We start from the raw sequence: 57,671 nt of genomic DNA on the forward strand, positions 1-57,671 counted from the left end.
TGCTGCCACGTTTACAATGAGGAAAGAAGATGATCGCGGAGTTTGAATCACGCATTCTGGCATTAATCGACGATATGGTAGAGCACGCCAGCGATGATGAGTTGTTTGCCAGTGGCTATTTGCGTGGACACCTGACGCTGGCCGTGGCCGAACTGGACGCTGGCGAGGACCATTCCGCTGAGGCATTGTACGCCAATGTGACCAGCAGCCTGGAAAAAGCCATCAGCGCAGGCGAACTATCGCCGCGTGACCAGGCGTTAGTGAAAGAAATGTGGGACACTCTGTTCCAGAAGGCTACTGCACAATAATTGCGGTAAATTGTGCCGGATGGCGACGCTCTGATGTCTTATCCGGCCTACCTTGTTGGGGTGTTTGTAGGCCTGATCAGCGTAGCGTCATCAGGCCATTCTTTTATTTCACCGCTTTACCCTTCAATAACTTCCTGACCCACAAACGATTTGGATTTAGCGCCGCCAGCGTGCTGGCATCCATGGGAATCGGTTCATTGCTCATTTGCGAAGCCAGAATTTCTGCACACAGCGGGGCAGTACACAGCCCGCGCGATCCCAGCGCACCCAGCATAAATAAATCGGAATAAACCGGCGCGCTTACGGCGTGCTCTTTGTCTGCAGCAAGAGTGGTGTACTGGCTGAGCGTGGCGTCATAGTCCGCGACGTTGCCGACCATTGGCATGTGATCGCGCGTGGCGCAGCGCACCCCGCAGCGGGCGGCATTGTCACTAACGTCTACCTCTTTTGCCCACACAGCGTTCGGGAAGCAGTCGATTAAGCGTTGACGGTTTTGTTGCTGATCGTCCTCGCGATACGCTGTCTCTTCACTCCCTCGATGATAGCTGGCGCCAATGCAGTGCTGCTGATTTTGCGGGTTGTGCGGCGTGAGGTAGCCGTCATAGCACAGCACCTGACGTAACGCTGAAAGTGCAGGTGTGGTGGGAATTTGACTCACCTGACCGCCCACGGAGTACACCGGTAGCGGCTGCGTTTGCTCAAAGCGGCTAATGAGATGGCCGTTAGCCAGAACGACTGCTGCGTGAGAGGCGGTTTCTCCACTGGAAAACTGCAATTGCCAGCTTGCTGTTTGGCGAGTCAGTGAGGCCAGCGTATGTTGGTAGCGGGTGCGTAATCCCAGGGTTGTTGCATAGTCCAGTACCGCGGCGGTTAACTGCGCCGGGTACAGCCATCCTCCGGCCGGATACTGAATCCCGCCGCATCCGGTTTCCACACCTGTTGTATGTAAAACCTGCTGTGCGTCAACCCCGACGGCGAGCGCAGCGGGCAGTTCAAGGGACAGCATCTGGGTGATTTTTTGCTGGCTTTTCTCATCCCACGCGAGTTGCGTCACGCCGCACCAGTCATGCGCGAACTCAACGGGGAGGGCGTCATACAGTCGACGGGCGAAGGTAAACGCAGTGGGGAAAAAGAGATTAATGGCCGCGTCATGTTTGCTAAGTAGGGGGTAGAGCGCCCCCTGGCGATTACCGGAGGCGCCCCCGGCAGGTTTATCGTCGGCGCAATACAGCGTGACCTGCCAGCCGCGGCGCAATAACGCCAGTGACAGCAATGCGCTGGCAATTCCTCCACCAATAATGGCGGCTTCGCGCTTATCTGTTCCCGTACGCGCAAACCATGGCGCCGAGGACGTGAGCGCCTGAGTCTGTTCCATCACGCCACAGAGCATTTCGCGTTTGCGCCCAAAGCCTTTGCATTTTTGCATTGTAAACCCGGCTTCCTGCAACCCCCGACGTACAAAGCCTGCCGATGTAAAAGTTGCCAGCGTCCCGCCGGGACGAGCCAGTCGGGCCATCGCGTTAAACAGCGTTGGCGTCCACATATCCGGGTTTTTTGCCGGTGCGAAACCGTCCAGGAACCAGGCGTCCACCTTTTGATTCAGAGAGTCATCAAGCGTACTGGTCAGTTCGTTAATATCGCCAAACCACAGATCCAGCGTGACGCGCCCATCATCAAGCAGCAGGCGATGACATCCCGCCAGCGGCAGCGGCCATTGTTCTTGCAGTGCCGTGGCCCACGGGGCAAGTTCTGGCCAGTGCTGGTGGGCTAAGGTGAGATCTTCACGCGTCAGCGGATATTTTTCAAAGCTGATGAAATGTAATCTTTCCAGGGTAGCTTCAGGGTGGGTATCGCGAAAATCGGCAAATGCCTGCCAGAGCGTGAGGAAGTTAAGTCCAGTGCCAAACCCACTTTCTGCCACCACGAAGAGGGGACGTGAATGCGCAGGGAATCGTTGTGCGAGATGGTTACCGCCGAGAAAGACGTAACGTGTCTCTTCCAGCCCGTTATCATTAGAAAAATAGACATCGTCAAAATCTCGGGAAACAGGTGTACCCTCAGCGTTGAATTCAAGGTTGGCAGGTTGTATAGCGTATTGTTTCACGTAAGTTACTCGTCTGACAGGCTGTGCCCCGATCTTAGCGATGAGTGCCTGGCTGCGCAAATTTCCACATAAAATGGCTGATCGGACTTGTTCGGCGTACAAGTGTACGCTATTGTGCCACTCGAAACTTTAAAATAGTGCGACTTACAGAGGTATTGAATGAAACGTGCAGTGATTACTGGCTTGGGCATCGTTTCCAGCATCGGTAATAACCAGCAGGAAGTCCTGGCATCTCTGCGTGAAGGACGTTCAGGGATCACTTTCTCTCAGGAGCTGAAGGACTCCGGCATGCGTAGCCACGTTTGGGGCAACGTAAAACTGGATACCACTGGCCTCATTGACCGCAAAGTAGTGCGCTTCATGAGCGACGCATCCATCTATGCATTCCTATCGATGGAGCAGGCAGTGGCTGATGCCGGCCTTGCTGCAGAAGATTACCAGAACAACCCGCGCGTTGGCCTGATTGCAGGTTCCGGCGGCGGCTCCCCACGTTTTCAGGTGTTCGGCGCTGACGCAATGCGTAGCCCACGTGGTCTGAAAGCGGTTGGCCCGTATGTGGTCACCAAAGCGATGGCGTCCGGCGTTTCTGCCTGCCTCGCAACGCCGTTCAAAATCCACGGCGTAAACTACTCCATCAGTTCTGCCTGTGCGACATCTGCGCACTGCATCGGCAACGCGGTAGAACAAATTCAGCTGGGCAAACAGGACATCGTTTTTGCTGGCGGCGGCGAAGAGCTGTGCTGGGAAATGGCGTGTGAATTCGATGCAATGGGCGCGCTGTCTACCAAATACAACGACGATCCGTCAAAAGCTTCCCGTACCTATGACGCAAACCGCGACGGTTTCGTTATTGCTGGCGGCGGCGGTATGGTCGTGGTTGAAGAACTGGAGCACGCTCTGGCACGTGGCGCGCACATCTATGCGGAAATCGTCGGTTACGGCGCAACGTCCGATGGCGCAGACATGGTTGCTCCGTCTGGCGAAGGCGCAGTACGTTGCATGCAGATGGCGATGCACGGTGTAGACACGCCGATCGACTACCTGAACTCTCACGGTACCTCGACTCCGGTTGGTGACGTGAAAGAACTGGGCGCAATCCGCGAAGTGTTTGGCAACAACAGCCCGGCAATCTCCGCAACCAAAGCGATGACCGGTCACTCACTGGGCGCGGCTGGCGTGCAGGAAGCTATCTACTCTCTGCTGATGCTGGAACATGGCTTTATCGCGCCAAGCATCAACATTGAAGAGCTGGATGAGCAGGCGGCAGGTCTGAACATCGTGACCAAACCGACCGAGCAGGCGCTGACCACCGTGATGTCCAACAGCTTCGGCTTTGGCGGCACCAACGCTACGCTGGTTATGCGTAAGCTGAAGGCGTAAGTCTCAGCTTGAATACGAAAAAAGGGAGCCAACAGGCTCCCTTTTTACTGTGTTTAATTCGGCATTTTTTCGTATTCCGGCGCGATCTCAGCAGACCATGCTCTGGCTCGCGTAATCTCTCCGGCATTGTAAATGGGCTGCTCGTAATGACGACCCGCGTCCCGGACACGATAAATTTTCCACCGTTCTTCCTCCCAACGGGTATATACCTCCAGTTGAATAGGGGCTGACTCAGTGCCTAACTGCAGGTTCAGTTTTTCACCGCCGAGGAATGGCTGCGCCTGTCCAACCCGCAACAGCGGGATCCATGCCGGTGCGTAATCCTGCACATACATAAAGTAGTCCGCTTGCACGATCTCCTGCTCATAAAGCGTATCAATTAGCGCCAGACGCCCGATAACCTCTTTGGCGACATAGCGTTGCAGTAATGCTGATGTTTCGCGGGGCGCATCCGGATCCTGAGTGTAGTTCTTCATCCACGAAAGATAGAACTGTTTCACATCCTGCGTGCTGTCACGGTGAGAAGGGGTACAGCCACAAATCAACAGGATGAGAACAATCAGTGGAAAGGCTTTCATTACTTCTTCCTGTAAATGGTGTATGACGGCTTTGCGGTCCGATAACCCGGACCGGCCCACATGTCTCGCTGTTTGAAGTCGGAATACCAGTCATGACCGTCATATATCGCCATGTGACCGCTCGGGTTTCCATTAGCATAAGGTTGAATGATGATGACATCCCCTTCGCGCGGCTCTTCAAGCGCGCCAATGGCGCTGAAACCGGCGTTTTTCAGCATCGGACCATAATCTTTGGCATGGTAAGTGCGCCCAAGAGTAACGCCGCCTGCCTGAACAGCTTTGCGGGTATATTCCGCACAGCGCCCTTGTGAATGTGAACTCGCGTGCGATTTGGCGTAATTGACCGCCACCTTTTTATCCCAACTCATAACGACTCCTGTTAATAACATACGTAATAGCAATTACGTGATGCTTTAACAGTATTTACGCAATTGGAAATGGCAAATAGTGCTATTAATATTCTCAATATATTAAGCTGGGATATTTATTAATTTATATGCTCGATAAATTACGAGTGATCTATTTAATATTCAGTATTACTTGTTTTATCCTCTGGCTGCTGGCGTGGATAGCGTGACGGCCAAATCACGTCTGGCGAGGTTTCGAGCGCCTGCGCAATGATCTGCTCCGCTCTGGGCCAGCTTCGGGTAAATACATTGCGCAGTGAATCGGGCGATAATCCAGCCGCACGAGAAAGATCTCTGAGCGTGATTCCTTTTTTTTCCAGTGCACTTTTAATATCTGCACGATGCCAGTCTTGGCTTTTGTGTTCCATTCTGTAATCCTAAGGAAATGTGTTATCGGCGCCGATATTTTTCAGGGTATAAACCAGAGAAACAAAAGAATGTAACTTTCTTTTTGGTCACTGGAATATTGCCAGAATAAAACTGAAATTTCGCGCAAAAGAAAAAATATTTTTTATTCCACAGGCAGAAAGGAAAGAAACTAATGGCAAAAGAGTGGTTCACGGTAAAGGAATGTCTTGAATTACCGGGGTTTCCAGGAAGCGCGCCTGCGGTTCGTTCCCGTTTAAACATGTACAGTGAAGGCAAAGAGGGCGTGAAGCGCAAACGTGTTAAATCAAAGGCTGAGGAGTTTCATATCTCCATTTTCCCTTTGTATCTCCGTCCTTACCTGAAAGAAACTGAAAAGGTGCTGGCCTTAGAGAGCCGTTCCGTACAGGAAGCGGAACCGAAAGAGATCTGGGATATGATGTTCAGACTGCTGACGCCGGGGCAGCGCAAGCAGGTGACCGGACTGTTTGGCACAAAAGGAATTGATGCGGTATTTCCTTTTTTATTCGACGAAAAGTCGTCTTTACCGTGAACCGACCTGGTGAGATTTCAGGGTTGACAAATTTAGTGGCTCACAGGCAGACTTCGCACTCAACATTATCTATCTGATAATGCGTAAGCGTTTAACGTTATCCAACGCACCTTAATCCTGAAAGTCAGGTAGAGGGGGCGTGGACATTCCTCGCCTTACTCTGCATTTTGGAGTAACGCATGACAGCTGTAACCCAACAAGAAAAAACACCTTCGGCGAACTTTTCGCTGTTTCGTATCGCTTTTGCAGTTTTCCTGACCTATATGACGGTCGGCCTACCTTTGCCCGTTATTCCTCTGTTTGTGCATCAGGAGCTGGGCTATGGCAACACCATGGTTGGTATCGCCGTAGGCGTACAGTTTCTGGCAACGGTATTAACGCGCGGCTACGCCGGGCGCTTAGCCGATCAATATGGCGCCAAACGTTCGGCGCTACAGGGGATGTTTGCCTGTGGGTTGGCGGGTGCGGCGTGGTTGTTAGCCGCGCTATTGCCTGTCTCTGTCCCTGTAAAATTTGCATTGTTAATCGTCGGGCGTTTGATCCTCGGTTTTGGCGAAAGCCAACTGCTCACCGGAACGCTGACCTGGGGGCTTGGGCTGGTCGGTCCAACACGCTCGGGTAAGGTGATGTCGTGGAACGGGATGGCTATTTACGGTGCGCTGGCCGCCGGTGCGCCGCTGGGCTTGCTAATCCATAGCCACTTTGGCTTCGCGGCGCTGGCGGGAACGACAATGGTATTACCGCTGCTGGCATGGGCATTCAACGGCACCGTTCGCAAAGTGCCTGCTCATGCAGGAGAACGCCCTTCTTTATGGAGCGTGGTAGGGCTTATCTGGAAACCGGGCCTGGGCCTGGCGCTGCAGGGCGTTGGTTTTGCGGTGATCGGTACGTTTATTTCACTCTATTTTGTCAGCAACGGCTGGACGATGGCGGGGTTCACCCTGACCGCGTTTGGTGGGGCGTTTGTGCTGATGCGCATTCTGTTTGGCTGGATGCCGGATCGGTTCGGAGGCGTGAAGGTAGCCGTTGTCTCCTTACTGGTTGAAACCGCGGGGCTGATTCTGCTGTGGCAGGCCCCATCAGCATGGATTGCGCTGCTCGGGGCGGCATTAACCGGGGCAGGATGTTCGCTTATCTTCCCGGCATTGGGCGTAGAGGTTGTGAAGCGAGTGCCCGCGCAGGTTCGCGGTACGGCGCTGGGCGGTTACGCCGCGTTTCAGGATATCTCCTACGGCATAAGCGGCCCGGTCGCCGGGGTGCTGGCCACCGCGTACGGTTATCCCTCGGTATTCCTTGCCGGAGCGATATCCGCCGTGGTGGGGATTGTCGTGACGCTGCTTACGCTGAGCAAAGGTTAAGCGACCAGCCAGAAAATGGCTAATGCGATCATTAACGCGACAAACAGCAATCCCGGTCGTGCCGACAGAGATTTAACCGTTTCAATCATCGGCGCGAACGGGCTGTAAATAGGCTGAAGATGGCGCGGATCGTTTAGCTCGCGTTCCCGTTCTACGCGGCGCAGGAAGATTTGATTCAGCAAGTCCTGCACCTGCACCGTGGTCAGAATCGTTTGTGGTTGGATCTGATACGTCTGCTGCGCGTACTCTTTTATTGCCGTCAGCTCATTCGGCTCTAATGGCAGCTTCAGGGCCGCCTGGAGCGTTTGTAGCGTCGGGGCGCTTTGCAGGCTGAGCGTCTGGCGCGCCTGCAGCCAGGTGACCAGATGAGTAAACTGTTTGGCGGGGATCAGCTCACCGCTTTTTACGCCAGACAGCTCTAACATTGACTGCCAGATCATCTTACCTGACTCTCCCGTGGCCGCCGCCAGTTTGGTAACCAACTGGTTCAGCGTATTGTGCTCTGCGGGTAATAACGGACGATCGGTGGCCGGGCGCTGTTGCGGTTGCGGTATAGAAAGCTGCCCTTGTTGCAGCAGCGTGAGCACGTTCTTCAACTGCTCAGGCGTGAGCTGGCTGAGCGCCGTTTGCCCATACTGCTGACGGATAAAATCACTTACCGCCTGGCGGTTATTTCCCTGACTCAGTAATTCAGTGAGCTGTGAGAGAACCTGACGATTAGCATGATTTTGCTGAGCAACACCCAGCCGCTGATTCAGGTTTTGCTCCGCGGCAGGAAAGTGACGTGATTGCAGCGGTGTATCACTTTTGACGCCCAGATCGTGCTTCATTCCGGCCCACACCTCGGCGCTTTGCTGTTGGGTGAGTGAAATCAGACGGGTAATCAGTCGTTCCAGCACGGTACGTTGTTGTGTGGATAACGGTTGTTCACCCGCAGCAGAAGGGGCATTTTGGCCTTCGCCGGGAGGGCGTGCGGGTGTACCTGAAATGGGCTGCATCATCTCTGTTCCTTAAATCTGTGCTGACCAGGTCTCGCAGTATGCCTGGCGGCGAGATTATGGCACACTTGCCCGGTTAACTCTCGTTCTCAAACAGGTGCGAAAGACGTGAAAATCCTCGTTGATGAAAATATGCCCTATGCCCGCGAACTGTTCAGTCGTTTGGGGGAGGTCAAAGCGGTTCCCGGTCGCCCGATTCCCGTTGCCGAACTGGATGATGCGGATGCCTTAATGGTGCGCTCGGTGACGAAAGTAAATGAATCACTGCTTAGCGGAAAACCGGTTCAATTTGTCGGCACGGCAACCGCAGGCACGGACCATGTGGATGAAGCCTGGCTTGCGCAGTCGAAGATCGGCTTTTCCGCAGCGCCCGGCTGTAACGCGATTGCGGTCGTAGAATATGTTTTTTCAGCGTTGCTGATGCTGGCGGAGCGCGACGGGTTTGCGTTACGCGATCGTACTGTAGGCATCGTAGGCGTGGGCAATGTGGGCGGCCGTTTGCAGGCACGTCTGGAAGCACTGGGGATCCGCACGCTGCTGTGCGATCCGCCGCGAGCCGATCGCGGTGACGAGGGAGATTTCCGCTCGCTCGACGAACTGGTAGAGCAAGCCGATGTGTTGACTTTCCATACGCCGCTGTTTAAAGACGGACCGTACAAAACGCTGCACCTGGCAGATGATGCGCTGATTAGCCGGCTGAAGCCGGGCACCATTGTGATCAACGCCTGCCGCGGGCCGGTCATCGACAATACGGCATTGCTGAACCGATTGAATGCCGGGCAGTCGCTGAGCGTCGTGCTGGATGTCTGGGAAGGGGAGCCGGATCTCAATGTGGCATTGCTGGAGAAAGCCGATATCGGCACGGCGCACATTGCCGGGTATACCCTGGAAGGAAAAGCGCGCGGCACCACGCAGGTCTTTGAGGCCTTTAGCAAGTTTATTGGTCGCGAACAACACGTTGCGCTCAATACCCTGTTACCTGCGCCGGAATTTGGTCGTATCACTCTGCATGGCCCGTTAGATCAGCCAACGCTGAAAAGGCTGGTGCATTTAGTGTATGATGTGCGCCGCGATGATGCGCCGCTGCGTAAAGTCGCTGGAATTCCGGGTGAGTTTGATAAGCTGCGTAAAAATTATCTTGAGCGCCGTGAATGGTCGTCTTTATACGTCATGTGTGACGACGCAACGGCTGCTGCCTTGCTGTGTAAGCTGGGTTTTAACGCTGTTTATCACCCGGCACATTAATGTCTTCTTAATGCTCCCTGTCGAATAATGCGACAGGGACGCTTACGTATTTCTGGAGTAAATCACCATGTCTGAAGGCTGGAATATTGCCATTCTGGGCGCAACGGGCGCCGTAGGCGAAGCCCTGCTCGATACGCTGGCTGAACGCCAGTTCCCGGTCGGTGAAATTTATGCGCTGGCGCGTAATGAAAGCGCAGGTGAGCATCTGCGTTTTAACGGTAAATCGGTCCTTGTTCAGGACGTTGTAGACTTTGACTGGACGCAGGCGCAACTGGCATTTTTTGTTGCGGGCGCTGAAGCCACCGCCGCATGGGTGGAAGAAGCGACCAATGCCGGTTGCCTGGTTATCGACAGCAGTGGCCTGTTCGCGCTTGAGCCGGACGTTCCGCTGGTGGTTCCGGACGTTAACCCGTTCGTACTGGCGGATTACCGCAACCGCAATGTGATTGCGGTTCCTTCCAGCCTGACCAGCCAACTGCTGTCTGCGCTGAAGCCGCTAATTGATGATGGCGGGCTGTCACGTATTACGGTGACCAATATTATTTCCGCTTCCGCTCACGGTAAAAAAGCCGTAGATGCGCTTGCCGGACAGAGCGCGAAACTACTGAACGGCATCCCGATTGACGATGACGATTTCTTTGGCCGTCAGCTGGCGTTCAACATGCTGCCGCTGCTGCCGGATCGCGAAGGTAGCGTGCGCGAAGAGCGCCGTATCGTCGATGAAGTGCGCAAAATTATGCAGGACGACGGGCTACTTATCTCCGCCAGCATCGTGCAGTCGCCGGTATTTTATGGCCACGCGCAGATGGTGAATTTTGAAGCTCTGCGTCCGTTGGCGGCGGAAGAAGCACGTGATGCGTTTTCACGCGGTGAGGACGTAGTGTTGTCAGAAGAGACCTATATCCCGACGCAGGTTGGCGATGCGTCAGGTACTCCGCACCTTTCAGTTGGCTGTGTGCATAACGATTATGGGATGCCGGAACAGGTTCAGTTCTGGTCTGTGGCAGACAACGTACGCTTTGGCGGTGCGTTGATGGCGGTGAAAATTGCGGAAAAACTGGTGCAGGAGTACCTGTACTAATGTCTGACCTGCAACAGCCGTCAACCCATAAAATTGCGCTGGGCATTGAGTATGACGGCAGCAAATATTATGGCTGGCAGCGCCAGAACGAAGTGCGTAGCGTTCAGGAAAAACTGGAAAAAGCGCTCTCTCAGGTGGCGAATGAACGCATCACTGTCTTTTGTGCGGGACGCACGGATGCGGGCGTTCATGGCACAGGGCAGGTCGTGCACTTTGAAACGACTGCCCAGCGTAAAGATGCAGCCTGGACACTGGGGGTAAATGCGAATTTACCTGGTGACATCGCTGTGCGCTGGGTGAAAGCTGTACCCGATGATTTCCATGCCCGATTTAGCGCCACGGCTCGCCGTTATCGCTACATCATCTACAATCATCGGTTGCGCCCTGCGGTTTTAGGTAAAGGGGTAACCCATTACTATGAACCGCTGGACGCTGAGCGTATGCATCGTGCGGCCCAGTGTTTGATTGGCGAAAATGATTTTACTTCGTTTCGGGCGGTGCAGTGTCAGTCGCGCACACCGTGGCGTAACGTGATGCACATTAACGTTGAACGTTTTGGTGCATATGTGGTGGTGGATATTAAAGCGAATGCCTTTGTACATCATATGGTCAGGAATATTGTCGGCAGCCTGATGGAAGTAGGCGCCAACAACCAGCCGGAGAGCTGGATAGCAGAACTGCTAGCGGCGAAGGACAGAACGCTGGCAGCGGCAACGGCGAAAGCGGAAGGACTGTATCTGGTTGCAGTAGATTACCCGGAACGGTTCGACCTGCCAAAACCGCCTATGGGCCCGCTATTTCTGGCGGACTAATTTGAGTCGTATAAAGGCAAAACTATGGACCTGATTTACTTTCTTATCGATTTTATCCTGCACATTGATGTGCATCTGGCGGAGCTGGTTGCGGAATACGGTATCTGGGTATACGCGATTCTGTTTCTGATCCTGTTCTGCGAAACCGGGCTGGTGGTGACGCCGTTCCTGCCGGGAGACTCGCTGCTGTTTGTCGCTGGCGCGCTTTCTGCGCTGCCAACTAACGATCTCAATGTTCATCTGATGGTGATGTTGATGATTGTGGCGGCGATTATCGGCGATGCGGTGAACTACACGATTGGTCGTTTGTTCGGTGAAAAACTCTTCAGTAACCCGAACTCTAAAATTTTCCGTCGCAGTTACCTGGATAAAACCCATGCGTTCTACGAGCGTCATGGCGGCAAAACGATTATCCTCGCGCGTTTCGTGCCTATCGTGCGTACATTTGCACCGTTTGTTGCCGGTATGGGACACATGTCCTACCGTCATTTTGCGATGTATAACGTCGCAGGCGCGCTGCTGTGGGTATTGCTGTTCACCTATGCAGGCTATCTGTTCGGCGATCTGCCGATCGTTCAGGAAAACCTGAAATTACTGATTGTGGCGATCATCGTCCTTTCCGTATTGCCGGGCATAATTGAAGTGATTCGCCATAAACGCGCTGCGTCACGGGCTGCAAAATAGAAAGTAACTCAGCGGTTCGACCACTTTTTTATCCAAAGTTTCGGGCTGTTATGTTTTAATGTGCAACATTCATGGTCTGTTAGGGGCAAAAATGGCATTATGCGCCCCTTATAACAAAGCTGACTAGGGTTCAGGCAGAAAGGTCACCAATGAGCTGGATTGAACGAATTAAAAGCAACATTACTCCCACCCGCAAGGCAAGCATTCCTGAAGGGGTGTGGACCAAGTGTGATAGCTGCGGTCAGGTTTTATACCGTGCTGAGCTGGAACGTAATCTTGAGGTCTGTCCGAAGTGTGACCATCATATGCGCATGTCGGCGCGCAATCGCCTGCATAGCCTGTTAGATGAAGGTTCTCTTGTGGAACTGGGTAGCGAGCTTGAGCCGAAAGATGTGCTGAAGTTTCGTGACTCCAAAAAGTACAAAGACAGACTGGCTTCTGCGCAGAAAGAAACTGGCGAGAAAGATGCGCTGGTGGTAATGAAAGGCACGCTGCACGGTATGCCGGTCGTTGCTGCTGCATTCGAGTTCGCGTTTATGGGCGGCTCCATGGGCTCTGTGGTCGGCGCGCGTTTTGTCCGTGCCGTTGAGCAGGCGCTGGAAGATAACTGTCCGCTGATCTGCTTCTCCGCTTCTGGCGGGGCGCGTATGCAGGAAGCGCTGATGTCTCTGATGCAGATGGCGAAAACCTCTGCTGCGCTGGCGAAAATGCAGGAACGCGGTTTACCGTATATTTCTGTACTGACCGACCCAACAATGGGCGGTGTTTCTGCTAGCTTCGCGATGCTGGGCGATCTCAACATTGCAGAACCGAAAGCACTGATCGGCTTTGCTGGTCCGCGTGTTATCGAGCAAACCGTACGAGAGAAACTGCCGCCGGGATTCCAGCGTAGCGAGTTCCTGATTGAAAAAGGCGCTATCGATATGATCGTCCGCCGTCCGGAAATGCGCCTGAAACTGGCAAGCATTCTGGCGAAGCTGATGAATCTTCCTACGCCGAATCCGGATGAGCCGCGTGAAGGCGAGGTGGTACCTCCGGTTCCCGATCAGGAATCAGAGGCCTGATAGTTTACTCTATGGGTTTCGGGTTGCAGGCAGGCGATAAGAGAGTTGATCCCGATGAGCTTACACAGGTAAGTGATTCGGGTGAGCGAGCACAGCCAACGCATCTGCAACGTGAAAAACAACGTGTAAAAAAGGGCAGGCCGGTTGGTGCTGCCCTTTTGCTTTTCTCAACGTAAAGAATCTACAGCCATCATGGACAATAAACGTATTCCTCAAGCCGCGTCGCCCCTGGCATCGTGGCTTTCTTATCTGGAAAACCTGCACAGTAAAACCATCGATCTCGGCCTGGAACGCGTAAGTCAGGTGGCGCGCAAACTGGGTGTGTTGAAACCCGCGCCATTTGTTTTTACGGTCGCGGGAACCAACGGGAAAGGCACAACCTGCCGTACGCTGGAATCTGTGCTGACCGCAGCAGGTTATAAAGTTGGCGTTTACAGTTCGCCGCATCTGGTGCGCTACACGGAACGCGTACGCGTGCAGGGACGTGAACTGCCGGAATCAGCGCATACCGCCTCGTTTGCTGAGATTGAAGACGCGCGTGGCGACATTTCCCTGACTTACTTTGAATACGGCACGTTATCGGCACTCTGGCTGTTTAAACAGGCCCAACTGGATGTCGTCATCCTGGAAGTTGGGTTAGGCGGTCGCCTTGACGCGACCAATATCGTGGATGCCGATGTTGCGGTGGTCACCAGCATTGCGCTTGACCATACTGACTGGCTGGGCCCGGATCGCGAAAGCATTGGTCGTGAGAAGGCGGGAATTTTCCGTGCAGAGAAACCGGCTATCGTCGGTGAACCGGAAATGCCTTACACCATCGCCGATGTTGCACAAGAGAGCGGGGCGATTTTGCAACGCTGCGGCGTGGACTGGCGCTATGCGGTCACGGAGAACGACTGGTCCTTTACGGACAGTCACGGCACGTTGGCGCACCTGCCGTTGCCGCAGGTCCCACAACCTAACGCCGCTACCGCACTGGCAGCACTGCGCGCAAGCGGGCTTAACGTCAGCGAGCAGGCCATTCGTGACGGTATTGAACAGGCGATTTTACCGGGGCGCTTCCAGATTGTGAGCGAGTCGCCGCGGGTGATTTTTGATGTTGCCCATAACCCGCATGCGGCGGAGTATCTGACCGGCCGTCTGAAAAAATTAGTGAAAAGCGGGCGTGTACTTGCGGTTATCGGTATGCTACATGATAAAGATATTGCCGGTACGTTAGCTTGGTTAAAAAGCGTGGTTGACGCCTGGTACTGTGCGCCCCTGGAAGGGCCGCGTGGTGCTACTGCAGAACAACTGCTGGAGCATCTGGGCAAAGGCTACGCCTATGACAGCGTGGCGCAGGCATGGTCTGCGGCGCTAGCTGAGGCGAAGTCAGAAGATACCGTGTTGGTGTGTGGATCGTTTCACACTGTCGCACATGTCATGGAAGTGATAGACGTGGGGAGAAGCGGTGGCGAGTAAGTTTCAGAATCGATTAGTCGGCACAATTGTGCTGGTCGCGCTGGGGGTGATTGTGCTCCCCGGGCTGCTTGACGGGCAGAAAAAGCATTATCAGGATGAGTTTGCGGCGATCCCGCTGGTGCCGAAACCCGGCGATCGCGATGAACCAGACATGATGCCTGCAGCCACGCAGGCGCTGCCGACGCAGCCGCCGGAAGGGGCGGCAGAAGAGGTGCGCGCGGGCGATGCTGCCGCGCCATCGTTGGATCCGTCACGTTTGACGACGGCAAACAGCGCGGAGTTAGATCCTGTCCCCGCGCCTGTTGAACAGCCGAAACCCAAACCGAAGCCGCAGCCGGTTGCCGTCGCTCCGACGCCAGCACCGGCTCCAGCGCCGAAACCGGCCGCGGTGGAACCGCCAGCTCCAACCGGCAAAGCGTACGTTGTACAGCTCGGTGCGCTGAAAAATGCGGATAAGGTCAATGAGATCGTGGGTAAACTTCGTGGCGCGGGCTTCCGGGTATATACTTCCCCGTCAACGCCGGTGCAGGGTAAAATAACCCGTATTCTCGTAGGACCTGACGCCTCCAAAGATAAGCTGAAGAACTCGCTGGGCGAGCTGCAGAAGATCTCCGGTCTGAGTGGCGTAGTGATGGGGTACACCCCTAATTAAGGGATTGCGCTGTTCACGGCGCTGCTCTTAATTCAGGCCGGATAGGGCGTTTTTACCGCTATCCGGCAGTGCCCGAAGAGGCATAAAACGGTATGGCGTTGAAGATTTTTTCAGCGCCATTTTTATTTACGCGTGGAAAGGAAATCCCTACGCAAACGTTTTCTTTTTCTGTTAGAATGCGCCCCGAACAGGACGACAGGGCGTTAAATCGTGGGACACTTATGGTCTGGATTGATTACGCCATTATCGCGGTGATTGGTTTTTCCTGTCTGGTTAGCCTGATCCGTGGCTTTGTTCGTGAAGCATTATCGTTGGTGACTTGGGGTTGTGCTTTCTTTGTCGCCAGCCATTACTACACTTACCTGTCTGTCTGGTTTACGGGCTTTGAAGACGAACTCGTTCGAAATGGGATTGCTATCGCGATACTGTTTATCGCGACACTTATCGTCGGCGCTATCGTTAACTTTGTGATAGGCCAACTGGTAGAGAAAACAGGCCTGTCGGGTACCGACAGGGTGTTGGGGATCTGCTTTGGTGCTCTGCGAGGAGCGCTGATCGTCGCCGCCATACTGTTCTTTCTCGATACCTTTACCGGTCTGTCGAAAAGTGAAGACTGGAGCAAGTCGCAGCTGATCCCGCAGTTCAGTTTCATCATCAGATGGTTCTTTGACTATCTGCAAAGCTCGTCAAGTTTCTTGCCCAAAGTATAAACTTTGGGTTGTTGCTGAACGAGGAAAAGACGTATGTGCGGTATTGTCGGTATCGCCGGTGTTATGCCGGTAAACCAGTCGATTTATGACGCGTTAACGGTGCTCCAGCATCGTGGTCAGGATGCCGCAGGCATCATCACCATTGATGCCAACAACTGCTTCCGCTTGCGTAAAGCAAACGGAATGGTGAGCGATATTTTTGAAGCGCGCCATATGCAGCGTTTGCAGGGCAATATGGGCATCGGTCATGTGCGTTACCCAACGGCTGGCAGCTCCAGCGCCTCCGAAGCTCAACCTTTTTACGTCAACTCACCGTATGGCATCACGCTTGCCCATAATGGCAACCTGACCAATGCGCATGAGCTGCGTAAAAAGCTGTTTGAAGAAAAGCGCCGCCACATCAATACCACTTCAGACTCTGAAATTTTGCTGAATATTTTCGCCAGCGAGCTGGATAACTTCCGCCATTATCCGCTGGAAGCCGATAATATTTTTGCTGCTATTGCGGCAACCAACCGCCAGATCCGCGGCGCCTATGCCTGCGTGGCGATGATTATCGGCCACGGTATGGTTGCTTTCCGCGATCCTAACGGTATCCGTCCGCTGGTACTGGGTAAACGCGATATCGGGGATGGTCGTACCGAGTATATGGTGGCCTCCGAGAGCGTGGCGCTGGATACGCTGGGCTTTGAATTCCTGCGCGATGTGGCACCTGGCGAAGCGGTGTATATCACCGAAAAAGGTCAGCTGTTTACTCGCCAGTGTGCCGATAACCCGGTTAGCAATCCGTGCCTGTTTGAATACGTTTACTTCGCACGTCCTGACTCCTTTATCGACAAGATTTCCGTTTACAGCGCCCGTGTAAATATGGGTACCAAGCTTGGCGAAAAAATTGCTCGCGAGTGGGAAGATCTGGACATTGACGTGGTGATCCCGATTCCGGAAACCTCCTGCGATATCGCGCTGGAAATTGCCCGTATTCTCGGTAAGCCGTACCGTCAGGGTTTTGTGAAAAACCGCTACGTGGGCCGTACCTTTATCATGCCCGGCCAGCAGCTGCGCCGTAAATCCGTGCGCCGTAAGCTGAACGCCAACCGTGCGGAATTCCGTGATAAAAACGTGCTGCTGGTGGATGACTCCATCGTGCGCGGTACCACCTCGGAACAGATTATCGAGATGGCGCGTGAAGCCGGAGCGAAGAAAGTGTATCTGGCCTCTGCGGCCCCGGAAATTCGCTTCCCGAACGTTTATGGTATCGATATGCCTACGGCGACGGAGCTGATTGCTCATGGTCGCGAAGTGGACGAGATTCGCCAGATAATCGGTGCAGACGGTCTTATCTTCCAGGATCTAAACGATCTGATTGAAGCGGTCCGCGCTGAGAACCCGGATATTCAGCAGTTTGAATGTTCAGTGTTTAACGGCGTGTACGTCACCAAAGACGTCGACCAGCAATATCTCGATTTCCTTGACTCCCTGCGTAATGACGATGCCAAAGCAATTTTGCGTCAGAACGAAGCGGAAAACCTCGAGATGCATAACGAAGGGTAATGTTCTGTTGCAGGTCAGGACACATAGAGTGGACTGACTTGCAACTGCGCATAAAAACCTGCAAAGTCAGCCCTGAAGCAAGTAAGGGCGAAAAAATGAAACGACTCATTGTAGGGATTAGCGGTGCCAGTGGCGCGATTTATGGCGTGCGCCTGCTGCAGGTTTTGCGTGACGTTACTGATGTGGAAACCCATCTGGTGATGAGTGCTGCTGCCCGACAGACGCTGGCGCTGGAAACAGACCTCTCTGTACGCGACGTGCAGGCACTGGCGAATGTAAATCACGATACGCGCGATATCGCTGCCAGTATCTCTTCCGGCTCTTTTCAGACCGCCGGAATGGTAATATTACCTTGTTCAATCAAAACGCTTTCAGGCATCGTCCACAGTTACACCGATGGGCTGCTTACCCGTGCGGCAGACGTGGTGTTGAAAGAACGCCGCCCGCTGGTGCTGTGCGTGCGTGAAACGCCCCTGCATCTGGGGCATCTGCGGCTGATGACGCAGGCGGCAGAAATTGGCGCGGTGATTATGCCGCCAGTTCCGGCATTCTATCATCGCCCGCAAACGCTAGATGATGTGATTAATCAAACAGTTAACCGCGTACTCGACCAGTTTGATATCTCCCTTCCACAGGATCTGTTCACCCGCTGGCAAGGGGCGTAAAACCGTTCCATCAGCGTGCAAAGAAACATCCGTTGCCCTGTTTCAGGGCAATTTTGTAACCGCGATCATATCCTCAACATTTAATTCGTTAAAACTCAACGAAACGCTGCGGTTCAACCGTCAGACCTGCTATCTTCAAAATCAGGACATTATTGCAACGTTTTATTAACATATTTAACGTCGAATATCCTCATCGACGCGAAAATGGCATAAGACCTGCATGAAAAAGTCTGCAAACACACAACACAACGTAAAACATAATAAAATTACGCCACTTGAGGGTTATGTATGAAGAAGACGGTTCTTGCTTTGTCTTTGCTGGTAGGACTCTCCGCCACCGCGGCCAGCTACGCAGCACTTCCGCAGACGGTTCGTATTGGTACAGATACAACGTACGCACCTTTTTCCTCTAAAGATGCCAAAGGCGACTTTGTCGGCTTTGATATCGATCTGGGAAATGAGATGTGTAAGCGCATGCAGATCAAATGTACCTGGGTAGCCAGCGACTTTGACGCGCTGATCCCGTCGCTGAAAGCGAAAAAGATTGATGCCATCATCTCCTCGCTTTCAATTACTGAGAAGCGTCAGCAAGAGATTGCGTTCTCAGACAAGCTTTACGCAGCAGACTCACGTCTGATCGCCGCGAAAGGTTCCCCAATTCAACCGACTCTTGATTCCCTCAAAGGTAAACATGTTGGCGTACTGCAAGGCTCGACTCAGGAAGCCTATGCTAATGACAACTGGCGCAGCAAAGGCGTAGATGTAGTGGCCTATGCGAACCAGGACCTTATCTATTCTGACCTGACAGCGGGTCGTCTGGACGCGGCGTTGCAGGATGAAGTCGCGGCCAGCGAAGGCTTCCTGAAGCAGCCTGCCGGTAAGGACTACGCTTTTGCTGGTCCGTCGGTGAAAGATAAAAAATACTTTGGTGACGGCACCGGGATTGGCTTGCGCAAAGATGATACAGAGCTGAAAGCTGCTTTCGATAAAGCGCTGGGCGAACTGCGCAAAGACGGCACCTACGACAAAATGGCGAGCAAGTATTTTAACTTCAATGTCTACGGCGATTAATACGCCGCAGCGGGGGATGGACTGCACCATTGCGGGTAACCATTACGGTGCATAATAAATTCAGTGCACTGTTTTGGTGCTTTTGTCGCTGTCTTAATAAGCATGAGTGCATACTTAAGCGCTTTTCATGCAAATAAATACCGTCGACAGGGTAGAATGCTTTGCCTTGTCGGCCCGATTAATGGCACGATAACTGCACCTGGTCCTGTAAAGATCCCCTATAAAAGACAGTCTGTTGAGGATAGTTATGAAAAAACTGGTGTTGTCTCTTTCTCTGGTCCTGGCTTTCTCCAGTGCTACCGCAGCATTTGCAGCCATTCCGCAAAAAATTCGTATCGGTACCGATCCTACTTATGCGCCGTTCGAATCGAAAAATGCACAGGGTGAATTAGTCGGTTTTGATATCGATCTGGCTAAAGAGCTGTGCAAACGTATCAATACACAATGTACCTTCGTGGAAAACCCGCTGGACGCGCTTATCCCTTCGTTAAAAGCGAAGAAAATCGATGCGATTATGTCCTCGCTTTCCATCACTGAAAAACGTCAGCAGGAAATCGCCTTTACCGACAAGCTTTATGCAGCCGACTCGCGTCTGGTTGTCGCTAAAGATTCTGCTATTCAGCCGACCATTGAGTCGCTGAAAGGTAAACGTGTTGGCGTGCTGCAGGGCACGACTCAGGAAACCTTCGGCAACGAGCACTGGGCGCCAAAAGGCATTGAAATTGTCTCTTATCAGGGGCAAGACAATATCTATTCTGACCTGACTGCCGGGCGTATTGATGCTGCTTTCCAGGATGAAGTCGCAGCCAGCGAAGGCTTCCTGAAACAGCCGGTCGGTAAAGATTACAAATTCGGCGGCCCATCTGTAAAAGATGAGAAGTTATTCGGTGTGGGTACCGGTATGGGGCTGCGCAAAGATGATAACGAACTGCGCGAAGCACTGAACAAAGCCTTTGCCGAGATGCGAGCTGACGGTACTTACGAGAAGCTGGCGAAAAAGTACTTCGATTTTGATGTTTATGGCGGTTAATCACCGCAGGTGCTGATAAAGCCCGTAGATTTTTGACGTGTTGAATTTATGCCTGATGGCGCTGTGCGTATCCGGTCTACAGTGATTTTGTAGGCCGGATAAGGCAAAGTCGCCATCCTGCATTTAACAGTTTGTCTGAAATCAAAAGAGGCTTATTACTCCACCACACACGACAGGACAGGCAGCATGTTGTATGGCTTTTCAGGTGTTATTTTACAGGGCGCAATTGTTACGCTGGAGCTGGCACTTAGCTCGGTGGTACTGGCGGTTCTGATAGGCCTTGTCGGCGCGGCAGCAAAGCTGTCGCAAAGCCGGGCGCTGGCGCTTATTTTCGAAGGGTACACAACGCTTATCCGCGGCGTGCCCGATCTGGTCTTAATGCTGCTCATCTTTTACGGATTACAAATCGCGCTGAATACCCTTACCGATGCAATTGGTATCAGCCAGATTGATATCGATCCGATGGTCGCGGGTATTATTACGCTCGGGTTTATCTACGGAGCCTATTTTACCGAAACATTTCGTGGCGCATTTATGGCCGTGCCAAAAGGACATATTGAAGCCGCGACGGCATTCGGTTTTACCAGTTCACAAATATTTCGCCGCATTATGTTCCCGGCGATGATGCGCTATGCCTTACCGGGAATTGGCAACAACTGGCAGGTCATTCTTAAGGCCACGGCGCTGGTATCGTTGCTCGGCCTGGAAGACGTGGTGAAAGCCACTCAGCTTGCCGGAAAAAGTACCTGGGAGCCGTTCTATTTTGCCGTAGTGTGCGGGGTCATCTATCTGGTGTTTACCACTGTTTCTAATGGTGTGCTGCTGTACCTTGAGCGCCGCTATTCCGTGGGTGTGAAGAGGGCTGACCTGTGATTGAGATTATTCAGGAATACTGGAAGTCCCTGCTGTGGACCGACGGATATCGCTACACCGGCGTGGCTATCACCCTGTGGCTTCTGATTTCGTCGGTGGTGATGGGCGGGATACTGGCGCTGTTTTTGGCAATTGGTCGTGTTTCCAGTAATAAATTTATCCAGTTTCCCATCTGGCTGTTCACCTATATTTTTCGTGGGACGCCGCTGTACGTCCAGTTGCTGGTGTTTTATTCCGGGATGTATACGCTGGAGATAGTCAAAGGCACGGACTTCCTCAACGCGTTTTTCCGCAGTGGGCTAAATTGCACCGTGCTGGCGCTGACGCTGAATACCTGCGCCTATACCACGGAGATTTTCGCCGGGGCTATTCGTTCCGTACCCCATGGTGAGATTGAAGCCGCGCGCGCTTACGGTTTCTCGTCGTTTAAACTGTATCGCTGCATTATTTTGCCTTCCGCGCTGCGTATTGCGCTGCCGGCTTACAGCAATGAAGTTATTTTAATGCTGCACTCCACGGCGCTGGCATTTACCGCAACGGTGCCTGATTTGTTGAAAATCGCCCGCGATATCAACTCGGCAACGTATCAGCCGTTTACCGCCTTCGGTATTGCCGCTGTTCTGTATTTGATTATTTCGTATGTCCTGATCAGTCTGTTCCGTAAAGCGGAAAAACGCTGGTTGCAGCATGTATCCTCTAAATGATTCGAGTAACACGATGTCTGAAAATAAATTAAACGTTATCGATTTACATAAGCACTACGGCGAACATGAAGTGCTGAAAGGGGTATCGCTGCAGGCCAATGCGGGTGATGTTATCAGTATTATTGGCTCGTCTGGTTCCGGTAAAAGTACCTTCCTGCGCTGCATTAACTTTCTCGAGAAACCGAGCGCCGGGTCGATTGTGGTGAGTGGTCAGAACATTAGTCTGGTACGCGACAAAGACGGCCAGCTTAAGGTTGCAGACAAAAATCAGCTGCGCTTGCTGCGCACGCGACTGACGATGGTCTTTCAGCACTTTAATCTGTGGAGCCACATGACGGTGCTGGAAAACGTGATGGAAGCGCCGATCCAGGTGTTGGGGCTGAGCAAGCAGGAAGCTCGCGAACGTGCGGTGAAGTATCTGGCGAAAGTGGGTATTGATGAGCGCGCTCAGGGCAAATATCCGGTGCATCTGTCCGGTGGTCAGCAGCAGCGTGTCTCCATTGCTCGTGCGCTGGCGATGGAACCGGAAGTGTTGCTGTTTGATGAACCCACGTCGGCACTTGACCCGGAGCTGGTGGGCGAAGTGCTGCGCATTATGCAACAACTGGCCGAAGAGGGAAAAACCATGGTGGTCGTGACCCACGAAATGGGGTTTGCCCGTCATGTCTCCACGCACGTGATTTTCCTGCATCAAGGGAAGATTGAAGAAGAGGGCGATCCGGAGCAGGTATTTGGTAATCCGCAAAGCCCGCGTTTGCAGCAGTTCCTCAAAGGTTCGTTGAAGTAAGTCACCTGCCCGGAGGCGCTACGCTTTCCGGGCCTGGGATTTTAGCGCGTCGCACTCCAGACGATAAACCCAGTCGTCGTAGGCGATACCATCAATCTCATACGCCTTTTCCAGCACCTGCGTACGCACGAACCCCGTTTTTTCCAGAATCCGTATTGAGCCCTTATTATCCGCCAGTGCGTAAGCATTTATCGCTGTGACCGCCGCGTGCTCGAAGGCGTACTGGCACACCGCGCGTACGGCTTCGCTGGCAATACCTTTCCCCTGCGCCTGTGGCATGATGGCGTAGCCGAGGTCGGCTTCGTGCGGGTAGAGATGGCTGATTTGCAGACCAATATCGCCGAGCGGCGTCGGGTTGTTGTGCTCGCGGATGACAAAAGTGTGCTGTGCGGCAAGGCGTCTGGCGAATAACAGACGCGTATCTTTCGCCGGGGCGATGTTGCCCATATAGCGCATGACTTCAGGACATTCACGTAGTTTCTGGAAAAATGACCAGTCAGAAAACTGAAACAAAGAGAGGGTAAGTCGGGGAGTCGAAATTATCGCCATAACGTCGCCATTGCAGAAATCTGGCCTATAACCTTACCACCACAACGGCGACCGTGAATAGCGCTTAGGGGTTATCGGATGACATCCGCCAGCGCTTCTTCTAAATCGTACCAGCGAAACGCGAAACCGGACGCTTCCAGGCGTTTTGGCAACGCTCGCTGCCCGCCGAGAACCAGCACTGAAGATTCGCCCATCAGCAACCGCATTGCGGTGGCGGGAACGCGCAGAATGGCAGGACGGTTCAGGGCGTGGCCCAGCGCGTGGGCAAACTGCTCATTGTGCACCGGGTACGGTGAAACCATATTGAAGGGACCGCGCAGATCGTTATCCAGCAGCCAGAGAATTCCGTTGACCATATCATCAATATGGATCCAGGCCATATACTGGCGTCCGTTGCCAATTGGTCCGCCTAAGCCAAGACGAAACGGCGGGACCATTTTCGCCAGAATACCGCCAGCAGAGGCCAGTACCACGCCGGTGCGCAGCATACACACGCGGGTTTTGTCGCTTTGCGCGGTGCTGGCAATTTGCTCCCAGCGTGCGCACAGCTTATGGGTAAATTCGTTATGCGGCGGCTCTTCTTCTGTGACCACCACTTCGCCTAAATCGCCGTAGTAACCGGTAGCGGAACCGGAGATTAGCACTGCGGGCGGTGTCTCGCTGGCATTGATTAAATCGACCAGCTTCTGCGTAATGACCCAGCGGCTCTGACACAGGCGTTCCTTTTGCTGGGCACTCCAGCGCTTGTCCGCAATCGGCTCTCCGGCAAGGTTAATGACGGCATCAATGTCGTTGAGATTTTGCCGCTCTTCCAACCCTTTGGACAGCGTAACCCGGGAGTCGAGAATCTGACGCGCCTTATCAGGAGAACGGGTCACTACGGTTATCTGATGCCCCAGCTCCAGCAAGCGGGGGATCAGATGACGTCCAATCAGGCCAGTACCGCCGGTAATCAGAATCTGCATGTCGCCTCCCGGGTTATGTTTAGCGCTGCCAGCTCAGCGTCATAGAGACTGAGTCGGCGTAACGTAATGCGTGAAGTTTATCTATCTCTACTTGAGCATAAGTGACCCAGTGATGTTCGCGTGCGATATCGAGCACATCTTGAGTTAATTTTTCTAACAATGAGAAGCGGTTACCCTCCACGTGGGCAATGATGCTCTTGGTGATAGTGCGATAATTCAGCGCGTCGTTGATATCTTCACTGGTACGGGCTTTGTCTGCCGGATAGTGAATGGCAATGTTGATGACAATATCCTGGCGGTTAAGGATCTCCTCTTCTTTAATGCCGATAAAAGTGCGCAGACGAAGGTTTTTTATACGAATAATTGCGTCAGGTTGTGACATTGCAGGTTTCCTCCATGTATGAACCTTTGCATGATACACGAGAACCGAATCGCGTCACCGCTTCTCACTTTGTGCTTGTTGCATGGCGCGTTCCGTTGCGGGACGCGTACGGATGCGTTCATGCCAGTTATTGACTGCCGGGTAGTTGTCGAGGTCGATGCGCTGACGCTGATGGGCGTGGATCCACGGCCAGCAGGCAATGTCGGCAATGCTGTAGTGATCGCCTCCCAGCCAGGGGGACGTTTCCAGACGTTTATTCATCACGTTGTACAGGCGCTGGGTTTCAACCTGGTATCTTTCAATGGCGTAGGGAATCGTTTGTGGGGCGTAGTGGCTAAAATGATGATTCTGACCCAGCATGGGTCCGAGGCCGCTGACCTGCCAGAACAACCACTGCAGCGTAGTGTGGCGTTCACGTAACTCACCGCTCAGCAGCTTACCGCTCTTTTCTGCCAGATAGAGTAAAATTTCTCCGGACTCAAACAGGCTGATGGGCTTTCCGCCGTCTACCGGGGCACTGTCGATAATGGCCGGGATTTTATTGTTTGGTGAGATTTGCAGAAAATCAGGGTGAAACTGGCTACCTTTGCTGATATCGACATGAATCAGACGGTATTGCAGCTGCGCCTCTTCAAGAAACAGCGTTATTTTGTGACCGTTTGGCGATGGAGTGTAATAGAGATCGATCATTTTCAGCGTCCGTTTTGTCATGAACCGGGTCATAACAAGTATAGAGCCTGTTGGCGTGCGTGAGTTTTCATCAAGTGACAGTGAGAGAAAGACTCTATATTTTGAAGGCAAGCCAATACATTTCAGAGGACATTATGAGCAAATCTGCAATTACGCTGTGGTCAGATGCCAATTTTTTCTCCCCTTACGTGCTGTCTGTTTATGTCGCTCTGCAAGAGAAAGGACTGCCTTTTACGCTGAAAACCGTTGATCTCAACAGCGGCGAACACTTGCAACCTTCATGGCAAGGGTATGCGTTAACGCGGCGCGTGCCGGTGCTTGAAATCGACGGTTTCGAGCTGAGCGAATCATCAGCGATTACTGAGTTCCTGGAAGAGAGTTTTGCGCCGCCGCAGTGGGAGCGAATCTACCCACACGATGTGCAAAAGCGCGCGCGGGCGCGCCAGGTTCAGGCGTGGATCCGCAGCGATCTGATGCCTATCCGTGAAGAACGCTCAACGGACGTAGTTTTTGCTGGCGTGAAGAAAGGTCCGTTAAGCGAAGCGGGAAAAGTCAGTGCGGAGAAATTGTTCGCCACTGCGAGCCATTTATTGAGCCACGGGAAGCAGAATTTATTTGGCGAATGGTGTATTGCCGACTGCGATTTAGCGCTAATGCTGAATCGTCTGGTCCTTAACGGCGATGAGGTTCCCGAAGCGCTTGCAGAATATGCCGCCTTCCAGTGGCAGCGCGCTTCAGTCCAGCGTTTTATCGCGCTTTCAGCGAAGCGTTCCTGCTGAAAAACGGGGCGTAATCCAGTATCATTACAGGGTACTTTTCAACGAGGAGTGAGTGATGAAACTGATGTTCGCATCGGACATTCATGGTTCGTTGCCAGCCACGGAACGCGTACTTGAACGGTTTGCCGCAAGCGGTGCGCAATGGCTGGTGATATTGGGTGATGTTTTAAACCACGGACCGCGTAATGCGCTCCCGGAAGGCTATGCGCCTGCGCAGGTTGCTGAGCGGTTGAATGCGCTGGCAGCGCGGATTATCGCGGTGCGTGGCAATTGTGACAGCGAAGTGGATCAGATGCTTCTGCATTTTCCGATGACCGCGCCGTGGCAGCAAATTCTGACAGAAAACCAGCGACTCTTTTTGACCCACGGGCATCTTTTTGGCCCGCAAAATATGCCGGCACTCAACGTGGGAGATGTACTGGTTTATGGGCATACACATTTGCCCGTCGCTGAGCGTCAAGGGGATGTTTACCACTTCAATCCCGGCTCGGTAAGCATCCCGAAAGGGGGCTTTGCGGCAAGTTACGGGATTCTGGATGATAATGTTCTCAGCGTAATGGCACTCAATGATCAAAGTGTTATTGCACAGGTCGAGATTAATCCGTAATTTACCCCACAAACATAAACGCGCCGTAAGAGCGCAGGAAAAAAGAAGGTTTCCTGATGGTGGAACAGCGTCGTTTGGCAAGTACGGAATGGGTGGATATTGTGAATGAAGACAACGAAGTCATTGCACAATCCAGCCGGGAACAAATGCGGGCGCAACGCTTACGCCATCGTGCAACGTATATCGTCGTGCATGATGGTATGGGCAAAATTCTGGTTCAGCGTCGTACTGAGACAAAAGATTTTTTGCCCGGCATGCTGGATGCCACCGCTGGCGGTGTTGTGCAGGCTGACGAGCAACTACTGGATTCAGCGCGCCGTGAAGCGGAAGAGGAACTGGGGATTGCGGGCGTGCCGTTTGCCGAGCATGGGCAGTTTTATTTTGAAGACCAGAACTGTCGCGTATGGGGTGGGCTGTTTAGCTGTGTTTCCCACGGACCGTTTGCGCTTCAGGAAGAAGAGGTTAGTGAAGTTTGCTGGCTGACGCCGGAAGAAATTACCGCGCGTTGCGACGAATTTACGCCGGACTCACTGAAAGCCCTGGCGCTGTGGATGACCCGCAACGCTAAGAATGAAGGGGCGAAAGCCGAAAAGCAGGAAGAAGCTGAGTAAAATCTGCTCATCCGGCCTACAGCGTCGAGAAATCGTGTAGGCCGGGCAATCGTTTTTTAATGGTAACCCATTATCTGCGCGCCAATTACCACCACGCTGGACATAATAAACAGCAGTCCCAACAGCGTGGCGCCTACCTTCAGCCAGTTACGAAAATCCACCCGACACACGCCTAACGTTGCCATCAGCGATGCCGATGTAGGATAGATAATATGACTGAATCCGTCGCCAAACTGGAAGGCCAGTACGGTGACCTGACGGTTTACGCCAACCAGATCGCCTAAGGGTGCTAATAACGGCATGGTCAATGCAGCCTGACCAGAGCCGGAAGTAACGAAGAAATTAAACACCGCCTGGAACAGCAGCATAAACCACGCCGCGATGGCGTTATCCAGCCCGCTGATGCCGTTGGCAATGCTGTGCAGCAGCGTGTTCAACACGCTGGCTTCACCCGCCTCTCCATTACCGACCAGCAGTAATATGCCCTTGGCAAAACCGACCAGCAGGGCAGGGGCAATCATCATTCGCGCGCCTTCAGTGAATGAGGAGGCCATGATGTTGACCGTCATGCCGTTGAGACGAAAGACCACGCCGATGATGCCAATTACCAGGCCCATGGTGAAGAACTGGCTGGCGATCTCAGGAATAAACCACGCGTTGACGATCACGCCCCAGACAACCCAAATCATTACCGCAGTCAGCACCAGCAGCACCAGCCAGTCGCCCAGCGTGAAGCGTCGTTCCACAACGTCGTCCTGCTGTTCGCGAAAGAAACGGTCGGATTCATGTACCCGGGACAAAAGCGGATTCTTTTTGATGCGTGCCGCATAGGCCAGCGTGAAGGTTAGCCCTATCAGGGTCGCAACCACCCAGACAATGATACGCAGACCGGAACCAGAGAGCACCGGCACGCCCGCAATCCCCTGCGCGACGACCACGCAAAACGGGTTCATCCATGAGCTGGCGAATCCAATCTGAGTCGCAATATAGGTGACCAGAACGGTGGTGATACTGTCGTAACCTAACCGTACCATTAACGGTGCGATGATAATGGCAAAGGCGACCGCCTCTTCCCCCATGCCAAACACCGCGCCGCCTAATGAGAAGAGAACAAACAGCACCGGGATAAACAGGACTTCGTTTCCTCGCGTATGGCGGATGAGCGCCAGGATGCCGTTATCGATGGTTCCGGTGCGCATAACGATGCCGAATGCGCCGCCAATCACCAGCATAAACATAATAATGCCGACGGCAGTGCCGAATTTAGAGCCGGAGGTTAACCCTTCAAACGGAAAATTCATCAGGCCCGGGCGCTCATCACCGGTGGTGAAAAACTGCACCCGGTGATACTGCTCTTCGCCCGCGTCGTTGGTCAGAATTCGAAAAGAGTGGGGGTCGACCACCTTACGGGTTTTGGTTTGTCCATCAACCTGATACTGCACTTCCTGACTGTCGAACATCCCGACGGGAACAACCCATGTCGCCAGACTGGTTAAAATGGCAACGAAAAAAATAATCACCAACGTATCGGGCATCGCCCATTTTTTAGCTGGCTGTGTTTCTGTTACTGCTGACATGAAAGACTATCCCTGTTGCAATGCAAAAGAGGATAAGTATGCAAACAGGAGAATAGTTATTCATTGATGCAGCGCATCCTGGCAAATGTTTCAGAATATGCCAACGGGAAAAACAGGTATAAAAAAACCGGAAATATAAGCTATTTCCGGTTTAATAAGCAGAAGTGTTGCCGGATAAGACATCCAGCACACTCGACAGATTACTGCTGCTGTTGGGAAGACTGGATCGCGGTCAGAGCGATGGTGTAGACGATGTCGTCAACCAGCGCGCCACGAGACAGGTCGTTCACAGGCTTGCGCATACCCTGCAGCATCGGCCCGATGGAGATCAGGTCGGCAGAACGCTGTACCGCTTTGTAGGTGGTGTTACCGGTGTTCAGATCCGGGAAGATGAACACTGTAGCGCGACCTGCAACCGGAGAGTTCGGCGCTTTGGATTTTGCTACGTCAGCCATAACGGCGGCGTCATACTGCAGCGGACCGTCGATCATCAGGTCAGGACGTTTTTCCTGCGCCAGACGCGTGGCTTCACGAACTTTTTCTACGTCGCTACCTGCACCAGAAGTACCGGTGGAGTAGGAGAGCATTGCTACGCGCGGTTCGATACCGAAAGCAATGGCGGATTCAGCGGACTGAATCGCGATTTCTGCCAGTTGCTCTGCAGTCGGATCCGGGTTGATCGCGCAGTCGCCGTATACGTAAACCTGATCCGGCAGCAGCATGAAGAACACGGAAGACACCAGGGAACTACCCGGTGCAGTTTTGATCAGCTGCAGCGGCGGACGGATGGTGTTCGCGGTGGTATGAACTGCACCAGAAACCAGACCGTCAACGTCGTCCTGTTCCAGCATCAGGGTACCGAGAACCACGTTGTCTTCCAGCTGTTCGCGGGCAACGGTTTCGGTCATACCTTTGTTTTTACGCAGTTCGACCAGGCGAGCAACGTAGCTTTCGCGAACCACATCTGGATCAACGATTTCTACGCCAGCGCCCAGCTCAACGCCCTGAGAGGCCGCAACGCGGGTGATCTCATCCGGGTTGCCCAGCAGTACGCAGGTTGCGATACCGCGTTCAGCACAGATAGCCGCTGCTTTAACGGTACGCGGCTCGTCACCTTCCGGCAGAACAACGCGCTTGCCGGCTTTACGTGCCAGCTCGGTCAGCTGATAACGGAACGCTGGCGGAGACAGACGACGGCTGCGCTCAGAGGTCGCAGTCAGGGATTCAATCCAGTCAGCGTTGATGTAGTTAGCAACGTATTCCTGAACTTTCTCAATACGTTCGTGATCGTCAACCGGAACTTCCAGGTTGAAGCTCTGCAGGCTCAGAGAGGTCTGCCAGGTGTTGGTGTTCACCATGAATACCGGCAGGCCGGTTTCAAATGCACGTTCGCACAGTTTAGTGATACGCGCGTCCATTTCGTAGCCGCCAGTCAGCAGCAGGGCACCGATTTCCACGCCGTTCATGGCTGCCAGGCATGCTGCAACCAGCACGTCAGGACGATCGGCGGAAGTCACCAGCAGAGAACCTGCACGGAAGTGCTCCAGCATGTGCGGAATGCTGCGTGCGCAGAAAGTCACAGACTTCACGCGACGGGTATTGATATCACCTTCGTTAACGATAGTGGCGTTCAGATGACGCGCCATATCGATTGCACGCGTTGCGATCAGATCGAAGCTCCATGGCACCGCGCCCAGAACCGGCAGCGGGCTGGATTCTTGCAGTTTAGCCGGATCAACTTTGATCACTTTTGCTTTGGAAGAGTCGTCGAAAATCTCGGACAGATCCGGGCGAGTACGGCCCTGCTCATCAACCGGTGCGTTCAGTTTGTTAACGATTACGCCGGTGATGTTGGTGTTTTTCGCGCCGCCGAAGCTGCTGCGAGTCAGTTCAATACGCTCGTTCAGCTGTTCCGGGGTATCGGTACCCTGAGACATTACGAAGACGATTTCTGCGTTCAGCGTTTTCGCGATTTCGTAGTTCAGAGACTGTGCGAACTGATGTTTACGAGTTGGGACCAGGCCTTCAACCAGTACAACTTCAGCGTCTTTAGTGTTCGCGTGGTAGTTCGCGATGATCTCTTCCATCAGCACATCTTTCTGATTGCTGGACAACAGAGATTCAACGTGGCTCATCTTCAGCGGCTCAGCGGCTGGCAGAGAAGAGTTAGCACGGACGATGCTGGTAGTCTGGTCTGGCGCATCGCCACCGGCACGCGGTTGAGAGATCGGCTTGAAGACGCTCAGACGAACGCCTTTGCGTTCCATTGCGCGGATCACGCCAAGGCTGACGCTGGTCAGACCGACGCTGGTTCCGGTAGGGATCAGCATAATAATACGGGACACGGTTTATCCTCTTTCGTTACCGTCGATGTAGACGGGTTACAAAACAGCACCGCCAGCTAGGCTGGCGGTGTGAAATCAGGCAGTCAGACGGCTCGCGTCTTGCGCGATAACCAGTTCTTCGTTGGTTGGGATAACCACCGCAGGACGGGTACCTTCTTTGTTGATGAAACCAGATTTGCCGAAACGTGCGGCCAGGTTACGTTCGTGGTCAACTTCAAAGCCCAGAACGCCCAGTTTGCCCAGAGACAGTTCACGAACCATCGCTGCGTTTTCACCAATACCACCGGTGAAGACAACTGCATCCAGACGACCATCCATCAGCGCAGTGTAAGAACCGATGTATTTCGCCAGACGGTGACAGTAAACGTCCATTGCACGTTTAGCGTCTTCTTTAGTCGCGTAGTTATCTTCAACATAACGGCAGTCGCTGGTGACTTCGGTCAGACCCAGCAGGCCGGACTCTTTGGTCAGCATTTTGTTGATCTGGTCAACGCTCATGCCCAGGGTGTCGTGCAGGTGGAAGATGATCGCCGGGTCGATGTCACCGGAACGCGTACCCATCACCAGACCTTCCAGCGGGGTCAGGCCCATGGAGGTATCAACACATTTACCGTTACGGATAGCAGAGACAGAACCGCCGTTGCCCAGGTGGCAAGTGATGATGTTCAGCTCATCAACCGGTTTGTTCAGAATTTTTGCCGCTTCCTGAGTCACGAAGAAGTGGCTGGTACCGTGTGCGCCGTAACGACGAACACCGTGTTCTTTGTACAGGCTGTATGGCAGAGCATAGAGGTAAGACTCTTCCGGCATGGTCTGATGGAACGCGGTGTCGAACACAGCCACGTTTTTGTCTTTCAGATTCGGGAAGGATTTCAGCGCTTCTGCGATACCGATCAGGTGTGCAGGGTTATGCAGCGGTGCAAAAGAGGCTGCGTCTTTGATACCCTGAATAACGGAATCGTCGATAACCACAGAGCCGGTGTATTTCTCGCCGCCGTGAACAACACGGTGACCAATCGCAGTCAGCTGAGCAGACAGTTCTGGTTTTTGTGCCAGAATAGTATTAACGATAAAATTCAGCGCTTCACTGTGAGCGGCGCCTGCACCTAAAGCCGCTTCTTGTTTACCGCCGTCCATTTTCCACTTGATACGTGCTTCTGGGAGATGGAAACATTCGGCTAAACCAGAGAGGTATTCTTCACCGTTTACTGCATCGATGATGGCAAATTTCAGTGAGGAGCTACCGCAGTTCAGAACCAGTACTAACTTACTCGACATGGAAGTACCTATTTATGATACGTGGCTAAAAAAACGTCAGGAAGTCATAGAGCGTAGCGCATGATGACACCGACGTTTATGATTAACATCATGCGCCATAGTCTTTTTGGGCACGATGGAATAAATACCTTTGAGTCTATGTCATTTTGCGTATTTTTCAGCCAATGGCATACTATGTGTCAATTTGACGACTCAATGATTTTGGACTAAAGGCCTTACAGGCCGGCACAGGATACCTGAATGTGGGTATCAAAGACAAAATGTTTTGAACGATGTCCCTTGTAGTTGTTGTTTTGCACAAATTTTTTAATTTTTATATGTGAAGTTGAGGTAACCGCCATGTCGACACCGGATAATCGTTCCGTCAATTTTTTTAGCTTGTTTCGCCGGGGGCAGCACTATGCGAAGACGTGGCCAATGGAAAAGCGCCTCGCGCCTGTGTTTGTAGAGAACCGCGTAATCCGCATGACGCGTTACGCGACCCGTTTTATGCCGCCTATCGCCGTCTTCACCTTATGCTGGCAAATTGCGTTAGGGGGGCAGTTGGGACCGGCCGTGGCGACTGCGCTGTTTGCGCTCAGCCTGCCGATGCAGGGCATGTGGTGGCTGGGTAAACGTTCTGTAACGCCGCTGCCGCCTTCAATACTCAACTGGTTCTACGAAGTTCGGGGTAAATTGCAAGAAGCCGGGCAGGCGCTCACTCCGGTAGAAGGAAAGCCTGATTATCAGGCGCTGGCTGACACGCTTAAGCGCGCCTTCAAACAACTGGATAAAACTTTCCTTGATGATTTGTAATTGACCCCTGATTACGCATATAAAAGAAGGCACAAGATGCCTTCTTTTTTTTCATCGCAGTAGTAGTGATACAGGAGTCCCAAATGGAAATGACCAACGCTCAACGTCTGATTTTGTCTAATCAGTACAAAATGATGACTATGCTCGATCCCACTAACGCCGAGCGTTATCGTCGTTTGCAGACGATTATTGAACGCGGTTACGGCTTGCAGATGCGCGAGCTGGATCGTGAGTTTGGTGAGCTGACGGAAGAAACCTGTCGTACGATTATCGATATTATGGAGATGTATCACGCATTACATGTGTCCTGGACTAATCTTAAGGACGCGCAGGCTATTGATGAGCGCCGCGTGACCTTCCTTGGCTTTGACGCCGCAACGGAAGCCCGTTACCTCGGGTACGTACGTTTTATGGTTAATGTGGAAGGTCGTTATACCCACTTTGATGCGGGTACGCATGGCTTCAACGCCCAGACCCCAATGTGGGAAAAATATCAGCGTATGCTGAATGTCTGGCACTCTTGCCCGCGCCAGTATCACCTGAGTGCGAATGAAATTAACCAAATCATTAATGCCTGAGGGGGCGAGCGTGCAGTGCAAAGGTTTTCTGTTTGATCTGGATGGAACGCTGGTCGATTCCTTACCCGCAGTAGAACGCGCGTGGTGCAACTGGGCCGATCGTTTTGGCCTCGATCACGCCGAGGTGCTCGGCTTTATTCATGGCAAGCAGGCCATTACCTCCCTGCGACACTTTATGGTGGGCAAATCTGAGGCTGAGATCGCCGCGGAATTCACCCGCCTGGAGCAGATCGAAGCGACGGAAACCGCGGGGATCACTGCGCTGCCGGGAGCGGTTGATTTACTCAACCACCTCAATAAAGCGGGTATTCCATGGGCGATTGTGACCTCCGGATCCATGCCGGTCGCACGAGCGCGTCATCGTGTCGCGGGGCTGCCTGCTCCTGAAGTGTTTGTCACCGCCGAGCGGGTAAAAAGAGGCAAACCCGAGCCTGACGCCTATCTGTTAGGCGCCCAGCTTTTGGGTCTTGCGCCACAGGAATGCGCGGTGGTGGAAGATGCGCCCGCTGGGGTGCTTTCAGGACTGGCGGCAGGGTGTCATGTGATAGCGGTCAACGCGCCTGTGGACACGCCGCGTCTGGATGAGGTCGATTTTTCGCTGACCAGTCTGGAACATATTTCTGTGACCAAACAGCCTAACGGAAATGTGGTCGTGGTAAGAAATACCTGAACATGATTTAGCCCCAGATTGTTGGGGCTTTTTTATGGCAGAATCGATCCATCCCTCTCATTTAACAAGGATATGTTGTGAACGGTGAATTGATATGGGTTCTCTCATTGCTGGCGATTGCCGTCGTCTTGTTTGTCACTGGCAGAGTGCGTATGGACGCGGTCGCTTTGCTGGTCATCATTGCCTTTGTTCTGAGCGGAACATTGAGCATCACAGAAGCCTTTTCCGGATTCAGCGATCCTAACGTTATTTTGATAGCGGCATTATTCATTATCGGCGACGGCCTGGTGCGTACCGGGGTGGCGACGGTAATGGGTGCCTGGCTGGTGAAGGTGGCTGGCAGCAGTGAAGTCAAAATGCTGGTGTTGCTGATGATTACCGTTGCCGGACTCGGGGCGTTTATGAGTTCGACCGGCGTGGTCGCCATCTTTATCCCGGTGGTCTTAAGCGTTTCCATGCGCATGGAAATTTCCCCTTCACGCCTGATGATGCCGCTGAGCTTTGCCGGCTTGATAAGCGGCATGATGACGCTGGTGGCGACGCCGCCTAACCTGGTCGTCAACAGTGAACTGTTACGTGAAGGACTCAACGGGTTCAGCTTTTTTAGCGTTACCCCGCTGGGGCTGGTGGTTCTGGTACTCGGCATAATTTATATGCTGCTGATGCGCTTTATGCTCAAGGGAGAAGATTCCAGGCAGCCGGGAGACGGCTGGAAACGCCGGACCTTTCGCGATCTGATTAAAGAATATCGCCTGACCGGGCGCGCGCGTCGGCTGGCGATTCGTCCCGGTTCTCCTATGATTGGCCAGCGTCTGGATGATCTGAAGTTGCGTGAGCGCTACGGGGCAAACGTGATTGGCGTGGAACGCTGGCGTCGCTTTCGTCGCGTAATAGTCGACGTTAACGGGGTTTCTGAGTTTCGCGCCCGTGACGTATTGCTGATTGATATGTCCGCGGCCGATGTCGACCTGCGTGAATTTTGCAGTGAACAGTTTCTGGAACCAATGGTACTGCGCGGCGAATACTTCTCCGAGCAGGCGCTTGATGTGGGGATGGCCGAGATCTCTCTGATCCCTGAATCGGAATTGATCGGCAAAACGGTACGGGAAATCGCTTTTCGTACCCGCTACGGGCTGAATGTCGTTGGGCTGAAGCGCGATGGTGCGGCTCTGGCTGGAGCGGTGGTGGATGAGCCATTGCTGATGGGCGATATCATATTAGTGGTGGGCAACTGGAAGCTCATCACACTGTTGGGACAAAAAGGGCGTGATTTTGTCGTGCTGAATATGCCCGAGGAAGTCAGTGAAGCTTCTCCGGCGCACAGCCAGGCACCGCATGCGATTTTCTGTCTGGTGCTGATGGTCGCTCTGATGCTCACTGATGAAATTCCCAATACGGTGGCTGCGATCATCGCCTGTCTGCTGATGGGGAAATTTCGCTGTATTGATGCCGAAAGTGCCTATAAAGCGATTCACTGGCCAAGCATTATTTTGATTGTCGGGATGATGCCCTTCGCGCTGGCTTTACAAAAAACCGGCGGTGTCGACTTGGTGGTGAAAGGGCTGATGGATGTCGGTGGCGGGTATGGCCCGTATGTGATGTTGGGCTGCCTGTTCGTGCTGTGTGCGACTATCGGGTTATTTATTTCCAACACCGCGACGGCGGTGCTGATGGCGCCAATCGCGCTGGCGGCTGCAAAGTCGATGGGCGTTTCACCGTATCCTTTTGCGATGGGGATTGCGATGGCGGCATCCGCAGCCTTTATGACACCTGTCTCTTCCCCGGTAAACACTCTGGTGCTCGGACCTGGCAACTACAGCTTTAGCGATTTCGTGAAGATTGGCGTACCGTTTACCATCATTGTGATGGCGGTGTGCGTGGTGATGATCCCGATGCTGTTTCCGTTTTGATGTTGTTGTCTGATGGCGACGGGGATGTCTTCGCCGCCACCGGGTCATGCGTTTATAGCGGAGAATCCTGGCTGATTTCATCTAATGAGAGGTGAAAACTCGGGACAAACACGTCCATAAAGTAGTCCATCTCTTCGCTGCGTCGCGACTCGAGCGTTTTTTCCAGACGCGTCTTGGCAAGCAGAAATTCGTTGTTACCGGCAGAGAGTTCCTCCAGACACTTCAGATACGCGCACAGGGCATCGGCCTGTTTAACAATCGATCTCTCTTCTTCACTTAAGGCATGTTCATCAATGAGCGGCGCAAAAATATCGCGCAGTTCATCAGGTACCATATCGACCAGTTTTTGCTGGGCAATTTTCTCTATCGCTTTATATTCCTGCGCAATCTGCGAGTTGAAATATTTCACCGGGGTAGGGAGATCACCGGTCAGCACTTCTGACGCATCGTGATACATCGCCAACAGAGCAATACGCTCAGCATTAACCTGACCACCAAATTTGCGGTTTTTGATCGCGGCCAGCGCATGGGCAACCATGGCAACCTGCAGACTGTGTTCAGACACGTTTTCGGTGCGCACGTTGCGCATCAGCGGCCAGCGATTAATGAGCTTCAGACGGGAGAGGTGGGCAAAAAAATGGCTCTGCTTCATAACGACCCTTATATGATGGCAACCTAAGAGTCATTTTGCGCAGAGAAGGCTGTCAGATGCAAATACTCGTCATTCATTCGACAGCCTTTGTTTAATTACAACTGGTGATACCCTGACAGGAAACGCTCAAATTTACTCAGCGACATTTCAATATCGTCAATACGCGGCAGCGTGACGATGCGGAAATGATCCGGCCACGGCCAGTTGAACGCTGTTCCCTGAACCAGCAGTACTTTTTCCTGCAGCAGGAAGTCGAGTACCATCTTCTGGTCGTCATGAATGTTGAAGCGTTTAGCATCAATTTTCGGGAACATATACAGCGCGCCGCGCGGTTTTACGCAGGAGACACCAGGAATGTCATTGAGCAGTTCCCAGGCGCGGTTGCGTTGTTCATACAGACGCCCACCAGGCATGATAAATTCGCTGATGCTCTGGTATCCGCCCAGCGCGGTCTGAATGGCATGTTGCGCCGGAACGTTGGCACACAGGCGCATAGAGGCCAGCATCTCAAGACCTTCAATATATCCTTTAGCATGTTTCTTCGGCCCGTTCAGCACCATCCAGCCCTGACGGAAACCGGCAACGCGATAGGTTTTTGACAGGCCATTGAAGGTGATGGTCAGCAGATCCGGCGCCATTGCAGCGATGGAGTGGTGTTCAGCGTCGTCGTAGAGAATTTTGTCGTAAATCTCATCCGCAAAGATGATGAGGTTGTTCTGGCGAGCAATCTCAACAATCTCCATCAGCAGCTCTTTGGAGTAAACAGCGCCGGTTGGGTTGTTTGGGTTGATGATGACGATTCCACGCGTACGCGGCGTGATTTTGGCGCGGATATCATCCAGGTCCGGGAACCAGTCTGATGATTCGTCACACAGGTAGTGCACGGCATTACCGCCGGAGAGCGATACCGCCGCCGTCCACAGCGGATAATCAGGAGCAGGAACCAGCATTTCGTCCCCACTGTTCAGCAATGCCTGCATAGCCTGCACAATTAATTCAGAAACGCCGTTGCCGATATAAATATCTTCCACGGTTACGTCGCGCATACCACGGGCCTGGTAATGCTGCATAATCGCTTTACGGGCGGAATAAAGGCCTTTGGAGTCGCAATATCCTTGCGCTGTTGGCAAATTGCGGATCACATCCACCAGTATTTCATCTGGCGCTTCAAACCCGAATGGCGCGGGGTTGCCGATGTTCAGTTTCAGAACCTTATTGCCTTCTTCTTCCAGGCGCTTTGCTTCCTTCAGAACCGGGCCGCGAATGTCATAACAGACGTTTTCTAATTTGCTGGATTTTTCAATGGGGGACATGAACGTTGACCTTTTTAGCTGTGAATGCCACTCCCTGCCATGGAAGTCAGCCCAGCACAATGTACTCCCACGGCGGTGAGTTTTGAAGGGTCTTTAGTAGAAGATTTTGAAAAGCTATGAAGTGATAATTAACTGTTAACAACTAAATAATGTAAATATTATGAGATAATAATCTATCTGGATGCGTTTTGTTGGTAGTATGTTTTGTTTTATTGGTTTGGTTGTGGTGAATTGTTTGGTCAAAAAAAGTTAAACCTGTAAAGCGAAATGTCACGGGTATCTAAGCTGGGGGAAGTAATTCGAAAATACTGAGGTTTTAACTGCGGGACCTGTTATCGGCCTGATCCGTACGTGATACGGTGTGAATTCATTGTTAAGCAGAATTAATGAATTGAAGAATTCTTAATTAATTATTATTTAATATTTAAACGACATTAAATTGAATGGGCCAATAATAGCAAAACCGCAGCTCTGACATAACACCTGGTAGCCTGGAATTATTCACGATAACACTTATAAATATAGTGGTTTTAGGTTAAGATAAGTCTCATGAAATGGTAAGTAGTCTGAATTTTAAGATAATTCAAATGTTTGTTGGTTGTTCCTAACACACTGAAAAGTTAGTTTTTAATGTGTAAATTATTGTTCGTTAACTTTTTTTTAAATTTACAAAATTTACATGTTTTCCCTAAGTCAGAATCATCCAGCAGCTAAAAATTCGGCTCTTTCTCGTTGCTATATTCCGATGAATATCACGGGAATTAAAATAGCCAGGAAAGAGAATTGTTTCGTTTGTTAAACCAAATACATCCTTATTTTCACTTGGTTACACTAAGCGAAACTGCGAGGGAGGCACATTACAAATGGAGTTGTTTGATTCCAAATGCACAGCATTAACCCGGTATGACCCGCGAGTAAGTGAAAAACTATGATAAATGCAAATCGTCCGATAATTAACCTCGACCTCGATCTGCTGAGAACCTTCGTTGCTGTTGCCGACCTGAATACCTTTGCGGCTGCGGCAGCTGCGGTATGTCGAACTCAGTCTGCGGTGAGTCAGCAAATGCAGCGTCTTGAGCAACTCGTGGGGAAAGAGTTGTTCGCGCGCCATGGACGCAACAAACTACTGACCGAACATGGTATACAACTGTTGGGTTACGCCAGAAAAATACTGCGCTTTAATGATGAGGCATGCTCATCATTAATGTTTAATAATCTTCAGGGAGTGTTAACTATCGGTGCTTCTGATGAATCAGCCGATACCATACTGCCTTTCCTGCTCAACCGAATAAGTTCGGTTTATCCGAAGCTTGCGCTGGATGTGAGGGTCAAGCGTAACGCCTACATGGTGGATATGCTGAAGTCGCAAGAAGTGGACTTGGTTGTGACTACCAACCGTCCTGGCGATTTTGAATGTCTGAATCTGCGTACCTCGCCAACGCATTGGTACTGTGCTGCCGAATATATTCTGCAAAAAGGTGAGCCGGTACCGTTGGTTCTGCTGGACGATCCGAGCCCGTTTCGCGATATCGTGCTGGCGACATTAAATGCTGCTCAGATCCCGTGGCGCCTGGCTTATGTTGCTTCAACCTTACCTGCGGTTCGCGCGGCGGTAAAAGCAGGGCTCGGCGTCACTGCTCGGCCTGTTGAAATGATGAGTCCAGATTTACGCGTACTGGGCGCCGCCGACGGATTACCGCCATTGCCTGATACTGAGTATCTGTTGTGCTGCGATCCGTCCACGCAAAATGAGTTGGCAGAAGTTATCTTTAAGTCGATGCAAACGTATCAAAATCCTTGGCAATACAATCAGTTTACCCCTGAAGGGGGAGATGACTCGCTGATTGTTGAAGGCGACTTTGAGTAATCCGTCACATAAAATCGTTTTAAAATGTTAGTGTAAAAAAGAGCCACTGGTGATGAAAAAACATCCAGTGGCTCTTTTTTTATGCAAATATTGCCGCTTTATGTCATTTGCTATACTAAAACTTAACAAAATCAGAAGGTAAAAAAACGGCCTGACACCTGGCTGAAAAATAAGCAGCAGCGTTACTAATTGTTTCCATGTTAAAAAACTAGAGAAATTGTTGCTGTTTTTTATGGTGAATTAACAAAAGCGTGTCACAGATCAAGAAAATACTCCCATTTAGGGGGAGGCATCTGGGTGAATTCCTGTCAAAATAGGTGAGTATTATCTTTTTTACTTCACTACGGACACGATTCAACAACATTAAAAATGACCGATGATGCGATCGAAATTGGTCTAAATAGCACTTTATGTTAATGAAGTTGGAGCGGTGTAAAATAATGTGAGGAAACTTTTGTTAAAGTTGACAAAAGGTTATAGAAAGGAGTAAAAAACCCCATCAATTAGCTGTATAAAATGGTTTTTCACAGTGATTGTAAGGTTTTTTTTATTCCTCCCCATGAATCGATGTGGCGTTCATCTGCCGAAAAGAGCAGAGAATTTGGCGCTACTTTTGATGAGTAAGCAATGAGTATGTCAACATCCACTGAAATCATCGCTCATCACTGGGCATTCGCTATCTTTCTTATTGTTGCCATTGGCCTGTGCTGCCTGATGCTCGTCGGCGGCTGGTTTTTAGGTGGTCGCGCGCGCGCGAGATCTAAAAACGTGCCGTTTGAATCAGGTATCGACTCGGTCGGCACCGCCCGCTTGCGCCTGTCTGCCAAGTTTTATCTGGTAGCCATGTTCTTCGTTATCTTCGACGTTGAAGCGCTGTATCTGTTCGCATGGTCAACTTCTATCCGTGAAAGCGGCTGGATTGGCTTTGTGGAAGCTGCAATTTTTATTTTTGTGTTACTGGCAGGTCTGGTTTATCTGGTGCGTATTGGCGCGCTGGACTGGACGCCCGCGCGTTCACGCCGCGAGCGTATGAACCCGGAAACGAACAGTATCGCTAATCGTCAACGCTAACCGCGAGGCATTAAGATGGATTATACGCTCACCCGCATAGATCCTAACGGTGAGAACGACCGTTACCCCCTGCAAAAACAGGAGATCGTAACCGACCCCCTGGAGCAAGAAGTTAACAAAAACGTGTTCATGGGCAAGCTGCATGACATGGTTAACTGGGGCCGTAAAAACTCAATTTGGCCATATAACTTTGGCCTTTCCTGCTGCTACGTTGAGATGGTGACCTCGTTTACCGCCGTGCACGATGTGGCCCGTTTTGGTGCGGAAGTACTGCGTGCATCGCCGCGTCAGGCTGACTTGATGGTCGTAGCCGGAACCTGCTTTACCAAAATGGCGCCGGTTATTCAGCGCCTCTACGATCAGATGCTGGAACCGAAATGGGTTATTTCCATGGGCGCATGCGCCAACTCCGGCGGTATGTACGACATCTATTCTGTGGTGCAGGGCGTTGATAAATTTATTCCGGTCGATGTGTACATCCCGGGATGCCCGCCGCGTCCGGAAGCGTATATGCAGGCTCTGATGCTGCTGCAAGATTCCATTGGCAAAGAACGCCGTCCGCTCTCCTGGGTGGTTGGCGATCAGGGCGTTTATCGCGCCAATATGCAGTCAGAACGCGAGCGTAAACGCGGCGAACGTATTGCTGTAACGAATCTTCGTACACCAGACGAGATTTAATTTGCGCCTGTCGGCAGCAGCACTTCCTTCGCTTATCACTACATAAATAGCGCGAAGCACTGCCGACCACCACGGACCATTTGCAATGGTGAACAATATGACCGACTTAACCGCGCAAGACGCTGTATGGCAAACACGGGATCACCTTGATGACCCGGTCATTGGCGAACTGCGTAACCGTTTTGGGCCGGATGCCTTTACCGTTCAGGCGACTCGCACCGGGGTACCTGTTGTTTGGGTCAAGCGTGAACAATTACTGGAAGTTGGCGATTTCTTAAAGAGACTGCCGAAACCTTACGTCATGCTGTTTGACTTACACGGCATGGACGAACGTCTGCGTACGCACCGCGAAGGCTTACCTGCCGCGGATTTTTCCGTTTTCTATCACCTGATCTCCATTGAACGCAATCGCGATATCATGCTCAAGGTGGCATTGTCTGAAAACGACCTGCGCGTACCGACGTTCACCAAACTGTTCCCGAACGCCAACTGGTATGAGCGTGAAACCTGGGAAATGTTTGGCATCGACATCGAAGGTCACCCGCACCTGACGCGTCTGCTGATGCCGCATACCTGGGAAGGTCATCCGCTGCGTAAAGACTACCCGGCGCGTGCGACCGAATTCGATCCGTTTGAGCTGACCAAAGCCAAACAGGATCTGGAAATGGAATCACTGACCTTCAAACCAGAAGAATGGGGCATGAAGCGTAGTTCCGAAAACGAGGACTTCATGTTCCTCAACCTCGGTCCTAACCACCCGTCTTCTCACGGTGCGTTCCGTATTGTGCTGCAGCTTGATGGCGAAGAAATCGTCGACTGCGTGCCTGACATCGGCTACCACCACCGTGGCGCTGAAAAGATGGGTGAACGTCAGTCCTGGCACAGCTACATTCCGTACACCGACCGTATCGAGTACCTCGGCGGCTGCGTTAACGAAATGCCTTACGTACTGGCCGTTGAGAAACTGGCTGGCATCACCACACCGGATCGCGTCAACGTGATTCGCGTTATGTTGTCTGAACTGTTCCGTATCAACAGCCACCTGCTGTACATCTCCACGTTCATCCAGGACGTCGGCGCGATGACCCCGGTCTTCTTCGCCTTTACCGACCGTCAGAAAATCTATGACGTAGTGGAAGCGATCACCGGTTTCCGTATGCACCCGGCCTGGTTCCGTATCGGCGGTGTGGCACACGATCTGCCGCGCGGTTGGGACAAACTGCTGCGTGACTTCCTCGACTGGATGCCAAAACGTCTGGATTCCTACGAGAAAGCCGCACTGCGTAACACCATCCTGAAAGGCCGTTCGCAAGGCGTTGCCGCTTACGGTAAGAAAGAAGCGCTGGACTGGGGTTGTACCGGTGCTGCGCTGCGTGCGACCGGTATTGATTTTGACGTGCGTAAAGCGCGTCCATACTCTGGCTACGAAAACTTTGACTTTGAAGTCCCGGTTGGCGGCGGCGTGTCCGACTGCTATACCCGCGTGATGCTGAAAGTTGAAGAGCTGCGCCAGAGTCTGCGCATCCTTGAGCAGTGCCTCAACAACATGCCGGAAGGCCCGTTCAAAGCGGATCACCCGCTGACTACGCCGCCGCCGAAAGAGCGCACGTTGCAACATATCGAAACCCTGATCACCCACTTCCTGCAAGTTTCGTGGGGACCGGTTATGCCGGCAAACGAGTCCTTCCAGATGGTGGAAGCGACCAAGGGTATTAACAGTTACTACCTGACCAGCGATGGCAGCACCATGAGTTACCGTACCCGTATCCGTACCCCGAGCTATGCGCACCTGCAGCAGATCCCGGTAGCGGTACGTGGCAGCCTGGTGTCCGACCTTATCGTCCACCTGGGTAGTATCGATTTTGTTATGTCAGATGTGGACCGCTAATTATGCACGAGAATCAACAACCACAAACCGAGGCTTTTGAGCTGAGTGCGGCTGAGCGTGAAGCGATTGAGCACGAGAAGCACCACTACGAAGACCCGCGTGCGGCGTCCATTGAAGCGCTGAAAATCGTTCAGAAACAGCGTGGCTGGGTGCCGGATGGGGCGATCTATGCGATCGCTGATGTGCTGGGGATCCCGGCAAGCGACGTAGAAGGTGTTGCCACGTTCTATAGCCAGATCTTCCGCCAGCCGGTAGGTCGCCACGTGATCCGCTATTGCGACAGCGTGGTGTGCCATATCAACGGCTATCAAGGGATCCAGGCTGCGCTTGAGAAAAAACTCAACATCAAGCCGGGGCAGACGACCTTTGACGGTCGTTTTACGCTGCTCCCGACCTGTTGCCTGGGGAACTGCGATAAAGGGCCGAACATGATGATCGATGAGGATACTCATGCTCACCTGACCCCGGAAGGCATTCCCGAACTGCTGGAGCGGTATAAATGAAAGACATTATCCGTACTCCCGAAACGCATCCGCTGACCTGGCGTCTGCGTGATGACAAACAGCCGGTCTGGCTGGACGAATACCGTAGCAAGAACGGCTACGAAGGTGCACGTAAGGCCCTGACCGGGCTGTCACCGGACGAAATCGTTAATCAGGTAAAAGACGCTGGCCTGAAAGGGCGCGGCGGTGCGGGCTTTTCCACCGGTCTGAAGTGGAGCCTGATGCCGAAAGACGAATCCATGAACATCCGTTACCTGCTGTGTAACGCCGATGAAATGGAGCCGGGTACCTATAAAGACCGTCTGCTGATGGAACAGCTGCCGCACCTGCTGGTGGAAGGCATGCTGATCTCCGCGTTTGCGCTGAAAGCGTACCGTGGTTACATCTTCCTGCGTGGTGAATATATCGAAGCGGCTGTGCATCTGCGTCGCGCGATTGCCGAAGCAACCGAAGCCGGCTTGCTTGGCAAAAACATCATGGGCACCGGTTTCGACTTCGAACTGTTTGTCCACACCGGGGCAGGGCGCTATATCTGCGGTGAAGAGACGGCGCTGATTAACTCCCTTGAAGGTCGTCGTGCTAACCCACGCTCTAAGCCGCCGTTCCCGGCAAGCTCTGGCGCTTGGGGTAAGCCGACCTGCGTTAACAACGTCGAAACCCTGTGTAACGTACCGGCTATCCTCGCGAACGGCGTGGAGTGGTACCAGAACATTTCGCAGAGCAAAGACGCGGGCACCAAGCTGATGGGCTTCTCCGGTCGCGTGAAGAACCCTGGCCTGTGGGAACTGCCTTTCGGTACTACCGCGCGCGAGATCCTCGAAGATTACGCGGGCGGCATGCGCGATGGCCTGAAGTTCAAAGCCTGGCAGCCGGGCGGCGCGGGTACTGACTTCCTGACTGAAGCGCACCTCGATCTGCCGATGGAATTCGAAAGCATTGGTAAAGCCGGTAGCCGTTTGGGCACCGCGCTGGCAATGGCCGTCGATCACGAGATTGGCATGGTTCCTCTGGTGCGTAACCTCGAAGAGTTCTTTGCCCGCGAGTCCTGCGGCTGGTGTACGCCGTGCCGTGACGGTCTGCCGTGGAGTGTGAAAATTCTGCGCGCGCTGGAGCGTGGCGAAGGCCAGCCAGGGGATATCGAGACGCTTGAGCAACTGTGTCGTTTCCTCGGCCCGGGTAAAACCTTCTGTGCACACGCCCCGGGTGCGGTGGAGCCGCTGCAGAGCGCCATTAAATATTTCCGCGAAGAATTCGAAGCTGGCATCAAGCAGTCCTTCAGCAATACCCATCAGATTGGTGGTATTCAGCCGAACCTGCTGAAAGAGCGCTGGTAATAGCAGGGTAACCCTGAATCGCGATCAGAAATTCGATTAACGCTCGGTTTTAGACCGAGCCAACTGGAAGCATGCTGACTATGGCTACGATTCATGTAGACGGCAAAGAATATGAGGTCAACGGAGCGGACAACCTGCTGGAAGCTTGTCTGTCTCTCGGCCTTGATATTCCGTACTTTTGCTGGCACCCGGCGCTGGGAAGCGTCGGTGCTTGCCGCCAGTGTGCGGTGAAGCAATATCAAAACGCGGAAGACACGCGTGGTCGCCTGGTGATGTCTTGTATGACACCGGCCACCGAAGGCACCTTTATTTCAATTGATGACGAAGAAGCGAAGCAGTTTCGCGAAAGCGTAGTGGAGTGGTTGATGACTAACCACCCGCACGACTGTCCGGTCTGTGAAGAGGGCGGTAACTGCCACCTTCAGGATATGACCGTCATGACCGGTCATAGCTTCCGTCGCTACCGCTTCACGAAGCGTACTCACCGCAACCAGGACCTGGGGCCGTTCATCTCTCACGAAATGAACCGCTGCATCGCCTGCTATCGCTGCGTACGTTACTACAAAGATTACGCCGATGGTGCGGATCTGGGCGTCTATGGCGCACATGACAACGTCTACTTTGGTCGTCCGGAAGACGGTACGCTCGAAAGCGAATTCTCCGGTAACCTGGTGGAAATTTGCCCGACCGGCGTCTTCACCGATAAAACGCACTCCGAGCGTTATAACCGTAAATGGGACATGCAGTTTGCGCCGAGCATCTGCCAGCAGTGTTCTATCGGTTGTAACATCAGCCCGGGCGAGCGCTACGGTGAACTGCGTCGTATCGAAAACCGCTACAACGGTACCGTTAACCACTACTTCCTCTGCGACCGTGGTCGTTTTGGCTATGGTTACGTGAACCTGAAAGACCGTCCGCGTCAGCCGGTACAGCGTCGTGGCGATGACCTGATCACGCTGAACGCCGAACAGGCGATGCAGGGCGCGGCAGATATTCTGCGTCAGTCGAAGAAAGTGATTGGTATCGGCTCCCCGCGTGCCAGCGTTGAAAGTAACTTCGCGCTGCGTGAACTGGTCGGTGCGGATAACTTCTATACCGGTATTGCCCAGGGCGAGCAGGAACGTCTGCAACTGGCTCTGAGCGTGCTGCGTGACGGCGGTATTCATACCCCGGCACTGCGCGAAATCGAGTCATACGATGCGGTTCTGGTCCTGGGCGAAGATGTCACCCAAACCGGCGCGCGCGTTGCGCTGGCAGTGCGTCAGGCGGTGAAAGGTAAAGCGCGTGAAATGGCGGCGGCGCAGAAAGTGGCCGACTGGCAGATTGCGGCAATCCTCAACATCGGCCAGCGCGCCAAGCACCCGCTGTTCGTTACCAATGTCGATAACACCCGTCTGGATGATATCGCGGCATGGACCTACCGTGCACCGGTTGAAGATCAGGCGCGTTTAGGTTTCGCTATCGCCCATGCGCTGGATAACAACGCACCGGCGGTTGACGGTATCGACCGTGACCTGCAGAACAAAATTGACGTCATCGTTCAGGCTCTGGCCGGGGCGAAGAAACCACTGATTATTTCCGGTACCAACGCCGGAAGCGCCGACGTGATTCAGGCTGCTGCCAACGTGGCGAAGGCGCTGAAAGGCCGTGGCGCAGACGTCGGGATCACCATGATTGCTCGCTCTGTTAACAGCATGGGGCTGGGTATGATTGGCGGTGGTTCCCTTGACGATGCGCTGACCGAGCTGGAAACAGGTCGTGCTGACGCCGTTGTGGTGTTGGAAAATGACCTGCATCGCCATGCTTCAGCAACGCGTGTGAACGCCGCGCTGGCGAAAGCGCCGCTGGTACTAGTCGTTGACCATCAGCGCACGGCTATTATGGAAAACGCCCATCTGGTGCTTTCCGCCGCTAGCTTCGCCGAAAGCGATGGTACGGTAATTAACAACGAAGGTCGCGCCCAGCGTTTCTTCCAGGTCTATGACCCATCCTACTACGACAGCAACACCGTAATGCTGGAAAGCTGGCGCTGGCTGCACTCGCTGCACAGTACCGTGCAGAGTCGTGAAGTGGACTGGACGCAGCTCGACCATGTTATCGACGCGGTCGTTGAGAAGTTACCGCAGTTGGCGGGTATTAAAGATGCCGCGCCGGATGCAAGCTTCCGTATCCGTGGACAGAAACTGGCACGTGAACCGCACCGCTACAGTGGTCGTACCGCAATGCGCGCCAACATCAGCGTTCACGAACCACGCCAGCCGCAGGACAAAGACACCATGTTCGCTTTCTCTATGGAAGGGAACAACCAACCGTCTGCGCCGCGTTCGCAAATTCCGTTTGCCTGGGCTCCGGGCTGGAACTCCCCACAGGCGTGGAACAAGTTCCAGGATGAAGTGGGCGGTAAACTGCGTCATGGCGATCCGGGCGTGCGTCTGATCGAAGCTTCTGCAGATGGTCTGGATTACTTCACAACCGTTCCGGCGAGCTTCCAGGCTCAGGATGGTCAGTGGCGTGTCGCGCCTTACTATCATCTGTTTGGTAGTGACGAAATGTCCCAGCGTGCGCCTGTCTTCCAGACCCGTATGCCGCAGCCGTACATCAAACTCAACCCGGCTGATGCCGCGAAGTTGGGTGTTAATGCCGGTACGCGCGTATCTTTTAGCTACGATGGCAACACGGTTACGCTGCCGGTTGAAATCGCTGAAGGATTAACGGCAGGGCAGGTTGGTTTGCCAATGGGTATGCCTGGCATCGCGCCGGTTCTGGCTGGTGCACGTCTTGAGGATCTGCAGGAGGCACAACAATGAGTTGGATTACACCCGATCTGATTGAGATCCTGCTGAGCGTTCTCAAAGCGGTCGTGATTCTGCTGGTGGTGGTCACCTGCGGGGCATTCATGAGCTTTGGCGAACGTCGTCTGCTCGGTCTGTTCCAGAACCGTTACGGACCGAACCGTGTTGGCTGGGGCGGTTCGCTCCAGCTGGTTGCGGACATGATCAAGATGTTCTTTAAAGAAGACTGGATCCCGAAATTCTCGGATCGCGTCATCTTTACCCTGGCACCGATGATCGCCTTCACCTCGCTGCTGCTGGCTTTCGCCATCGTGCCGGTGAGCCCGAACTGGGTGGTTGCTGACCTGAACATCGGGATCCTGTTCTTCCTGATGATGGCAGGCCTCGCGGTATACGCGGTGCTGTTCGCAGGCTGGTCCAGTAACAACAAATACTCGCTGCTCGGTGCGATGCGTGCGTCTGCGCAGACGCTGAGCTACGAAGTATTCCTCGGACTTTCCCTGATGGGCGTGGTGGCGCAGGCCGGTTCATTTAACATGACCGACATCGTCAACAACCAGGCTGATATCTGGAACGTTATTCCGCAGTTCTTTGGTTTTGTCACCTTTGCCATCGCGGGCGTGGCGGTGTGTCACCGTCACCCGTTTGACCAGCCAGAAGCCGAGCAGGAACTGGCCGACGGTTACCACATTGAATACTCCGGTATGAAATTCGGTCTGTTCTTCGTGGGTGAGTACATCGGCATCGTCACCATTTCTGCACTGATGGTTACCCTGTTCTTCGGTGGCTGGCATGGTCCGTTCTTACCGCCATTCGTCTGGTTCGCGCTGAAAACCGCGTTCTTCATGATGATGTTCATTTTGATTCGTGCGTCGTTACCGCGTCCTCGTTATGACCAGGTAATGTCCTTCGGCTGGAAAGTCTGTCTGCCGCTGACGCTCGTCAACTTGCTGGTAACGGCGGCTGTCATTCTCTGGCAGGCGCAATAAGGGACACAAAGACCATGACCTTAAAAGAATTGTTAGTAGGTTTCGGCACCCAGGTACGCAGTATCTGGATGATCGGCCTGCATGCGTTCGCGAAACGCGAAACGCAGATGTACCCGGAAGAGCCGGTCTATCTACCGCCCCGTTTTCGTGGTCGTATCGTTCTGACCCGTGACCCGGACGGCGAAGAGCGCTGCGTTGCCTGTAACCTGTGTGCGGTAGCGTGTCCGGTAGGCTGTATCTCTTTGCAAAAAGCAGAGACCAAAGATGGCCGCTGGTATCCGGAGTTTTTCCGCATTAACTTCTCACGCTGCATTTTCTGCGGCCTGTGCGAAGAAGCCTGTCCGACAACGGCTATTCAGCTGACTCCAGATTTCGAGCTGGGTGAGTACAAGCGCCAGGACCTGGTTTACGAGAAAGAGGATCTGCTGATCTCCGGTCCGGGTAAATACCCGGAATATAACTTCTACCGGATGGCAGGTATGGCAATCGACGGCAAAGATAAGGGCGAAGCAGAGAACGAAGCCAAGCCTATCGACGTCAAGAGCCTGTTACCGTAAGGAGAGGGGCAATGGAGTTCGCTTTTTATATCTGTGGCCTGATAGCCATTCTCGCAACCTTGCGGGTGATCACCCACACCAATCCGGTACACGCACTGCTGTACCTGATTATTTCGCTGCTGGCGATTTCCGGGGTGTTCTTCTCGTTAGGTGCTTACTTCGCGGGGGCGCTGGAAATAATCGTCTACGCGGGCGCCATCATGGTGTTGTTCGTGTTCGTGGTCATGATGCTCAACCTCGGTGGTTCTGAAATTGAACAGGAACGCCAGTGGCTGAAACCGCAGGTGTGGATTGGACCGGCGATTCTGTCGGCCATCATGCTGGCGGTTATTGTTTATGCCATTCTGGGTGTTAACGATCAGGGCATCGACGGGACGCCAATTAGCGCGAAAGCTGTCGGTATTTCCCTGTTCGGACCGTATGTACTGGCGGTCGAGCTGGCTTCGATGCTGCTGCTGGCAGGTCTGGTTGTAGCCTTCCACGTAGGGCGCGAAGAGCGTTCTGGTGAAGTGCTGAGCAATCGCACCGATGACCGCGCGAAAAGAAAAACGGAGGAGCACGCATGATCCCCTTACAACATGGACTGATCCTCGCGGCTGTCTTATTCGTACTGGGCTTAACCGGTCTGGTTATCCGCCGCAATCTGCTGTTTATGCTGATCGGGCTGGAAATCATGATTAACGCCTCCGCGCTGGCCTTCGTGGTCGCCGGAAGCTACTGGGGCCAGACCGATGGTCAGGTGATGTATATTCTCGCCATCAGCCTTGCGGCTGCGGAAGCGAGCATTGGACTTGCGCTGTTGCTGCAACTTCATCGCCGTCGCCAGAACCTGAACATCGATTCAGTAAGTGAGATGCGTGGATGAACATGCTTGCCTTAACCATTATTCTGCCATTTATTGGCTTTGTATTACTGGCGTTCTCTCGCGGTCGTTGGTCAGAAAATCTGTCCGCGACCGTGGGCGTCGGGTCGATTGGCCTGGCGGCGCTGGTGACCGCGTTTGTTGGCGTTGACTTCTTTGCTAATGGTCAACAGGCCTACAGCCAGCCGCTGTGGACGTGGATGTCTGTCGGTGACTTCAATATCGGTTTTAACCTGGTGCTGGACGGCCTGTCGCTGACCATGCTCAGTGTGGTGACCGGTGTGGGTTTCCTGATCCACATGTTCGCCTCCTGGTATATGCGCGGTGAAGAGGGATACTCCCGTTTCTTCGCCTACACCAACCTGTTTATCGCCAGCATGGTGGTTCTGGTACTGGCGGATAACCTGCTGCTGATGTACCTCGGCTGGGAAGGCGTGGGCCTGTGCTCCTATCTGCTGATCGGTTTCTATTACACCGATCCGAAGAATGGCGCTGCGGCAATGAAAGCCTTCGTCGTGACCCGTGTGGGTGATGTGTTCCTCGCCTTCGCATTGTTTATCCTCTACAACGAGCTGGGCACGCTGAACTTCCGCGAAATGGTGGAACTGGCACCTGCTCACTTTGCAGATGGTAACAACATGCTGATGTGGGCAACCCTGATGCTGCTGGGCGGTGCGGTGGGTAAATCCGCGCAGCTGCCGTTGCAGACATGGCTTGCTGACGCGATGGCAGGTCCGACGCCTGTCTCCGCGCTGATCCACGCCGCGACGATGGTTACCGCCGGTGTCTACCTGATTGCACGTACTCACGGCCTGTTCCTGATGACGCCGGAAATCCTGCATCTGGTGGGGATTATCGGGGCTATCACTCTGGTACTGGCTGGTTTCGCCGCGCTGGTACAGACCGACATTAAACGCGTTCTCGCGTACTCCACCATGAGCCAGATTGGTTATATGTTCCTGGCTCTCGGGGTTCAGGCGTGGGACGCGGCGATTTTCCACCTGATGACGCACGCCTTCTTTAAAGCGCTGCTGTTCCTGGCATCCGGCTCGGTTATCCTGGCCTGTCACCACGAACAGAACATCTTCAAGATGGGCGGTCTGCGTAAGTCTATTCCGCTGGTGTATCTCTGCTTCCTGATCGGTGGCGCGGCGCTGTCGGCTCTGCCGCTGATTACCGCAGGCTTCTTCAGTAAGGATGAGATTCTGGCCGGTGCGATGGCGAACGGTCATATTAATCTGATGGTTGCAGGTCTGGTCGGAGCGTTCATGACCTCTCTGTACACCTTCCGTATGATTTTCATCGTGTTCCACGGTAAAGAGCAAATTCACGCTCACGCAGGGAAGGGGATTACACATCATCTGCCGCTGATTGTGCTGATGATCCTGTCCACCTTCGTTGGCGCACTGATTGTGCCACCGCTGCAGGGTGTACTGCCTGCGACGACCGAGCTTGAGCATGGTCGCGTGATGACCCTGGAAATTACCTCCGGTATCGTCGCGATTGCAGGCATTCTGATCGCTGCATGGCTGTGGCTGGGTAAACGTACTCTGGTGACGTCGATTGCCAACAGTGCGCCAGGCCGTCTGCTGGGTACCTGGTGGTATAACGCCTGGGGCTTCGACTGGCTGTACGACAAAGTGTTCGTCAAGCCGTTCCTGGGCGTTGCATGGCTGCTGAAACGCGATCCGCTGAACGCAATGATGAACATTCCGGCGATCCTTTCCCGCTTTGCAGGTAAAGGCCTGTTGTTAAGCGAGAACGGCTATCTGCGTTGGTATGTAGCATCAATGAGCATCGGTGCCGTCGTTGTGCTGGCTCTGTTGATGGTACTGCGTTGATCGTAAAGTGAATTTTATCCAAATTCGTTGAAAATCAGGCCTCTATTAGGGGCCTTAAAAAGGAATAAAAATCGCCATGTTACTACCCTGGCTAATATTGATTCCCTTTATCGGTGGCTTCCTGTGCTGGCAGACCGAACGCTTTGGCGTGAAGGTGCCGCGTTGGATCGCGCTGATTACCATGGGACTGACGCTGGCGCTTGGCCTGCAACTTTGGTTGCAGGGCGGCTATTCACTGACGCAATCCACTGGCATTCCGCAGTGGCAGTCTGAGTTTGTCCTGCCGTGGATCCCACGCTTTGGCATCTCGATTCATCTTGCTATCGACGGTCTGTCGCTGCTGATGGTGGTGCTGACCGGCCTGCTCGGTGTTCTGGCGGTACTTTGCTCCTGGAATGAAATCGAAAAATACCAGGGCTTTTTCCACCTGAACCTGATGTGGATCTTAGGCGGCGTAATCGGCGTGTTCCTTGCCATCGACATGTTCCTGTTCTTCTTCTTCTGGGAAATGATGCTGGTGCCGATGTACTTCCTGATCGCGCTATGGGGGCATAAAGCCTCTGACGGTAAAACGCGTATCACGGCAGCAACCAAGTTCTTCATTTATACCCAGGCGAGTGGTCTGGTGATGTTGATTGCCATCCTGGCGCTGGTGTTTGTGCACTACAAAGCGACCGGCGTGTGGACTTTCAACTATGAAGAATTGCTGAATACTCCGATGTCCCACGGCGTGGAATACCTGCTGATGCTGGGCTTCTTCATCGCTTTCGCGGTGAAAATGCCGGTGGTTCCGCTGCACGGCTGGTTGCCGGATGCTCACTCCCAGGCACCGACCGCAGGTTCCGTTGACCTGGCAGGTATCTTGCTGAAAACCGCAGCCTACGGTCTGCTGCGCTTCTCCCTGCCGCTGTTCCCGAATGCGTCAGCGGAGTTTGCGCCTATCGCAATGTGGCTTGGCGTCATCGGCATCTTCTACGGCGCGTGGATGGCCTTTAATCAGTACGACATCAAACGTCTGATTGCCTATACCTCCGTATCCCACATGGGCTTCGTTCTGATTGCTATCTACACCGGCAGCCAGCTGGCATACCAGGGTGCGGTGATTCAGATGATCGCGCACGGCCTGTCCGCAGCCGGTCTGTTCATCCTGTGTGGTCAGCTGTACGAACGTCTGCACACGCGTGATATGCGTATGATGGGCGGGCTGTGGGGCAAAATGAAATGGTTGCCTGCGCTGTCAATGTTCTTCGCAGTGTGTACGCTGGGTATGCCGGGTACAGGTAACTTCGTTGGCGAATTTATGATTCTGTTCGGCAGCTACCAGGTGGTTCCGGTTATTACCGTGATCTCGACATTTGGTCTGGTGTTTGCTTCTGTTTACTCGCTGGCGATGCTGCATCGCGCTTACTTTGGTAAGGCGAAGAGCCAGATTGCCAGTGTTGAACTGCCAGGGATGTCGCTGCGTGAGCTGTTTATCATCCTGTTGCTGGTCGTGCTTCTGGTACTGCTTGGCTTCTATCCGCAGCCGATTCTGGATACCTCGCATTCTGCGATGAGCAACATCCAGCAGTGGTTTGTTAATTCCGTTACTACTACAAGGCCGTAAATCGCCATGACAATAACTCCACAACACCTGATTGCGCTGCTACCGCTGCTGATCGTCGGCTTGACGGTGGTGGTTGTGATGCTCTCCATTGCGTGGCGACGCAACCACTTCCTCAATGCCACGCTGTCGGTCATTGGGCTTAACGCCGCACTGGTTTCGCTCTGGTTTGTTGGCCAGGCGGGCGCTATGGACGTCACCCCGCTGATGCGGGTTGACGGTTTCGCCATGCTCTACACCGGGCTGGTGCTGCTGGCGAGTCTTGCCACCTGTACCTTCGCTTACCCGTGGCTGGAAGGCTACGACGACAACCGGGAAGAGTTCTATCTGCTGGTGCTGATTGCCGCGCTCGGCGGTATTCTGCTGGCTAACGCTAACCATCTGGCGGCGCTGTTCCTTGGTATTGAGCTTATCTCTCTGCCGCTGTTTGGGCTGGTTGGCTATGCGTTCCGTCAGAAACGTTCGCTGGAAGCCAGTATCAAATACACCATTCTGTCTGCCGCAGCGTCTTCCTTCCTGCTGTTTGGTATGGCGCTGGTGTACGCGCAGTCTGGCAACCTGTCGTTTGTCGCGCTCGGTAAGAGCCTCGGCGACGGTATGCTGCAAGAACCGCTGCTGCTGGCGGGCTTCGGTCTGATGATTGTTGGCCTCGGCTTTAAACTCTCACTGGTTCCATTCCACCTGTGGACGCCAGACGTATACCAGGGCGCTCCGGCTCCGGTTTCCACCTTCCTGGCGACGGCGAGCAAAATCGCTATCTTCGGCGTGGTGATGCGTCTGTTCCTGTACGCACCGGTAGGTGATAGCGAAGCGGTACGTATCGTGCTGGGTGTGATTGCCTTTGCTTCTATTATCTTCGGTAACCTGATGGCGCTGAGCCAGACCAACATCAAACGTCTGCTTGGTTACTCTTCTATCTCTCACCTCGGTTACCTGCTGGTGGCGCTGATTGCCCTGCAGAGCGGCGAGATGTCGATGGAAGCGGTTGGCGTTTACCTGGCCGGTTATCTGTTCAGCAGCCTCGGTGCGTTCGGTGTGGTCAGCCTGATGTCCAGCCCGTACCGCGGTCCGGATGCAGACTCTCTGTTCTCCTACCGTGGTCTGTTCTGGCATCGTCCAATCCTCGCGGCGGTGATGACGGTGATGATGCTGTCTCTGGCGGGTATTCCGATGACGCTGGGCTTTATCGGTAAGTTCTACGTACTGGCGGTGGGTGTGCAGGCTAATCTGTGGTGGCTGGTTGCCGCTGTGGTGGTGGGTTCCGCGATTGGTTTGTACTACTACCTGCGCGTTGCCGTGAGCCTGTATCTGAGCGCACCGCAGCAACTGAATCGCGATGCGCCGTCCAACTGGCAGTACAGCGCGGGCGGTATCGTGGTGCTGATTTCTGCTCTACTGGTACTGGTGCTGGGTATCTACCCGCAACCGTTGATCAGCATCGTGCAGTTAGCGGCTCCGCTGATGTAATTCGTCATGCTGTGATCGAAAAAGAGTCTGGACAATGTCCAGACTCTTTTTTTTACCTGTCTATACTCGTCATACTTCAAGTTGCTGGGGCGTCAGGCCGAAAGTTGACGGCTCACCAGCGGGCCGCTGATGCCTTTCGCTGTGCGATCCATCACTTCCTGAATTACTGAAGACAGCTCATTGACTTCGAATTTGGCCACGTAACCATCTGCTTTCACTCGGCGTACGTGATCTTCATTGGCGCTACCGGAAAGTGAGGAGTGGATAACGACCGGGATCTTCTTCAGGCGTTCGTCGGTTTTTATCTTACGGGTAAGCGTAAAACCGTCCATCTCCGGCATTTCCAGATCGGTGAGCACCAGCGCAATCTTCTCGCTGATTGGTTTACCTTCCGCTTCTGCTTCTTCAGATAGCTGTTGTATCTTTTCCCACGCATCCTGGCCCGTCACATGCATCAAGTGTGGGATCTCCATGGCGTTAAGCCCTTTTTCCAGCATCGCGCGAGCCACTTTGGAATCATCAGCCACAATCGCCACCGCACCCGGCGTAATGTTGAACTTATTGGTTTTCAGCTCTGTTGCGCGCAGGTCGTGGTTCGACGGTACGATGTCGTACAGGATCTGTTCGACATCGAGCACCAGCGCCAGATTGTTAGTCTCTTTGTTGTCGTCCAGACAGGCGATACTGGTAATGTAGCGACCATTGACGGCTTTTTCGGCGGTATGCACCTGTTGCCAGTCCAGACGCATAATGTTTTCTACCGACTCCACCGCAAACGCCTGAACGCTGCGGGCATATTCCGTGATTAACAGGATGTTGAGTCCGGTCTCTGGCTTACAGCCCGCGACGGCAGGCAGATCAATCACCGGGATCACCTGATCGCGAATGTTAACCATACCCAGCAACGGGGCTTTCATACCTGCGGGACGCGTAAAGGTCGGCATCGGTACGATTTCACGCAGTTTGAATACGTTGATGCCAAACAGTTCTGATTTCTGCTCCTCGACGGATTTGCCAAGGCGAAACAGCAGCAGTTCAAAACGGTTAGACAGGGTTAGGTTTGTCCTGTCATCAATATCTTTCTGGAAATTGTTCATCCTGTCCTCAGTGTGAAAGCCAGCCTTTCCACTGTTATCGGCACTGAGGCGGAAAAATGGAGCATTAAACGGTGAAAATGGCGAAATCGTGAGCCAGTTCAGTGTCTGGAAATATCGCTTTGCACTCTTCGAGTAACCGCTGACAGCCTTTTTCATCGTAGCGTGAGCTAACGTGGGTCATGATCAGGCGTCCCACTCCGGCCTCAAGCGCCAGCTGGGCGGCTTGTCGGGTCGAGCTGTGACCGCGGCTGTTGGCTTTTTCCTCCATTGAGGAGTCCAGTGTGGTTTCATGTACCATCACATCCACACCGCGTGCCAGTTCAATGGCGGACGCGCAAGGTCCTGTGTCGCCGAAAATAGCCACAGATTTTCCTCTGGTGGCAGGGGCGAGAAAATCGGCACCGTTAATCGCTCGACCATCCTCCAGCACGATGGTTTTCCCGGCTTTCAAATCCTGGAACCACGGGCCCGCTTTAACACCAGCCGCCTTCAAGGCGCTGGCGTCAAGTGCCCCTGGTTTGTCGTGCTCTTCAACACGAAAACCGTAGCACTCCAGCGGATGCTCCAGCGGGTACGCCGTTACTTTACGCAGGCCGTCATCAACAATTTCACCCGCGGTGATTTCGACAATATCCAGCGGATAATCGGTCCAGGAGCCGCTCAAACGCAAAGCCGTTTCGGTAAACTCTCGCAATCCCTTTGGTCCGTAAAGCGTCAGTGGCTGGACGTTCCCGGCCATTGAGCGACTGCACAGCAGCCCCGGTAAACCAAACAGGTGATCGCCGTGTAAATGGCTGATAAAAATACGCTCGAGTTTTCCAGGGTTAAATGGCGTGGTCAGCATCTGATGCTGCGTTCCTTCACCACAATCGAAAAGCCACAGCCCCGCCTGAGTCGGGTGTTGCAGATTCAGTAAAATTGCCGTTACATTGCGTGAGCGCGTGGGGACTCCCGCAGACGTGCCTAAAAATAGTAATTC

At 53.2% G+C, this 57,671-nt stretch carries 56 protein-coding genes (1 of these 56 running past the window's edge); 40 read left to right on the plus strand and 16 right to left on the minus strand.

Annotation, left to right across the window (positions count from 1 at the left end):
* The first annotated feature begins 29 nt into the window (after positions 1–29).
* Positions 30–308, plus strand: coding sequence for a YfcL family protein (locus OGW44_RS10555; protein WP_016157057.1), 279 nt, complete (start codon positions 30–32; stop codon positions 306–308).
* Positions 309–411: 103 nt separating this feature from the next.
* Here OGW44_RS10555 and mnmC read toward each other — a convergent pair whose 3' ends face one another.
* The gene (gene mnmC, locus OGW44_RS10560; protein ID WP_185654874.1) at positions 412–2,412 is read right to left on the minus strand and encodes a bifunctional tRNA (5-methylaminomethyl-2-thiouridine)(34)-methyltransferase MnmC2/FAD-dependent 5-carboxymethylaminomethyl-2-thiouridine(34) oxidoreductase MnmC1; all 2,001 of its coding nucleotides are present in this window, start codon (positions 2,410–2,412) and stop codon (positions 412–414) included.
* 159 nt (positions 2,413–2,571) lie between these two features.
* Between mnmC and fabB the strand changes: the two genes are divergently transcribed.
* On the plus strand, positions 2,572–3,792 hold the full coding sequence (gene fabB / locus OGW44_RS10565) for a beta-ketoacyl-ACP synthase I (protein WP_016157055.1): 1,221 nt from the start codon (positions 2,572–2,574) through the stop codon (positions 3,790–3,792).
* A gap of 53 nt (positions 3,793–3,845) precedes the next feature.
* Here the strand turns inward: fabB and OGW44_RS10570 are convergent, their stop codons facing one another.
* From OGW44_RS10570 to OGW44_RS10580, 3 genes are all read right to left on the minus strand, one after another.
* Positions 3,846–4,370, minus strand: a complete 525-nt coding sequence (locus OGW44_RS10570; protein ID WP_047416323.1) for a YqhG/Tai3 family protein — start codon at positions 4,368–4,370, stop codon at positions 3,846–3,848.
* Entirely contained in the window at positions 4,370–4,738 is a 369-nt protein-coding gene (locus tag OGW44_RS10575; protein WP_016153868.1) for an NlpC/P60 family protein, read from the minus strand. The genes OGW44_RS10570 and OGW44_RS10575 overlap by 1 nt, the downstream gene beginning before the upstream one ends.
* Positions 4,739–4,893: 155 nt before the next feature.
* Positions 4,894–5,145, minus strand: coding sequence for a helix-turn-helix domain-containing protein (locus OGW44_RS10580; RefSeq protein ID WP_016153867.1), 252 nt, complete (start codon positions 5,143–5,145; stop codon positions 4,894–4,896).
* A gap of 173 nt (positions 5,146–5,318) precedes the next feature.
* Here OGW44_RS10580 and OGW44_RS10585 point away from each other — a divergent pair, with 173 nt between their 5' ends.
* The gene (locus tag OGW44_RS10585) at positions 5,319–5,696 is read left to right on the plus strand and encodes a MerR family transcriptional regulator (RefSeq protein ID WP_016157053.1); all 378 of its coding nucleotides are present in this window, start codon (positions 5,319–5,321) and stop codon (positions 5,694–5,696) included.
* 179 nt (positions 5,697–5,875) lie between these two features.
* On the plus strand, positions 5,876–7,054 hold the full coding sequence (locus OGW44_RS10590; protein WP_088583049.1) for an MFS transporter: 1,179 nt from the start codon (positions 5,876–5,878) through the stop codon (positions 7,052–7,054).
* On the opposite strand, the gene flk is transcribed toward OGW44_RS10590, so the two are convergent.
* Entirely contained in the window at positions 7,051–8,052 is a 1,002-nt protein-coding gene (flk, locus tag OGW44_RS10595; protein ID WP_016153864.1) for a flagella biosynthesis regulator Flk, read from the minus strand. The two genes, OGW44_RS10590 and flk, sit on opposite strands and share 4 nt — an antisense overlap.
* 108 nt (positions 8,053–8,160) lie before the next feature.
* On the opposite strand from flk, the gene pdxB reads away from it, so the two are divergent.
* From pdxB to hisP, 15 genes are all read left to right on the plus strand, one after another.
* Positions 8,161–9,297 (plus strand): 4-phosphoerythronate dehydrogenase PdxB, encoded by a 1,137-nt coding sequence (pdxB, locus tag OGW44_RS10600; protein WP_016153863.1) that lies wholly within the window; start codon positions 8,161–8,163, stop codon positions 9,295–9,297.
* A gap of 67 nt (positions 9,298–9,364) precedes the next feature.
* The gene (locus OGW44_RS10605) at positions 9,365–10,378 is read left to right on the plus strand and encodes an aspartate-semialdehyde dehydrogenase (RefSeq protein ID WP_016157051.1); all 1,014 of its coding nucleotides are present in this window, start codon (positions 9,365–9,367) and stop codon (positions 10,376–10,378) included.
* A complete protein-coding gene (gene truA, locus OGW44_RS10610; RefSeq protein ID WP_016157050.1) occupies positions 10,378–11,190 on the plus strand; it encodes a tRNA pseudouridine(38-40) synthase TruA in 813 nt (270 codons plus the stop codon). The genes OGW44_RS10605 and truA overlap by 1 nt, the downstream gene beginning before the upstream one ends.
* Positions 11,191–11,214: 24 nt before the next feature.
* Positions 11,215–11,874, plus strand: a complete 660-nt coding sequence (locus OGW44_RS10615) for a DedA family protein (RefSeq protein ID WP_016153860.1) — start codon at positions 11,215–11,217, stop codon at positions 11,872–11,874.
* Between the two features lie 149 nt (positions 11,875–12,023).
* Positions 12,024–12,938, plus strand: coding sequence for an acetyl-CoA carboxylase, carboxyltransferase subunit beta (accD, locus tag OGW44_RS10620; RefSeq protein WP_016153859.1), 915 nt, complete (start codon positions 12,024–12,026; stop codon positions 12,936–12,938).
* Between the two features lie 192 nt (positions 12,939–13,130).
* A complete protein-coding gene (folC, locus tag OGW44_RS10625) occupies positions 13,131–14,399 on the plus strand; it encodes a bifunctional tetrahydrofolate synthase/dihydrofolate synthase (protein WP_049268955.1) in 1,269 nt (422 codons plus the stop codon).
* On the plus strand, positions 14,389–15,051 hold the full coding sequence (dedD, locus tag OGW44_RS10630; protein WP_016153857.1) for a cell division protein DedD: 663 nt from the start codon (positions 14,389–14,391) through the stop codon (positions 15,049–15,051). The genes folC and dedD overlap by 11 nt, the downstream gene beginning before the upstream one ends.
* 221 nt (positions 15,052–15,272) lie before the next feature.
* Positions 15,273–15,761: a colicin V production protein gene (gene cvpA, locus OGW44_RS10635; protein WP_005129678.1), complete on the plus strand. Its 489-nt coding sequence runs from the start codon at positions 15,273–15,275 to the stop codon at positions 15,759–15,761.
* Positions 15,762–15,794: 33 nt separating this feature from the next.
* Entirely contained in the window at positions 15,795–17,312 is a 1,518-nt protein-coding gene (purF, locus tag OGW44_RS10640) for an amidophosphoribosyltransferase (protein ID WP_005129677.1), read from the plus strand.
* 95 nt (positions 17,313–17,407) lie between these two features.
* Positions 17,408–17,977, plus strand: a complete 570-nt coding sequence (locus OGW44_RS10645; RefSeq protein WP_019077299.1) for a UbiX family flavin prenyltransferase — start codon at positions 17,408–17,410, stop codon at positions 17,975–17,977.
* Positions 17,978–18,265: 288 nt separating this feature from the next.
* A complete protein-coding gene (gene argT / locus OGW44_RS10650; RefSeq protein WP_003834788.1) occupies positions 18,266–19,048 on the plus strand; it encodes a lysine/arginine/ornithine ABC transporter substrate-binding protein ArgT in 783 nt (260 codons plus the stop codon).
* Between the two features lie 247 nt (positions 19,049–19,295).
* The gene (gene hisJ, locus OGW44_RS10655) at positions 19,296–20,078 is read left to right on the plus strand and encodes a histidine ABC transporter substrate-binding protein HisJ (RefSeq protein WP_003028120.1); all 783 of its coding nucleotides are present in this window, start codon (positions 19,296–19,298) and stop codon (positions 20,076–20,078) included.
* A gap of 186 nt (positions 20,079–20,264) precedes the next feature.
* Positions 20,265–20,951 (plus strand): histidine ABC transporter permease HisQ, encoded by a 687-nt coding sequence (locus tag OGW44_RS10660; RefSeq protein ID WP_016153853.1) that lies wholly within the window; start codon positions 20,265–20,267, stop codon positions 20,949–20,951.
* Positions 20,948–21,655 (plus strand): histidine ABC transporter permease HisM, encoded by a 708-nt coding sequence (hisM, locus tag OGW44_RS10665; protein ID WP_003028116.1) that lies wholly within the window; start codon positions 20,948–20,950, stop codon positions 21,653–21,655. Before OGW44_RS10660 ends, hisM begins: the two co-directional genes overlap by 4 nt.
* A gap of 13 nt (positions 21,656–21,668) precedes the next feature.
* Positions 21,669–22,442, plus strand: a complete 774-nt coding sequence (gene hisP, locus OGW44_RS10670; protein WP_101700095.1) for a histidine ABC transporter ATP-binding protein HisP — start codon at positions 21,669–21,671, stop codon at positions 22,440–22,442.
* 18 nt (positions 22,443–22,460) lie between these two features.
* On the opposite strand, the gene OGW44_RS10675 is transcribed toward hisP, so the two are convergent.
* The 4 genes from OGW44_RS10675 to yfcG all read right to left on the minus strand — a co-directional run bounded on the left by OGW44_RS10675 (position 22,461) and on the right by yfcG (position 25,028).
* Positions 22,461–22,991 carry a GNAT family N-acetyltransferase gene (locus OGW44_RS10675; protein WP_016157046.1) on the minus strand — a complete coding sequence of 177 codons (531 nt, stop codon included), beginning with the start codon at positions 22,989–22,991 and terminating at the stop codon, positions 22,461–22,463.
* A 71-nt stretch (positions 22,992–23,062) separates the two neighbouring features.
* Positions 23,063–23,956, minus strand: a complete 894-nt coding sequence (locus OGW44_RS10680; RefSeq protein ID WP_016153850.1) for a TIGR01777 family oxidoreductase — start codon at positions 23,954–23,956, stop codon at positions 23,063–23,065.
* A 19-nt stretch (positions 23,957–23,975) separates the two neighbouring features.
* Positions 23,976–24,338 carry a dihydroneopterin triphosphate 2'-epimerase gene (folX, locus tag OGW44_RS10685; RefSeq protein ID WP_016153849.1) on the minus strand — a complete coding sequence of 121 codons (363 nt, stop codon included), beginning with the start codon at positions 24,336–24,338 and terminating at the stop codon, positions 23,976–23,978.
* A gap of 54 nt (positions 24,339–24,392) precedes the next feature.
* Entirely contained in the window at positions 24,393–25,028 is a 636-nt protein-coding gene (yfcG, locus tag OGW44_RS10690) for a GSH-dependent disulfide bond oxidoreductase (RefSeq protein WP_016153848.1), read from the minus strand.
* A gap of 134 nt (positions 25,029–25,162) precedes the next feature.
* Here yfcG and yfcF point away from each other — a divergent pair, with 134 nt between their 5' ends.
* From yfcF to yfcD, 3 genes are read left to right on the plus strand one after another with little or no spacing between them, the layout of a single operon-like run.
* A complete protein-coding gene (yfcF, locus tag OGW44_RS10695) occupies positions 25,163–25,807 on the plus strand; it encodes a glutathione transferase (protein WP_016153847.1) in 645 nt (214 codons plus the stop codon).
* A gap of 55 nt (positions 25,808–25,862) precedes the next feature.
* Positions 25,863–26,414: a phosphodiesterase gene (gene yfcE, locus OGW44_RS10700; RefSeq protein ID WP_016153846.1), complete on the plus strand. Its 552-nt coding sequence runs from the start codon at positions 25,863–25,865 to the stop codon at positions 26,412–26,414.
* A gap of 56 nt (positions 26,415–26,470) precedes the next feature.
* Complete coding sequence (gene yfcD, locus OGW44_RS10705) at positions 26,471–27,025, plus strand: NUDIX hydrolase YfcD (protein ID WP_006683645.1); 555 nt, start codon at positions 26,471–26,473, stop codon at positions 27,023–27,025.
* A 56-nt stretch (positions 27,026–27,081) separates the two neighbouring features.
* Here the strand turns inward: yfcD and yfcC are convergent, their stop codons facing one another.
* From yfcC to ackA, 3 genes are all read right to left on the minus strand, one after another.
* A complete protein-coding gene (gene yfcC / locus OGW44_RS10710) occupies positions 27,082–28,602 on the minus strand; it encodes a putative basic amino acid antiporter YfcC (protein WP_016157044.1) in 1,521 nt (506 codons plus the stop codon).
* Between the two features lie 200 nt (positions 28,603–28,802).
* Entirely contained in the window at positions 28,803–30,947 is a 2,145-nt protein-coding gene (pta, locus tag OGW44_RS10715) for a phosphate acetyltransferase (protein ID WP_016153844.1), read from the minus strand.
* A 75-nt stretch (positions 30,948–31,022) separates the two neighbouring features.
* Complete coding sequence (ackA, locus tag OGW44_RS10720; RefSeq protein ID WP_016153843.1) at positions 31,023–32,225, minus strand: acetate kinase; 1,203 nt, start codon at positions 32,223–32,225, stop codon at positions 31,023–31,025.
* A gap of 339 nt (positions 32,226–32,564) precedes the next feature.
* Between ackA and yfbV the strand changes: the two genes are divergently transcribed.
* From yfbV to OGW44_RS10740, 4 genes are all read left to right on the plus strand, one after another.
* The gene (yfbV, locus tag OGW44_RS10725) at positions 32,565–33,020 is read left to right on the plus strand and encodes a terminus macrodomain insulation protein YfbV (protein ID WP_185654873.1); all 456 of its coding nucleotides are present in this window, start codon (positions 32,565–32,567) and stop codon (positions 33,018–33,020) included.
* An 83-nt stretch (positions 33,021–33,103) separates the two neighbouring features.
* The gene (locus OGW44_RS10730; RefSeq protein WP_016153841.1) at positions 33,104–33,598 is read left to right on the plus strand and encodes a YfbU family protein; all 495 of its coding nucleotides are present in this window, start codon (positions 33,104–33,106) and stop codon (positions 33,596–33,598) included.
* Complete coding sequence (locus OGW44_RS10735; RefSeq protein WP_085951065.1) at positions 33,591–34,268, plus strand: sugar phosphatase; 678 nt, start codon at positions 33,591–33,593, stop codon at positions 34,266–34,268. The genes OGW44_RS10730 and OGW44_RS10735 overlap by 8 nt, the downstream gene beginning before the upstream one ends.
* A 77-nt stretch (positions 34,269–34,345) precedes the next feature.
* A complete protein-coding gene (locus OGW44_RS10740) occupies positions 34,346–36,178 on the plus strand; it encodes an SLC13 family permease (RefSeq protein ID WP_019077293.1) in 1,833 nt (610 codons plus the stop codon).
* Positions 36,179–36,230: 52 nt separating this feature from the next.
* On the opposite strand, the gene yfbR is transcribed toward OGW44_RS10740, so the two are convergent.
* Both yfbR and alaA read right to left on the minus strand, forming a co-directional pair.
* On the minus strand, positions 36,231–36,830 hold the full coding sequence (gene yfbR, locus OGW44_RS10745; protein ID WP_003028083.1) for a 5'-deoxynucleotidase: 600 nt from the start codon (positions 36,828–36,830) through the stop codon (positions 36,231–36,233).
* 95 nt (positions 36,831–36,925) lie between these two features.
* Positions 36,926–38,143: an alanine transaminase AlaA gene (gene alaA / locus OGW44_RS10750; RefSeq protein ID WP_005129483.1), complete on the minus strand. Its 1,218-nt coding sequence runs from the start codon at positions 38,141–38,143 to the stop codon at positions 36,926–36,928.
* 928 nt (positions 38,144–39,071) lie between these two features.
* On the opposite strand from alaA, the gene lrhA reads away from it, so the two are divergent.
* The 14 genes from lrhA (at position 39,072) to nuoN (ending at position 55,595) form a co-directional block, all read left to right on the plus strand.
* A complete protein-coding gene (lrhA, locus tag OGW44_RS10755) occupies positions 39,072–40,010 on the plus strand; it encodes a transcriptional regulator LrhA (protein ID WP_016153838.1) in 939 nt (312 codons plus the stop codon).
* A 627-nt stretch (positions 40,011–40,637) separates the two neighbouring features.
* Positions 40,638–41,081: an NADH-quinone oxidoreductase subunit NuoA gene (gene nuoA / locus OGW44_RS10760; RefSeq protein WP_003028077.1), complete on the plus strand. Its 444-nt coding sequence runs from the start codon at positions 40,638–40,640 to the stop codon at positions 41,079–41,081.
* A 15-nt stretch (positions 41,082–41,096) separates the two neighbouring features.
* Positions 41,097–41,759 (plus strand): NADH-quinone oxidoreductase subunit NuoB, encoded by a 663-nt coding sequence (gene nuoB / locus OGW44_RS10765; protein WP_003028075.1) that lies wholly within the window; start codon positions 41,097–41,099, stop codon positions 41,757–41,759.
* An 85-nt stretch (positions 41,760–41,844) separates the two neighbouring features.
* Positions 41,845–43,647: an NADH-quinone oxidoreductase subunit C/D gene (gene nuoC / locus OGW44_RS10770; RefSeq protein WP_016153837.1), complete on the plus strand. Its 1,803-nt coding sequence runs from the start codon at positions 41,845–41,847 to the stop codon at positions 43,645–43,647.
* Between the two features lie 2 nt (positions 43,648–43,649).
* Positions 43,650–44,150, plus strand: a complete 501-nt coding sequence (nuoE, locus tag OGW44_RS10775; protein ID WP_003028069.1) for an NADH-quinone oxidoreductase subunit NuoE — start codon at positions 43,650–43,652, stop codon at positions 44,148–44,150.
* A complete protein-coding gene (gene nuoF, locus OGW44_RS10780; RefSeq protein WP_016153836.1) occupies positions 44,147–45,484 on the plus strand; it encodes an NADH-quinone oxidoreductase subunit NuoF in 1,338 nt (445 codons plus the stop codon). Before nuoE ends, nuoF begins: the two co-directional genes overlap by 4 nt.
* A gap of 80 nt (positions 45,485–45,564) precedes the next feature.
* Positions 45,565–48,291, plus strand: coding sequence for an NADH-quinone oxidoreductase subunit NuoG (gene nuoG / locus OGW44_RS10785; RefSeq protein ID WP_032931989.1), 2,727 nt, complete (start codon positions 45,565–45,567; stop codon positions 48,289–48,291).
* On the plus strand, positions 48,288–49,265 hold the full coding sequence (nuoH, locus tag OGW44_RS10790) for an NADH-quinone oxidoreductase subunit NuoH (RefSeq protein ID WP_016153834.1): 978 nt from the start codon (positions 48,288–48,290) through the stop codon (positions 49,263–49,265). The genes nuoG and nuoH overlap by 4 nt, the downstream gene beginning before the upstream one ends.
* Before the next feature lie 14 nt (positions 49,266–49,279).
* On the plus strand, positions 49,280–49,822 hold the full coding sequence (gene nuoI / locus OGW44_RS10795) for an NADH-quinone oxidoreductase subunit NuoI (RefSeq protein ID WP_005129470.1): 543 nt from the start codon (positions 49,280–49,282) through the stop codon (positions 49,820–49,822).
* 11 nt (positions 49,823–49,833) lie between these two features.
* The gene (gene nuoJ, locus OGW44_RS10800) at positions 49,834–50,388 is read left to right on the plus strand and encodes an NADH-quinone oxidoreductase subunit J (protein WP_016153833.1); all 555 of its coding nucleotides are present in this window, start codon (positions 49,834–49,836) and stop codon (positions 50,386–50,388) included.
* The gene (gene nuoK, locus OGW44_RS10805) at positions 50,385–50,687 is read left to right on the plus strand and encodes an NADH-quinone oxidoreductase subunit NuoK (protein ID WP_006683663.1); all 303 of its coding nucleotides are present in this window, start codon (positions 50,385–50,387) and stop codon (positions 50,685–50,687) included. The genes nuoJ and nuoK overlap by 4 nt, the downstream gene beginning before the upstream one ends.
* Positions 50,684–52,525: an NADH-quinone oxidoreductase subunit L gene (gene nuoL, locus OGW44_RS10810; protein ID WP_016153832.1), complete on the plus strand. Its 1,842-nt coding sequence runs from the start codon at positions 50,684–50,686 to the stop codon at positions 52,523–52,525. Before nuoK ends, nuoL begins: the two co-directional genes overlap by 4 nt.
* 76 nt (positions 52,526–52,601) lie before the next feature.
* Entirely contained in the window at positions 52,602–54,131 is a 1,530-nt protein-coding gene (gene nuoM, locus OGW44_RS10815; protein WP_016153831.1) for an NADH-quinone oxidoreductase subunit M, read from the plus strand.
* A gap of 6 nt (positions 54,132–54,137) precedes the next feature.
* Entirely contained in the window at positions 54,138–55,595 is a 1,458-nt protein-coding gene (gene nuoN / locus OGW44_RS10820; RefSeq protein WP_016153830.1) for an NADH-quinone oxidoreductase subunit NuoN, read from the plus strand.
* 92 nt (positions 55,596–55,687) lie between these two features.
* Here nuoN and OGW44_RS10825 read toward each other — a convergent pair whose 3' ends face one another.
* Entirely contained in the window at positions 55,688–56,692 is a 1,005-nt protein-coding gene (locus OGW44_RS10825) for a chemotaxis protein (protein WP_016157041.1), read from the minus strand.
* A gap of 64 nt (positions 56,693–56,756) precedes the next feature.
* Positions 56,757–57,671, minus strand: the 3' portion of a protein-coding gene (gene rbn, locus OGW44_RS10830; protein ID WP_047359224.1) for a ribonuclease BN. It continues 3 nt past the right edge of the window; only the last 915 of its 918 coding nucleotides appear in the window; its start codon lies off the right edge, out of view; its stop codon occupies positions 56,757–56,759.

The sequence above is a fragment of the Citrobacter sp. Cb023 genome, assembly GCF_030336805.1.
GTDB lineage: Bacteria > Pseudomonadota > Gammaproteobacteria > Enterobacterales > Enterobacteriaceae > Citrobacter > Citrobacter braakii.

Coding starts and splice junctions, on each gene's coding strand:
- OGW44_RS10555 (WP_016157057.1), top strand. CDS start 30: ATGATCGCGGAGTTTGAATCACGCATTCTGGCATTAATCGACGATATG.
- fabB (WP_016157055.1), top strand. CDS start 2,572: ATGAAACGTGCAGTGATTACTGGCTTGGGCATCGTTTCCAGCATCGGT.
- OGW44_RS10570 (WP_047416323.1), bottom strand. CDS start 4,370: ATGAAAGCCTTTCCACTGATTGTTCTCATCCTGTTGATTTGTGGCTGT.
- OGW44_RS10575 (WP_016153868.1), bottom strand. CDS start 4,738: ATGAGTTGGGATAAAAAGGTGGCGGTCAATTACGCCAAATCGCACGCG.
- OGW44_RS10580 (WP_016153867.1), bottom strand. CDS start 5,145: ATGGAACACAAAAGCCAAGACTGGCATCGTGCAGATATTAAAAGTGCA.
- OGW44_RS10585 (WP_016157053.1), top strand. CDS start 5,319: ATGGCAAAAGAGTGGTTCACGGTAAAGGAATGTCTTGAATTACCGGGG.
- OGW44_RS10590 (WP_088583049.1), top strand. CDS start 5,876: ATGACAGCTGTAACCCAACAAGAAAAAACACCTTCGGCGAACTTTTCG.
- flk (WP_016153864.1), bottom strand. CDS start 8,052: ATGCAGCCCATTTCAGGTACACCCGCACGCCCTCCCGGCGAAGGCCAA.
- OGW44_RS10605 (WP_016157051.1), top strand. CDS start 9,365: ATGTCTGAAGGCTGGAATATTGCCATTCTGGGCGCAACGGGCGCCGTA.
- truA (WP_016157050.1), top strand. CDS start 10,378: ATGTCTGACCTGCAACAGCCGTCAACCCATAAAATTGCGCTGGGCATT.
- OGW44_RS10615 (WP_016153860.1), top strand. CDS start 11,215: ATGGACCTGATTTACTTTCTTATCGATTTTATCCTGCACATTGATGTG.
- accD (WP_016153859.1), top strand. CDS start 12,024: ATGAGCTGGATTGAACGAATTAAAAGCAACATTACTCCCACCCGCAAG.
- folC (WP_049268955.1), top strand. CDS start 13,131: ATGGACAATAAACGTATTCCTCAAGCCGCGTCGCCCCTGGCATCGTGG.
- cvpA (WP_005129678.1), top strand. CDS start 15,273: ATGGTCTGGATTGATTACGCCATTATCGCGGTGATTGGTTTTTCCTGT.
- purF (WP_005129677.1), top strand. CDS start 15,795: ATGTGCGGTATTGTCGGTATCGCCGGTGTTATGCCGGTAAACCAGTCG.
- OGW44_RS10645 (WP_019077299.1), top strand. CDS start 17,408: ATGAAACGACTCATTGTAGGGATTAGCGGTGCCAGTGGCGCGATTTAT.
- argT (WP_003834788.1), top strand. CDS start 18,266: ATGAAGAAGACGGTTCTTGCTTTGTCTTTGCTGGTAGGACTCTCCGCC.
- hisJ (WP_003028120.1), top strand. CDS start 19,296: ATGAAAAAACTGGTGTTGTCTCTTTCTCTGGTCCTGGCTTTCTCCAGT.
- OGW44_RS10660 (WP_016153853.1), top strand. CDS start 20,265: ATGTTGTATGGCTTTTCAGGTGTTATTTTACAGGGCGCAATTGTTACG.
- hisP (WP_101700095.1), top strand. CDS start 21,669: ATGTCTGAAAATAAATTAAACGTTATCGATTTACATAAGCACTACGGC.
- OGW44_RS10675 (WP_016157046.1), bottom strand. CDS start 22,991: ATGGCGATAATTTCGACTCCCCGACTTACCCTCTCTTTGTTTCAGTTT.
- OGW44_RS10680 (WP_016153850.1), bottom strand. CDS start 23,956: ATGCAGATTCTGATTACCGGCGGTACTGGCCTGATTGGACGTCATCTG.
- folX (WP_016153849.1), bottom strand. CDS start 24,338: ATGTCACAACCTGACGCAATTATTCGTATAAAAAACCTTCGTCTGCGC.
- yfcG (WP_016153848.1), bottom strand. CDS start 25,028: ATGATCGATCTCTATTACACTCCATCGCCAAACGGTCACAAAATAACG.
- yfcF (WP_016153847.1), top strand. CDS start 25,163: ATGAGCAAATCTGCAATTACGCTGTGGTCAGATGCCAATTTTTTCTCC.
- yfcE (WP_016153846.1), top strand. CDS start 25,863: ATGAAACTGATGTTCGCATCGGACATTCATGGTTCGTTGCCAGCCACG.
- yfcD (WP_006683645.1), top strand. CDS start 26,471: ATGGTGGAACAGCGTCGTTTGGCAAGTACGGAATGGGTGGATATTGTG.
- yfcC (WP_016157044.1), bottom strand. CDS start 28,602: ATGTCAGCAGTAACAGAAACACAGCCAGCTAAAAAATGGGCGATGCCC.
- ackA (WP_016153843.1), bottom strand. CDS start 32,225: ATGTCGAGTAAGTTAGTACTGGTTCTGAACTGCGGTAGCTCCTCACTG.
- yfbV (WP_185654873.1), top strand. CDS start 32,565: ATGTCGACACCGGATAATCGTTCCGTCAATTTTTTTAGCTTGTTTCGC.
- OGW44_RS10730 (WP_016153841.1), top strand. CDS start 33,104: ATGGAAATGACCAACGCTCAACGTCTGATTTTGTCTAATCAGTACAAA.
- OGW44_RS10735 (WP_085951065.1), top strand. CDS start 33,591: ATGCCTGAGGGGGCGAGCGTGCAGTGCAAAGGTTTTCTGTTTGATCTG.
- yfbR (WP_003028083.1), bottom strand. CDS start 36,830: ATGAAGCAGAGCCATTTTTTTGCCCACCTCTCCCGTCTGAAGCTCATT.
- alaA (WP_005129483.1), bottom strand. CDS start 38,143: ATGTCCCCCATTGAAAAATCCAGCAAATTAGAAAACGTCTGTTATGAC.
- lrhA (WP_016153838.1), top strand. CDS start 39,072: ATGATAAATGCAAATCGTCCGATAATTAACCTCGACCTCGATCTGCTG.
- nuoA (WP_003028077.1), top strand. CDS start 40,638: ATGAGTATGTCAACATCCACTGAAATCATCGCTCATCACTGGGCATTC.
- nuoB (WP_003028075.1), top strand. CDS start 41,097: ATGGATTATACGCTCACCCGCATAGATCCTAACGGTGAGAACGACCGT.
- nuoC (WP_016153837.1), top strand. CDS start 41,845: ATGGTGAACAATATGACCGACTTAACCGCGCAAGACGCTGTATGGCAA.
- nuoE (WP_003028069.1), top strand. CDS start 43,650: ATGCACGAGAATCAACAACCACAAACCGAGGCTTTTGAGCTGAGTGCG.
- nuoF (WP_016153836.1), top strand. CDS start 44,147: ATGAAAGACATTATCCGTACTCCCGAAACGCATCCGCTGACCTGGCGT.
- nuoG (WP_032931989.1), top strand. CDS start 45,565: ATGGCTACGATTCATGTAGACGGCAAAGAATATGAGGTCAACGGAGCG.
- nuoH (WP_016153834.1), top strand. CDS start 48,288: ATGAGTTGGATTACACCCGATCTGATTGAGATCCTGCTGAGCGTTCTC.
- nuoI (WP_005129470.1), top strand. CDS start 49,280: ATGACCTTAAAAGAATTGTTAGTAGGTTTCGGCACCCAGGTACGCAGT.
- nuoJ (WP_016153833.1), top strand. CDS start 49,834: ATGGAGTTCGCTTTTTATATCTGTGGCCTGATAGCCATTCTCGCAACC.
- nuoK (WP_006683663.1), top strand. CDS start 50,385: ATGATCCCCTTACAACATGGACTGATCCTCGCGGCTGTCTTATTCGTA.
- nuoL (WP_016153832.1), top strand. CDS start 50,684: ATGAACATGCTTGCCTTAACCATTATTCTGCCATTTATTGGCTTTGTA.
- nuoM (WP_016153831.1), top strand. CDS start 52,602: ATGTTACTACCCTGGCTAATATTGATTCCCTTTATCGGTGGCTTCCTG.
- nuoN (WP_016153830.1), top strand. CDS start 54,138: ATGACAATAACTCCACAACACCTGATTGCGCTGCTACCGCTGCTGATC.
- OGW44_RS10825 (WP_016157041.1), bottom strand. CDS start 56,692: ATGAACAATTTCCAGAAAGATATTGATGACAGGACAAACCTAACCCTG.